The 42,969-nt window shown below is 59.7% G+C and carries 37 protein-coding genes; 10 read left to right on the top strand and 27 right to left on the bottom strand.

What is annotated here, in order from left to right; all coding sequences use genetic code 11:
* Positions 1 to 266: 266 nt before the first annotated feature.
* Both DW151_RS08105 and DW151_RS08100 read right to left on the bottom strand, forming a co-directional pair.
* The gene (locus tag DW151_RS08105) at positions 267 to 1,319 is read right to left on the bottom strand and encodes a branched-chain amino acid aminotransferase (RefSeq protein WP_117582948.1); all 1,053 of its coding nucleotides are present in this window, start codon (positions 1,317 to 1,319) and stop codon (positions 267 to 269) included.
* A gap of 288 nt (positions 1,320 to 1,607) precedes the next feature.
* Positions 1,608 to 2,255, bottom strand: a complete 648-nt coding sequence (locus DW151_RS08100; RefSeq protein WP_117736633.1) for a DedA family protein — start codon at positions 2,253 to 2,255, stop codon at positions 1,608 to 1,610.
* Between the two features lie 224 nt (positions 2,256 to 2,479).
* Here DW151_RS08100 and cysE point away from each other — a divergent pair, with 224 nt between their 5' ends.
* Positions 2,480 to 3,184, top strand: coding sequence for a serine O-acetyltransferase (gene cysE, locus DW151_RS08095; RefSeq protein WP_118335322.1), 705 nt, complete (start codon positions 2,480 to 2,482; stop codon positions 3,182 to 3,184).
* A 108-nt stretch (positions 3,185 to 3,292) separates the two neighbouring features.
* On the opposite strand, the gene DW151_RS08090 is transcribed toward cysE, so the two are convergent.
* The 4 genes from DW151_RS08090 to DW151_RS08075 form a co-directional block, all read right to left on the bottom strand.
* A complete protein-coding gene (locus DW151_RS08090; RefSeq protein ID WP_118335320.1) occupies positions 3,293 to 5,308 on the bottom strand; it encodes an ABC transporter ATP-binding protein in 2,016 nt (671 codons plus the stop codon).
* 1 nt (position 5,309) lies between these two features.
* On the bottom strand, positions 5,310 to 7,034 hold the full coding sequence (locus DW151_RS08085; RefSeq protein WP_118335319.1) for an ABC transporter ATP-binding protein: 1,725 nt from the start codon (positions 7,032 to 7,034) through the stop codon (positions 5,310 to 5,312).
* Complete coding sequence (locus DW151_RS08080; protein WP_118335317.1) at positions 7,034 to 7,534, bottom strand: MarR family winged helix-turn-helix transcriptional regulator; 501 nt, start codon at positions 7,532 to 7,534, stop codon at positions 7,034 to 7,036. The genes DW151_RS08085 and DW151_RS08080 overlap by 1 nt, the downstream gene beginning before the upstream one ends.
* 180 nt (positions 7,535 to 7,714) lie before the next feature.
* Complete coding sequence (locus DW151_RS08075; RefSeq protein WP_006235631.1) at positions 7,715 to 8,005, bottom strand: hypothetical protein; 291 nt, start codon at positions 8,003 to 8,005, stop codon at positions 7,715 to 7,717.
* Positions 8,006 to 8,299: 294 nt separating this feature from the next.
* On the opposite strand from DW151_RS08075, the gene DW151_RS08070 reads away from it, so the two are divergent.
* Entirely contained in the window at positions 8,300 to 8,821 is a 522-nt protein-coding gene (locus tag DW151_RS08070; protein WP_118335316.1) for a nitroreductase, read from the top strand.
* Between the two features lie 41 nt (positions 8,822 to 8,862).
* Here DW151_RS08070 and DW151_RS08065 read toward each other — a convergent pair whose 3' ends face one another.
* From DW151_RS08065 to DW151_RS08055, 3 genes are all read right to left on the bottom strand, one after another.
* Positions 8,863 to 9,438, bottom strand: a complete 576-nt coding sequence (locus DW151_RS08065; RefSeq protein WP_147336389.1) for a hypothetical protein — start codon at positions 9,436 to 9,438, stop codon at positions 8,863 to 8,865.
* Between the two features lie 84 nt (positions 9,439 to 9,522).
* Positions 9,523 to 10,740, bottom strand: a complete 1,218-nt coding sequence (locus DW151_RS08060; RefSeq protein ID WP_118335314.1) for a helix-turn-helix domain-containing protein — start codon at positions 10,738 to 10,740, stop codon at positions 9,523 to 9,525.
* A gap of 266 nt (positions 10,741 to 11,006) precedes the next feature.
* The gene (locus tag DW151_RS08055) at positions 11,007 to 12,041 is read right to left on the bottom strand and encodes a YeiH family protein (protein WP_118335313.1); all 1,035 of its coding nucleotides are present in this window, start codon (positions 12,039 to 12,041) and stop codon (positions 11,007 to 11,009) included.
* Between the two features lie 193 nt (positions 12,042 to 12,234).
* Here DW151_RS08055 and DW151_RS08050 point away from each other — a divergent pair, with 193 nt between their 5' ends.
* Positions 12,235 to 12,936: a GntR family transcriptional regulator gene (locus DW151_RS08050; protein ID WP_233543371.1), complete on the top strand. Its 702-nt coding sequence runs from the start codon at positions 12,235 to 12,237 to the stop codon at positions 12,934 to 12,936.
* 120 nt (positions 12,937 to 13,056) lie between these two features.
* On the opposite strand, the gene glmS is transcribed toward DW151_RS08050, so the two are convergent.
* A complete protein-coding gene (gene glmS, locus DW151_RS08045; RefSeq protein ID WP_035138734.1) occupies positions 13,057 to 14,904 on the bottom strand; it encodes a glutamine--fructose-6-phosphate transaminase (isomerizing) in 1,848 nt (615 codons plus the stop codon).
* Between the two features lie 312 nt (positions 14,905 to 15,216).
* On the opposite strand from glmS, the gene DW151_RS08040 reads away from it, so the two are divergent.
* The gene (locus DW151_RS08040) at positions 15,217 to 16,329 is read left to right on the top strand and encodes a LacI family DNA-binding transcriptional regulator (protein ID WP_233543370.1); all 1,113 of its coding nucleotides are present in this window, start codon (positions 15,217 to 15,219) and stop codon (positions 16,327 to 16,329) included.
* 113 nt (positions 16,330 to 16,442) lie between these two features.
* Here DW151_RS08040 and DW151_RS08035 read toward each other — a convergent pair whose 3' ends face one another.
* On the bottom strand, positions 16,443 to 17,093 hold the full coding sequence (locus tag DW151_RS08035; protein WP_118335307.1) for an HAD family phosphatase: 651 nt from the start codon (positions 17,091 to 17,093) through the stop codon (positions 16,443 to 16,445).
* Positions 17,094 to 17,266: 173 nt separating this feature from the next.
* On the opposite strand from DW151_RS08035, the gene DW151_RS08030 reads away from it, so the two are divergent.
* Positions 17,267 to 18,145 carry an ATP-dependent sacrificial sulfur transferase LarE gene (locus tag DW151_RS08030; protein ID WP_118335305.1) on the top strand — a complete coding sequence of 293 codons (879 nt, stop codon included), beginning with the start codon at positions 17,267 to 17,269 and terminating at the stop codon, positions 18,143 to 18,145.
* A 615-nt stretch (positions 18,146 to 18,760) separates the two neighbouring features.
* Here the strand turns inward: DW151_RS08030 and DW151_RS08025 are convergent.
* The 6 genes from DW151_RS08025 to DW151_RS08000 all read right to left on the bottom strand — a co-directional run bounded on the left by DW151_RS08025 (position 18,761) and on the right by DW151_RS08000 (position 24,751).
* A complete protein-coding gene (locus tag DW151_RS08025; RefSeq protein ID WP_118335303.1) occupies positions 18,761 to 19,213 on the bottom strand; it encodes a PTS sugar transporter subunit IIA in 453 nt (150 codons plus the stop codon).
* Between the two features lie 12 nt (positions 19,214 to 19,225).
* Positions 19,226 to 20,164: a transketolase family protein gene (locus tag DW151_RS08020; protein WP_118335301.1), complete on the bottom strand. Its 939-nt coding sequence runs from the start codon at positions 20,162 to 20,164 to the stop codon at positions 19,226 to 19,228.
* Positions 20,164 to 20,994, bottom strand: coding sequence for a transketolase (locus tag DW151_RS08015; RefSeq protein WP_118335299.1), 831 nt, complete (start codon positions 20,992 to 20,994; stop codon positions 20,164 to 20,166). The genes DW151_RS08020 and DW151_RS08015 overlap by 1 nt, the downstream gene beginning before the upstream one ends.
* A gap of 62 nt (positions 20,995 to 21,056) precedes the next feature.
* Entirely contained in the window at positions 21,057 to 21,740 is a 684-nt protein-coding gene (fsa, locus tag DW151_RS08010) for a fructose-6-phosphate aldolase (protein ID WP_117757862.1), read from the bottom strand.
* A gap of 125 nt (positions 21,741 to 21,865) precedes the next feature.
* The gene (locus DW151_RS08005; RefSeq protein ID WP_055251764.1) at positions 21,866 to 23,134 is read right to left on the bottom strand and encodes a class II D-tagatose-bisphosphate aldolase non-catalytic subunit; all 1,269 of its coding nucleotides are present in this window, start codon (positions 23,132 to 23,134) and stop codon (positions 21,866 to 21,868) included.
* A gap of 144 nt (positions 23,135 to 23,278) precedes the next feature.
* Positions 23,279 to 24,751 carry a PTS fructose transporter subunit IIC gene (locus tag DW151_RS08000; RefSeq protein WP_118335297.1) on the bottom strand — a complete coding sequence of 491 codons (1,473 nt, stop codon included), beginning with the start codon at positions 24,749 to 24,751 and terminating at the stop codon, positions 23,279 to 23,281.
* A gap of 415 nt (positions 24,752 to 25,166) precedes the next feature.
* Here DW151_RS08000 and DW151_RS07995 point away from each other — a divergent pair, with 415 nt between their 5' ends.
* Positions 25,167 to 26,177 (top strand): LacI family DNA-binding transcriptional regulator, encoded by a 1,011-nt coding sequence (locus DW151_RS07995; protein WP_233502874.1) that lies wholly within the window; start codon positions 25,167 to 25,169, stop codon positions 26,175 to 26,177.
* A 129-nt stretch (positions 26,178 to 26,306) separates the two neighbouring features.
* Positions 26,307 to 27,284, top strand: a complete 978-nt coding sequence (locus tag DW151_RS07990) for a DNA/RNA non-specific endonuclease (RefSeq protein ID WP_118335295.1) — start codon at positions 26,307 to 26,309, stop codon at positions 27,282 to 27,284.
* A 111-nt stretch (positions 27,285 to 27,395) separates the two neighbouring features.
* On the opposite strand, the gene DW151_RS07985 is transcribed toward DW151_RS07990, so the two are convergent.
* The 4 genes from DW151_RS07985 to DW151_RS07970 all read right to left on the bottom strand — a co-directional run bounded on the left by DW151_RS07985 (position 27,396) and on the right by DW151_RS07970 (position 32,052).
* Positions 27,396 to 29,471 carry a translation factor GTPase family protein gene (locus tag DW151_RS07985; RefSeq protein WP_118335293.1) on the bottom strand — a complete coding sequence of 692 codons (2,076 nt, stop codon included), beginning with the start codon at positions 29,469 to 29,471 and terminating at the stop codon, positions 27,396 to 27,398.
* A gap of 310 nt (positions 29,472 to 29,781) precedes the next feature.
* Positions 29,782 to 30,546, bottom strand: a complete 765-nt coding sequence (locus tag DW151_RS07980) for an amino acid ABC transporter ATP-binding protein (RefSeq protein ID WP_118335291.1) — start codon at positions 30,544 to 30,546, stop codon at positions 29,782 to 29,784.
* Positions 30,539 to 31,192, bottom strand: coding sequence for an amino acid ABC transporter permease (locus DW151_RS07975; protein ID WP_099432382.1), 654 nt, complete (start codon positions 31,190 to 31,192; stop codon positions 30,539 to 30,541). The genes DW151_RS07980 and DW151_RS07975 overlap by 8 nt, the downstream gene beginning before the upstream one ends.
* Positions 31,192 to 32,052, bottom strand: coding sequence for a transporter substrate-binding domain-containing protein (locus DW151_RS07970; RefSeq protein ID WP_117638079.1), 861 nt, complete (start codon positions 32,050 to 32,052; stop codon positions 31,192 to 31,194). The genes DW151_RS07975 and DW151_RS07970 overlap by 1 nt, the downstream gene beginning before the upstream one ends.
* 572 nt (positions 32,053 to 32,624) lie before the next feature.
* Between DW151_RS07970 and rlmD the strand changes: the two genes are divergently transcribed.
* Complete coding sequence (rlmD, locus tag DW151_RS07965; RefSeq protein ID WP_370448025.1) at positions 32,625 to 33,839, top strand: 23S rRNA (uracil(1939)-C(5))-methyltransferase RlmD; 1,215 nt, start codon at positions 32,625 to 32,627, stop codon at positions 33,837 to 33,839.
* Positions 33,840 to 33,940: 101 nt separating this feature from the next.
* On the opposite strand, the gene DW151_RS07960 is transcribed toward rlmD, so the two are convergent.
* The 5 genes from DW151_RS07960 to tilS form a co-directional block, all read right to left on the bottom strand.
* Positions 33,941 to 34,762: a phosphatase gene (locus DW151_RS07960; protein WP_118335287.1), complete on the bottom strand. Its 822-nt coding sequence runs from the start codon at positions 34,760 to 34,762 to the stop codon at positions 33,941 to 33,943.
* A 159-nt stretch (positions 34,763 to 34,921) separates the two neighbouring features.
* Positions 34,922 to 36,112, bottom strand: coding sequence for a pyridoxal phosphate-dependent aminotransferase (locus DW151_RS07955; protein WP_118335285.1), 1,191 nt, complete (start codon positions 36,110 to 36,112; stop codon positions 34,922 to 34,924).
* 186 nt (positions 36,113 to 36,298) lie between these two features.
* A complete protein-coding gene (ftsH, locus tag DW151_RS07950; RefSeq protein ID WP_118335283.1) occupies positions 36,299 to 38,437 on the bottom strand; it encodes an ATP-dependent zinc metalloprotease FtsH in 2,139 nt (712 codons plus the stop codon).
* Between the two features lies 1 nt (position 38,438).
* The gene (gene hpt, locus DW151_RS07945; RefSeq protein WP_055251779.1) at positions 38,439 to 38,987 is read right to left on the bottom strand and encodes a hypoxanthine phosphoribosyltransferase; all 549 of its coding nucleotides are present in this window, start codon (positions 38,985 to 38,987) and stop codon (positions 38,439 to 38,441) included.
* A 148-nt stretch (positions 38,988 to 39,135) separates the two neighbouring features.
* Complete coding sequence (gene tilS / locus DW151_RS07940; protein ID WP_199579925.1) at positions 39,136 to 40,677, bottom strand: tRNA lysidine(34) synthetase TilS; 1,542 nt, start codon at positions 40,675 to 40,677, stop codon at positions 39,136 to 39,138.
* Between the two features lie 48 nt (positions 40,678 to 40,725).
* On the opposite strand from tilS, the gene DW151_RS07935 reads away from it, so the two are divergent.
* Entirely contained in the window at positions 40,726 to 41,535 is an 810-nt protein-coding gene (locus tag DW151_RS07935; protein WP_118335281.1) for an MBL fold metallo-hydrolase, read from the top strand.
* An 80-nt stretch (positions 41,536 to 41,615) separates the two neighbouring features.
* Here DW151_RS07935 and DW151_RS07930 read toward each other — a convergent pair whose 3' ends face one another.
* Positions 41,616 to 42,047 (bottom strand): Hsp20/alpha crystallin family protein, encoded by a 432-nt coding sequence (locus DW151_RS07930; protein ID WP_117635977.1) that lies wholly within the window; start codon positions 42,045 to 42,047, stop codon positions 41,616 to 41,618.
* Positions 42,048 to 42,324: 277 nt separating this feature from the next.
* On the opposite strand from DW151_RS07930, the gene DW151_RS07925 reads away from it, so the two are divergent.
* On the top strand, positions 42,325 to 42,792 hold the full coding sequence (locus DW151_RS07925; RefSeq protein ID WP_118335279.1) for a hypothetical protein: 468 nt from the start codon (positions 42,325 to 42,327) through the stop codon (positions 42,790 to 42,792).
* Positions 42,793 to 42,969: the final 177 nt, after the last annotated feature.

Genomic DNA, 42,969 nt, shown 5'->3' with positions numbered 1-42,969 from the left:
TCTGATGCGGCGCGCTGCGCGCCCCGCACAGGCTAAAGCCTTTAACAAAAGCGCGGCCTAAAAGGCCGCGCGCCATCTTTCATTCAGATCTATATTGCCCGTAACGGCAGCGCCGAGGTAACGCAGGCCCGAGGGCAACCTTCCTTTCCGGCGCACTCCGCAGGACGAAAGAACCTCCGCCGCACGAAGTGCGCTGCGGAGGTTCTTGCATGTCCGAGGACGCGCCGGAAAAGAAGGTTGCCCTCGGGCCGAACAGCTATGGCAGCTTACGCCACGGTATAGACCCAGTTGTGCTTATCTTCAACAGCACCAGACTGGATACCAGTCAGGGTCTCGCGGAGCTTCTTCATCACAGGGCCGATCTCGGTGTAGCCAGCCGGGAAGGTCACGGTCTCGTCGGCGCCGTAAACCTTGTTGTCGATCTCGCCGACCGGGGAGATAACGGCAGCGGTGCCGCACAGGCCGCACTCGACAAAGGTACCGGCCTTGACCTCGGCCCACTCGACAGGGCGTTGGTCGACGGTAATGCCCAGGTCCTGAGCAACCTGAACGAGCGAACGACGGGTGATAGAGGGCAGGATGGAGTCGGTGTGCGACTGCGGAACGACGAGGGTGCCGTCCTCCTTCACGAACAGCACGTTGGCGCCGCCGGTCTCCTCGACATAGGTGCGGGACTCGGAGTCGAGATACAGGTTCTCGGCATAACCCTCGCGATGGGCCTCCATCGTGGGCTTGAGGGACATGGCGTAGTTGAGGCCAGCCTTGATGTTGCCGGTGCCGTGCGGTGCGGCGCGGTCGTACTCGGAAACGCGCAGCTTGACGGGCTTGAGGCCACCCTTAAAGTACGGACCGACCGGGGTCACGAGAATGCGGAACGTGTACTCAGGAGCGGGAGCCACGCCGATCACGTCACCAGAGCCGATCATAAACGGACGCACGTACAGGGTTGCACCGGAGCCGAAGGGCGGAACCCAGGCGGCGTTGGCAGAAACGACCTGCTTGACGGCCTCGACAAACTTGTCCTTGGGGAACGGGGGCATCTCGAGGCGCTGGGCAGAGTTATACATACGCTCAGCGTTCATGTCGGGACGGAAGCAGACGATGCTGCCGTCCTCGGCGGTGTAGGCCTTCAGGCCCTCAAAGACCTCCTGGCAGTAATGGAAGATGCCGCCGCACTCGGAAACATGCAGGGTGTGGTCGGTGGTCAGGCCGCCCTCGTCCCACTCGCCATCCTTCCAATGAGCCTCGTAGCTGTAATCGGTTTTCATGTAGCCAAAGCCGAGGCTACCCCAATCGATATCCTTCTTCTCGACAGTCATATGTCGCTCCTTACATACACAGTTGCATACTCGCGAACCCGCACGCAAAGACCGAAGCCGACCGCGTCGCAACGTCGCACGCCCGGAGCGTAGAGCCGGACGGGACACGCGAACGGCATCAAAGCCGATGGCACGTCGATTCGCATGCACGAGATTGTACTCCCCGTACGCGTCTGATAAAACGCTTTTCTTTAACTAAGTAAAGTATTTTCATTTGACCGAAGCAGAAAGGCCCGCCACCGTAAAGGGTGACGGGCCTCAACGGCACGGTTTGCGCGCTGGCTCGAGCTACGCGTTCTTTTTGCCCAGCTTAGCCTTAACCAGACCGACCACGGTCGGGATGATCGACACGGCGACGATGCCGATAATCAGCAGCTCAAAGTGCTCCTGCACAAAGGGGATGCCGCCAAAGAAGTAACCCAGCAGCGTAAAGACCGTCGACCAGGTAATGCCGCCCAGCACGTTAAAGATGACAAAGTTGCGCCAGTGCATGCCGCCCATGCCGGCGATAAAGGGCACAAAGGTGCGGATAAACGGGAAGAAGCGGCCCAGGAAGATGGCCAGGTGGCCCCACTTGTCCAAGAAGTCCTCGGACTTTTTGATGCGCTCGGGCGTCATGGCCTTGACCTTGCCCGAAGCGATAATCTTTTTGCCAAAGAAGTGACCGATCATAAAGTTGCACTGGTCACCCAGGATGGCAGCAGCCCATGCGACGGCCAGCAGGGCCACGATGTTAAAGCCGCCGTTGTGGGCAAAGAAGCCCGAGGCAAACAGCAGCGAATCGCCGGGAAGGAACGGGAAGAACACCACGCCCGTCTCGATAAAGATGATCAGGAACACGCAGCCGTAGGCCATAAGCGGGCCGGCGGCGATCCAACTGGCGATCGCGGTGCGCGGATCCTTAAGCAGCTCGGCGATAAAGTTGATGAAACCCATGAAGTAAAACCTCTCAGTTGTGGGCGCGGATACGTCCAAGTTGACCAGTATACGGTTGCAGCGCGGCCATGCACACGAGCGCACAAAAGCATGACTCCATTACCAGCAAGTATGCATAACTGACATCTGTCACGCTAAGCCGTGAAAGATTGCTCTTCCTAATCCCTAGCGAATCGCTATACTTTATTGAATCGCATTGCCTTGGCGCTAAGGGAGGGCGGCCAGTGAGCTTTATCAATACCATTCGCGAGGACATCAAGACCGTCCAGGCACAGGACCCCGCCGCGCAAAACGGTCTGGTCATTTTTCTTTCGTACCCCGGCCTGCACGCCAAGTGGAACCACGTGCCCGAGCACTGGCTGTGGGAGCATGGTCATCGCTCGCTCGCCCGCGTGCTCTCGCAAATCACCCGCCATATCACCGGCGTCGAGATTCATCCCGCCGCACAGATCGGCAAGCATTTCTTTATCGACCATGCCATGGGCGTCGTCATCGGCGAAACCACCATTGTGGGCGACAACTGCATGCTCTACCAGGGCGTCACGCTCGGCGGCACCGGCAACGAGACCGGCAAGCGCCACCCCACCCTGGGCAACAACGTCACCGTGGGCACAGGCGCCAAGGTGCTCGGCAACATTCGCATCGGCAACAACGTCAAAATCGGCGGCAACTCGGTTGTCGTCAAAGACGTGCCCGACAACTGCACCGTCGTGGGCGTGCCCGGCCGCATCATCAAGCGCAACGGCTGCCGTGTGTTCGAGGAAAGCTTCGACGCCAAGCAGCACCGCGAATACATGCCCGACGATGCCGCCGAGCAAAGCGCCCTCAACCGTCAGGGCATCACCGAGAATGCCCGCCGCGTACATGAGCTCGAGCAAGAGGTGGCCGAGCTTAAGGCCCTCGTCGCCAAGCTCGCGGACGAACGCTAGAAACGGGCGATCACCGAAAACATCGGACCCAACGCAAAGGCGCGCCAGGGAACCCATCCCCGGCGCGCCTTATTCCTGATGTGACAAAGGGACTATTCCTTTGTCACATTATGCGAACTGGCTCAGGTAGAGGTCGGCGTAGGCGCCCTCGGCAGCCAGCAGCTCCTTGTGCGTTCCCTGCTCGATAATGTTGCCGTGATCCATGACCAAGATCAGGTCGGCATCCACGATCGTCGACAGGCGATGCGCAATCACAAAGCTCGTGCGTCCGCGCATCAGCGCGTCCATGGCACGGCCGATGGCAAGCTCGGTGCGCGTATCCACACTCGACGTAGCCTCGTCCAGAATGAGGATCGCCGGGTTGTTGAGCAGCACACGCGCAATGGTCAGCAGTTGACGCTGACCCTGACTGATGCTTTCGGCATCGTTGGCCACATGCGTGTCGTAGCCCTGCGGCATGGTACGCACAAAGAAGTCGACCTGCGCGGCGCGGGCGGCCGCAACGATCTCCTCGCGCGTCGCCTCGGGGCAACCGTAGGCGATGTTTTCGGCAATCGTGCCATCGAACAGCCAGGCGTCCTGCAGCACCATGCCAAACTGCTGCCGCAGCTCGCCGCGATCCATTCGACTCGTGTCCACGCCGTCGAGCGTAATGCGACCGCCGTCAATCTCGTAAAAGCGCATGAGCAGGTTGATGAGCGTGGTCTTGCCCGCGCCCGTGGTTCCCACCACTGCGATCTTCTGACCCGGCTCGGCGGTAAACGACACATCGCGCATGAGCGGCTTGTCGGGCGCATAGCCAAAGCGCACATGCTCAAAGGCGACGCGGCCCTCCACGCGACCCGGCAGCTTGGCGGCCTCGCCCGGCAGCGGATCGGCCTCCATTTCGGGCTCATCGAGCAGGTCGAACACGCGCTCCGCGCTCGCCAGCGCACTCTGCAGCGAGTTAAAGGTAAACGACAGCTGCGTCATGGGCTCGGACGCCTCGTAGATAAACTGGAAGAACGCCTGGAACACGCCGACGGTCATCTGTCCGGCCACCAGCATGCTGCAACCCACGAGCGCAATCACGATCTGCGCCAGGCGGCCGATAAAGCGAACCGCGGGACCGACGGCGTTGATCATAAAGTCGGCCTTGGCGCTCACGTGCGCCAGCTCGCCCGAAGCCTCGTGCACCTCGGCAGAACTCTGGCGCTCGCGGTTGAACGCACGAATCACCAAACGGCCCGAGTAGCCCTCCTCGACCGCGCTCGTAATCTTGGACACCCACTCCTGGCGCTCGCCCGTCACGTCGTGCGTGCGGCGCGAAACCACCTTGGTCACCAGCAGCGACAGGGCCGTAAAGCCCAAAAAGACGAGCGTAAGTTCAACGCTGAACACAAACATCACGCCCACAGCACCCACAACCGTACCAATCGACACGAGCAGCTGCAGCAATCCGCGCTGCATGCTCTCGGACATCTTGTCTAGGTCGTTGGTCGCGCGGCTCACCACCTCGCCGGGGCGGTGCGCATCAAAATAGGCGAGCGGCAAACGGCTGAGCTTTTGCGCGATGCGGTTGCGCAGACGCAGGTTGAGTCGTTCGGCCACACTCGACATCAAAAAGCTCTGCAACGCATAGAAGGAGGCAGCCGCCGTCCAAATCATAAAGTAGACGAAAATGGTCTTGCCGCAATGCTCCCAGGTAATGCTGAAGGTGGTGTCGTTGGCAAACGCCACCTGCATATGCCCCCACAGCTCGTCGATGACGTGGGCGCTGTACGCTGGCGCGGCGGTGTTGAAGATGGCGTAGAACACGATGCTCGCGAACACGATATAGAAGCGCCAATGGTCGCCGGCGGCCTCGCTCCACAAGCGGCGCACCGTCGCCCAGGTATCCCGAGGCGTCTCGTCCTCGTCCTCGTCGTCCACGTCGCGCATGCGCTCCGCCTCGGCGCGGGCACGCTCGTCCTCGGCGCGCTCGTTTTCCTCGTAGAGCGCCTGGCGGCGAGCTTCGCGCGCGGCCGCTGCCTTGGCGGCGTCATCCAGCTCGAGCACCGCGGCAGCCTGGCCAGCCGTTTTCTCGGCGGCGTCCGCAGCGTTCCAATCGATAGCGTCGCTGCACTTCTTGAACTCCTCGGTCATGCTACTCACCTCCCTTCATCTGCGACTCCGCGATAGCGCGGTACACCTCGCACGTTTCCATTAGCTCGCCATGGGTGCCCAGACCTACGACCTCGCCGTCTTTGAGCACGACGATCTGGTCGGCGTGCAAGATCGTCGAGATGCGCTGCGCGATGATGAGCACCGCGGCGTCGCGCGTCTCGTCCTGTAGCGCATGGCGTAGCGCCGCATCGGTCTTAAAGTCCAAGGCCGAAAAACTGTCATCGAAGATATACAGGTCGGCATGCTTCATGAGCGCACGGGCAATGGCCAGACGTTGGCGCTGGCCGCCCGAGAAGTTCGTGCCGCCCTGCGCCACCGGGGTATCGAGCCCCTGCGGTTGGTCGAGTACAAAGGTGCTCTGGGCAACCTCAAGCGCATGAAGCATGTCGGCCTCGGTCGCGTCTTCGTTGCCAAAGCGCAGATTACTTGCCACCGTGCCCGAGAACAGCCATGCCTTCTGCGGCACATAGGCGATGCGCCCGCGAATCTCGTCTTGCGAAAGCTCGCGCAGATCGACGCCGCCCAGGCGAATGGCGCCCTTGGTGGCATCGTGGAAGCGCAGCAGAAGCTTTGCCACCGTCGACTTGCCCGATCCCGTCGAGCCCACGATCGCGGTCGTCTGGCCGCGGCGACAGGTAAAGTTCAGATCGCACAGCGTGTCCTCGTCGGCATCGTCAAAACGAAACGACATGTGATCGAACACGGCGACCGCATCCGATTCGTCCTTTGAGTCGGACGTGCTCGCGTCGAGCGTGCGTTCGCCATCCACGATACTCGGCTCAATCTCCAGCACCTGCTGCGCGCGGTTCAGACATGCGGCGGCGCGCGGGAGTGTCAGCACCACCATCTGCGCCATCATCACAAAGAACAGAATCAGGATCGCGTACTCCAGCACGGCCGAGATGCTGCCGATTTGCATCGCATGGGCGCCCACGCGGTTGCCGCCCACCCACAGCACCGCCACCTCGGCAATGTTCATCAAAAAGAAGCTGGAGCTGTCGAGCCCCACAAAAAGGTGGTTGACCTTAATGGCGTTGTCCGCGTACTCGCTAAACACCTCGTCCAAGCGCTGCTCCTCGTGGCGCTCTTTATTAAAGGCGCGGATGACGCGAACGCCCACGATGTTCTCGCGCAGCACCACGTTCATGCGGTCGATAAAGCTCTGCAGGCGCATAAAGATCGGCGCGGCGTTAGCGACCGTAAAGACCGCCGCCACCAGCACGATCGCAACCACGACGCCCAGCAGCGTGCCCATGGCGGGATCGATGAGCCAGGCAAAGATGATGCCCGCCACGGCCAAAAACGGCACCGGCAGCACCAGTTGAATCGTCTGCAGAATCGCCTGCTGGATCACGTTGATGTCGTTGAGCGAACGCGTGATCATCGAGCCCGTGCCAAAGCACTCAAAGTCGCTGGCAGACAGCTCAAGCGACTTGTCGTAGACGGCGTTGCGGATATCGCAGGCCACGTTGGCGGCCAGGCGCGCCGAAAGATAGCAGCCCAGCACCGCGCCGCCGCTGGCCATGCCGGTCGCAATAAGCATGTAGAGGCCGTTGCGCAGGATGTAGTCGACATCGCCCGTGGTGATGCCGGTGTTGACCATGTTCGCCAGCATCGTGGGAACCAACAGCGTACCGACGTTGTCGATTAGCAGCACCAACAACGTCACCGCGACAAGCCCGCGATACGGCTTCATAAACCTCATTAAGAGTCGCACGACTCCCCCTCTCCTTGATTCTCGGCCTGGCTCTCGGCAGCGATATGCTGCTTAAAGGCATCGCACTCATCGCCGAGCGCATGGGAAAATTTTCCGATTAGGCGCATGATTTCGCGTTGTTCCCAGGGCTCGAGCACTTCGAAAGCCTGTTGCTCGGCTTCTTGCGCCGGCAGCGCATATTGCTCGGCAAACCGCATGCCCGCTTCGGTCAAACACACAACCTTGTTCTTACGGCTGCCTTCGGCAAACTCCAACGTTGCGAAGCCCCGCGCCGTCAAGGTTTTAATTGCCGAGTTGATAGTCTGCTTGCTGTAGAACCATTCGCTTGTCAGACGGCTTACGGCAACACTGCCGCCCGCCGTGCTGGTATCGACGAGCATCCAGTAAGCGCAGTCCGAAAGACCGCAGGCGCGCGAGAACTCCGAATAAATATGGTCGAGTCCATTGAGCAACCGGTCGAAGTCGACCAGTGTAACAGCGCTATTCATCTATCCCACCATTCGATTGTCCGATTTTTGACCAATTTATGTCTCTAGATTAGTCCGAGTTTTGACTATCGTCAACAGTCGCTCCGCAAATGTTTGCACTTTTATGGCCTATCGGCAGAAAAAGACCGCCGGCGCGGGGGCAGCGCCAGCGGTCACGTGAAAATCGGGTTTTATTGCCTGTTAAGCGGCGACGGCCTCATAGACCGTAGCGCCCGAGAAGCTATCATGCAGGCTCTTGCCGGCAATCCACGGCAGCTCGACGACCTCGCAGACCGTGTTGACCAGCTCGGAGCAGTCAGTAAAGTGGCCCTTGTCGTTGAGGGCCTCGCAATCCTGAACACGCCAATAGCCATCGGTGTGCGTGATGTAGTACTCGTGATCGTTAATCGACACGAAAGCGCGCGTCTTGGAACGCAGCAGCTTCAGAAATCCTTCGAAATCGGTCTCGACGACATCTCCAGCCTGGAACATGATGTTACCTCCTGGCCCGGCGCCACCACGGCGCATTGATAAACGTTGGTACTCCTTTAGTAAAACCTTTATCAGAGGTTATGCGTTCGTCATTTAGGCAAGTGGTAAAAAACCGCAGGGTAGACGGGATAAAACGTTTAACCATCCCATTGGTTTGTCACATTCTGAAGGTACTTTTATGCAAACCTACTTTCCCAATTGGAATCTATCCTTTTGGCTGGGCAATTGACCGTCTATCGTTTGAGCCCGACGGGTATGAACGTGGCATCTGCAACGCCACCACAAGGAGACACCATGGAAACCATCGAAGCGCTCATTCACCGCCGCAGCTGCCGCAAATACAGCGATCGTCCCGTCGAGGCCGAGAAGCTTGCACGTATTATCGAAGCCGGCCAATATGCACCGAGCGGCATGGGCCGCCAGCCGGTGACGTTTGTCGCCGTCACCGACCCCGCAACCGTTGAGCGTCTCTCACAGCTCAACGCCCAGGTCATGGGCAGCAACGGTGACCCCTTCTATGGCGCCAAGACCGTTGTGGTGGTGCTGGTTGACCGCAGCGTGCCAACGCATCTGGAAGACGGTTCGCTCGCCATGGGCAACCTGCTCAATGCTGCCTATGCGCTGGGCGTTGATTCGTGCTGGATTCATCGCGCACACGAGGTCTTCGACTCGCCCGAAGGCTTGGAACTGCTGGCAAGCTGGGGCCTGCCCGCCGACGGCAGCCTGCGCGGTGTCGGTCACTGCATTCTGGGCTACGCCGAGGACACGCTACCCGAGGCAAAGCCGCGCCGCGACAACGTGGTGTATGTAAAGTAATTAGTCCCGCCGTTCTAACGAACGGCGGACCCGCTCGCAACTTATCTTGCCGGTGGAGTTGTCGTCGTTTCGTTCGTGTGGGTCGTTTCGGCGCCGTCGCCCTGTTCGCCGTCGTCCTTTTGAGCGTCGGCGATGGTGGAGGCTGCCGCAACGATACCGCGCTGGGGCGCGACGCTCGTCTGGGTCTGAGCGCCCTCAACAATTTCTGTGCCTGCATGCGCGAGCTCGGGCGATTTAAACACTGCGTCCAAGTTGGCGCCGCCGCCGGCGTAGCCAAGCGCAGCGAGTGCGATGACGATCACTGCAACGACGACCGCGATCGGAACATAACGATGCCAACCAGCCGGATTGAGTCCGCTGCGACGAGCCGCCCCGCGGCTGATGTAGCCGAGCGTGCCGTCGTGCTTGAGCTTTGAGCCCACCACGCGTTTGCGGTCCCACAGCGAGGACTCTGCCTGCATTGCCAAGCGGGCACCTGTCGAAGGATAGCCGTATTTAGTGCGCTTGAACGAACCATCAAACCCCGAGGCGTGTTTGCCCCACGTCACCGATGTCGTGCGTCGGTTGACCGGTGCGGCGCTCCGCCTTCTGCGGCTCGGTTTTGTAGTCTCAGCCATACGCCCCCGCACGCCGTAACCAAATCGAAACAATAACGCTTTGGACTGTAGCACACGCGTCGCGCGCGGTCACGGGCGCCTCGCTCAACGGTCATCGTCCTTCAGCAAGCGCCACAGCGTTGTACGGCTTATGCCCAGCACCTCCGCCGCACGAGTTCGGTTGCCGTGTAGATGATCTACAACCAGATGCGCGATATCTCGCTCGGTATCGACCAGTGGTCGCAGGATATACAGGTCACTTTCGAGTGTCGGGGCGCCAAAGGTTGCGGTCTTAATCACGTCCTCTTGGGCGAGCACTTCCTCCGCCACAGCGCGGTCCACCGCGCCCGCCCTCACCAATATATACAGTCGTTCCGAGACCTCGCGGAGCTGCAGATAATTGCGCGGCCAGCGGTAAGCATCGAGCGTCTTCGTCGCCGCGGCGGACAGCGTGGGTGCTGCCGTCCCAAATGCATCAGCGAGATATTCCAAATAGCACGCGACCTTCGTCGACGCGGCTCCCTGCTCGGCGATTGCCGGCGCCACGCTCACCGCACAGGCGAAGCGCTCGGTCACAAAAGCAGCCTGATCGCTTTCGCTGCCGCCCGGCATGTCATTCGCCGTCAGCACCACATGGCAGCGCGTCGCCAACGCGGTGTCGGCCATCGTGGAAACGAGCTCGCGGAGACGCTGGGGGCCAACCGCGTTCCAGCCCTCAATGCAAAGGGTCAGCCCCGTTTGGAACAACGGCGATTCGGCGCTTTTGAGCACATGGCGCCAACCGCGCTCGGTGAGCTCATCGAGCGCGACGGAAACAAAGGGCTGATCGGCAAAAGGACCGTCCAGATAGAGGCGCTTGGCGATCTCGACCTGACCCGCTCCCAGCTCGCCCTCGAGCATAAGGGGCACACCGCGCGCGTAGCTCTCGGCGACCGGCGCAGCTACCGAGGCCGCCCCCTCAACGATGCCGTACGCGCTCGATTCGTAGCGGGCCTCAACCTCGTCGGCGTTGAGCCATTCGATACCCGCATGCGCTGCGGCGCCGCGCACCTCGCGGACCACGACGGCCCAAAGCCTCCCGCCCTCTTTGTCGGTGGGGCGAACGGTCAGGCTCAGGCGCGCACCCGCACGTCCCATAACCAGACGCGCGCCGTCTCCTATACGGTCGAGGCGCTCAGCGACAAAAGCCGCCACATCCCGCTCAAGCGCCGCGTCATTCATGGTCGAAATCGCGACGTCCCCACGCGCATCGATTGCCAATGCCGAGGCCCCGGCAGCAGCCAGGGCCTCGGTCAAGATGTTCAGCTTGGCATCGCTATCCATGATTTGCCCCTGTCCGCGGCGACGTGCAGCCGCCGACGGTCGCACGACCGAGTGTTTCAAAATTAAACGATATTGCTCACCAAACACTATAGGGCAGAAAGCGCCGTCCTGCGAGTATAGGTGTTGCCCCGCATCGCCATCCTGGCGGGGCGATAAGAGCTCTTCGGGACTTATAAACCTGCGGACAAGCCATACCCGCAAGAGCTCCTATCGCTCCACCGTGAGAATGCGCTCACCAGCACGCAGCACGCAAATAAGCTACTTCTCTACCAGATTCCCAGCACGTGCTGCATTCCCAAGCTCATGCACGCAATGCCAATCCAACAGCAAAAGCCCAGCGCGATGGGCTTGCCGCCCTTTTTGACCAGCTCGACGATATCGGTATTAAAGCCAATAGCCGCCATGGCCATCACAATAAAGAACTTCGATAGCTCCTTGATGGGCGCCGTAAAGGACGCGGGAAGCTGAAGCACTGTAGTGATCACGCTCGCCAGCACAAAGAACAGCACAAACATGGGAAACGCGCGTTTAAGGGAGAACGTGCTTTTGGCGTCACCGCCGGCCTTGCGCGCCAGATGCATCTGCCAGCATGCAAGGACCAACGTGATGGGGATAATGGCCAGCGTTCTGGTGAGCTTGACCACCGTGGCGCTCTCGAGCACATTGGCGCCGGGATGCATGCTGTCCCAGGCGCTCGCCGCAGCCGTTACGGACGAGGTATCGTTGATGGCGGTGCCGGCAAACAGGCCAAAACCCTCGTTGGTCAGCCCGAGCATGCCGCCGAGCGTTGGAAACACGAGCGCCGCGATAACGTTAAACAGGAAGATGACCGAAATGGCCTGGGCAATCTCGCGATCGTCGGCATCGATGACGGGTGCGGTCGCGGCGATAGCAGAACCGCCGCAAATCGACGAACCCACACCCACAAGCGTCGCGATCTTACCCGGCACGTTCATAACGCGGCAGAGTACAAAGGCGATGACAAGCGAGGTCGAGATTGTCGCCACGATAATCGGCAGCGACTGGGCGCCCTTGGACAGAATCTGGGAGAGGTTCATGCCAAAGCCAAGCAGGATAACCGCGTACTGCAAGACTTTTTTGGACGTATAGGTGACGCCGGCGGCGAGCTGTTCGCGACGATTCTTGGGAAAGACGAGCGCCAGGACCATGCCAAAGAGGATGGCAAACACCGGACCGCCGACCACTTCAATTTGTTTGCCGAGCAACGTCGCGGGAATGGCGATGATCAGGCAGAAAAAGACGCCTTTCCAGCGCTCGCGTACGAAATTTGCCGGTTGCATATGGGATTCCTTCTTTCTATTTCACGTTTGCGACGGCTTATGATACGGCAACATTGAGCGCAGCCTTGCGCAAACACAGACTAAGATGCCGCAATAGTTCTCAGGCAACAGCCGAATTACCCACCGCGGAGAGCTGATTCGCGGCATAATTAACAACTGACATATGAGTTTGATAGAACAGTTGCGAGGCGCTATGGAAGAATCGATGCACGTCGGCGAGCAGGAAACGAGCCTACAGGACCAGTCCTACCACACCATTCGACGCAAAATCGTCTACCTGGACTACAAGCCGGGCGAAAAGCTGGGCGTCAAGCAACTTTGCGACGACCTGGATATGGGGCGCACGCCCGTGCGCGAGGCTTTGGTTCGCTTGGCGCAGGAAGGCCTGGTGCGCACCGTGCCCCAGAGCGGCACCTACGTCTCACCCATCAACCTCACCCTTGCCGAGAGTGCCTGCTACATCCGCGAACATCTGGAAAAGCAGGTGATTGTGGAGTGCTGTGCGCGAGCCACGTCGGCCGGCATCGAGCAGCTCGACCGCACCATCGTGCTGCAGGAAAAGGCCATGGCCGAAGAGGATCGCATCGGCTTCTTTTTGAGCGACAACCTCATGCATCACATGATTTTTAGCATCGCATGTCGCAGCACCGTTTGGTCGTGGCTCGAAGAGACCAATGCCGACCTGGAGCGCTTCCGCTGGCTGCGCGCCGCCACGCAGGTTCTCGACAATCAGGACATCGTGAACGAGCACAAGCAGATTCGCCGCGCTATCGCCGGTCGCGACCCCATCGAAGCGAGCTTTTTGGTCAGCAAGCACCTGCATATGATGTTCCGCAACCAGACCGAAGTTCTGGATCAATATCCCGAGTACTTCGAGACCAGCAAGCTCCGCTAACCTACCAAAACCACCACAAAGGGGACAGGCACCTTTGTGGTGGTTTCTCCGCACATAAAGGCCCGGCTTCGTCTGATGACGCGGAGCCGGGCCTTGGTCGTTAGGACGGCGGAATATTAGTTATTCCACGGTCACGCTCTTGGCGAGGTTTCGAGGCTGATCGACGTCGCAGCCGCGCAGGATGGCGACCTCGCGGGCGAGCAGCTGCAGCGGGACGCTCGCCGTGATGGGGCTGAACACGTCGCGGACTGCTGGCACGCGGATGATGCAGTCGGCGATCTTGTTGATCTCCTCGTCGCCCTCGGTGGCAACGACGATGACCTTGGCGCCGCGTGCCTTGCACTCCATAAGGTTCGACACGGTCTTGTCGTAGGTGGCGCTCTTGGTGGCCACGGCGATGACGGGGAAGCCCGGGTCGATCAGGGCGATGGGGCCGTGCTTCATCTCGCCGGCGGCGTAGGCCTCGGCGTGCAGGTAGCTGACCTCTTTGAGCTTGAGCGCGCCCTCGTAGGAAATAGCGGCACCCATGCCGCGACCCACGAACAGTGCGGACTGCGCGTCCTTGCACAGCAGGGCGGCCTCATGAACGGCCTCGGTCTGGGTATCCAAAATCCACTGGATCTGCTCGGCCGTATCGGAAAGCTCGCGGAACAGCATGCGCGCCTGCTTGGTGGTCAAGCGGTACTTGACCTGCGCCAGCAGCAGGGCCAAAAGCGTAAGGCTCACAACCTGGCCGATGAAGCTCTTGGTCGAGGCGACCGCGATCTCCTTGTTGGCCTTGGTGTAGATGACGCCGTCGCTCTCACGCGCCACGGGGCTGCCCACCACGTTGGTGATGCCGAAGACCTTGGCACCCTTGATGCGCGCGTCGCGAATGGCGGCAAGGGTATCGGCCGTCTCGCCCGACTGGGACACGGCAACGACAAGCGTCGTCGGCGTAATGATGGGGTTGCGATAACGGAACTCGCTCGCCGCCTCGACCTCGGTAGGAATACGAGCCCAGCCCTCAATGAGATTCTTAGCAATGAGGCCGGCGTGATAGCTGGTGCCGCAAGCGATCACGTAGACGCGGTCGATGTCGTTGAGCTCCTCGAGCGAAAGGCCCAGCTCGTCGATGTCGAGCTCGCCGGCCGGCGTCATACGACCGACCAGCGTGTCGCGCACGACGCGCGGCTGCTCGTGGATTTCCTTGAGCATAAAGTCGGGATAACCGCCCTTTTCGGCCATGTCCAGGTCCCAGTCGATGTGGGTGACCTTGGGCTCGATAACGTTACCGGCCTCGTCGGTGTACTCGACGCCTGCGGGCGTGAGCTTGGCAAACTGACCGTCCTCGAGCACCACGACATCGCGGGTGGCGTCGATGAGCGCGATGACATCGGAGGCGACATAGGCGCCGGTCTCGCCCGCGCCGACCACGATCGGGGAATCCTTGCGGGCCACGGCGATCACGCCGGGCTCGTCAGCGCACACGGCGGCCAGACCATAGGCACCGACCACGTGGGTGCAAGCCTCGCGCACGGAGGCCATCAGGTCGTGCGTCTCGGCATAAGCCTCTTCGATCAGATGCGCGAAGACCTCGGTGTCGGTCTCGCTCTTAAAGTGGTGGCCGCGGCCCTCCAGCTCTTCGCGCAGCTCGGCGAAGTTCTCGATGATGCCGTTGTGGACGATGGCGATACGACCGTCGCAGCTGGTGTGGGGGTGAGCGTTAACGACGGAGGGCTTGCCGTGGGTGGCCCAACGGGTGTGGCCGATACCGCAGGTAGCGTCGCTGTCGATGTTGGAAAGCTCGCTCTCCAGGCCCGCGACCTTGCCCACGCGGCGGATGACGTCGAGGTGCGCCGCGGCGCCCTCGCCCACCTCGAGCGCGACGCCCGAGGAGTCATAGCCGCGATACTCCATACGCTTGAGGCCCGTGACCAGGATGTTCTTTGCAATATCAGAGCCGGTGTAGCCGACGATTCCGCACATAGGATAAATCCCTTCGTTCGCATGACTGCAAGACGTCCACGCACAGGGGGCGCTGAGACGTATAACGTTCGAGTATTGTACTCACGCAAGCGCAAGCTGATATACCAGAAGTGGTATCTCAACTTAGATACCACCCGATGCACACACGTCCAGCCGGTCCAAACCACCACAAAGGTGCCTGTCCCCTTTGTGGTGATCGCGCCGGCAACGGCGTTTCCCCAGATAAAACCTGCCAAAATAAACCTATCCCTTTTTGGTAGGCTCGGGATGCTACAATCTGGCTTGTACTTGAAACGCATCAAAGGGGCCGCTATGGCAAAGGTAAAAATCAGCGACGTCGCGCGCGAGGCCGGGGTTTCGCTGGGCACGGTTTCCAACGCGCTCAACCACCCCGAAAAGCTGCGCCCCGAGACCCTCAAGCTCATCAACGAGACCATCAATCGCTTGGGCTACCTGCCCAACCAAAGCGCCCGTCAGCTCGCGGGCGGCGCCACCAAGTCCTTTGGCCTGGTGCTCCCCCGTCTCGATCACGGCTTTTCGCTCCAAATCGCCAGCGGCGCCCACAACGAGGCACGCAAGCACGGCTACGATCTGCTCATCGCCAACGCCGATAACGACGATATTCTCGAGGACCATTACCTGCGCTATTTTATGGGCACGCAGATGTCCGGCGTCATGGTTCAGCCCATGGCGTCCCTCGATTGGCACCCCGCCATGACCAAGATTCCCGTCCCCATCGTCCATCTGGACGTCCATTGTTCAGAACCCGGTTACTACGTGGCCGCCGACAACGAGGCACAGGGGCGCATTATCGCCGAGCTCGCCATCGCCCGCGGCGCACACCGCATCGTCGTTGTAGGCCGAGCGGCATTTATGCAGCTCACCCTGCGCGTCCTTGGCATCCACAAGGCACTTGCCCTGCATCCCGATATCAAGATCGAAGTCATCGACGCCGGCGAATGGAATACCGCTGCCGACGGCTACGGCATCGGTGCCCAAATCGCCGAGCGCCCCGCGAACGAACGCCCCGATTTTGTCGTCGGCCTGACCGACGTGTTGGCCTCGGGCGTTATCTCGGCGCTGGTCGACAAGGGCATCTCTGTACCCGGGCAAGTACGCGTAGCAGGTTGCGATGGCAACCCGCTCGCTTGGAGCGGATCGGTCCCGCTCACTACGGTAGCGCCCCCGGGCTACGAGATTGGCCGCAAGGGTGTCCAACTGCTGATGGAGCAAATCGAGAACAAGGCCCCGGCAAAGACCAAGCATATCCGCGTCGGCTCTGCAGCGCGCACCGTCACCGCAGTCACCGCCGCCGAGGGTATCAACCGCCAAGAACTGGTACGTCCGTTCCTGCTGGAACGCGCCAGCACCCAGGCAAGCAGCCAGACCGACGCCACGGCCATCAACCTCGGTGCGTATCTATAGCACGACCGCAAGTATGCTAAGTCGCCGCTCAAGCAAAAGAGGCCCGACCATTGCCGGGCCTCTTTTGCTTAAGTGCAAACGTGAGCAATTGCTCGTTTCAACGCCGCAATTGTCTAGCGCACGGCCTTGACCGCCGCCGTCAGATCGAATAGCGTATCGAGCACCGCCTCGCAGCCGTCCACCACGTCCTGCGGAAGCGGCACGATATCGGGGACGGCAAAGACGTGACAGCCAGCCGTGATGCCCGAGACGCAGCCGTTGCGTGAGTCCTCGACCACGGCACATTCCTCGGGAGCAAAGCCCGCGCGCTCGCAGGCGAGCAGATACATCTCGGGGTCGGGCTTGCCGTGCACGACGTCCTCGCCGCAGGTCACCGTCTCAAACTTATCAAAGAGGCCGACCATCTTGAGGTTGCGCTCGGCCGTAACGTGGCGCGACGACGTCGCAAGACCCACGTGATAGCCCGCAGCCAGCAGCTCGTCGAGGCACTCGGCGGCACCGGCCTTAAGCTCCAGATCGGTCTTGACCATCTCGTCGCGAATCTCCCTATGGCGACGATAGATTGCCTCAGCGGTTTCGCGGCTGCCGTAATGCCCATCAAGGATCTCCATGACATCGGGCAACGTGCGGCCGATAAACTGATGGATCAGCGCATCGTCAATCGCGAATCCCAGCTCGGCCGCGCCCGCCTTCCACGCCTTGATACCCAAACGCTCGGTGTCGACCAGCGTTCCGTCCATGTCAAAAATAACGGCCTTGATCATATCGGTCCCCCATCTCTTCGCGCTGCTGTACTCCCGCAACTTTACCGCACCTGTAAACTTGTATATAACGTATATAGCATATTGCACTTTCGTTACATAGATAGAAGTCTTATGACAAGCGACTCGGTAGGATTATAGTTTTCGACCGAGTACTCAACGGCAAGGATCGACTTATGCTTTCAGACACCACCGCACCCGCAGAGGGGCTTCAGGACAAACTCGCAGCGCTCGAGCAGCTGCTTTTAGCATACGGACGCGTCGCCATCGGCTTTTCCGGTGGCGTCGACAGCAGCTTTTTGGCCGCGGTCTGCGCCCGCATCATGCCCGCCAGCACGCTTCTCGTTCACCTCACCACGCCGCTCATCGGCACGCCCGAGCAGGCTTCGTTTGAGCGGGCGGTTGACGGGCAGGCCGATGAGGGGCCGCACTTCAAGCTTCCCGTACTCAACCTCTCGGTCGATCAGCTGCAGCTCCCCCAGATAGCCTGCAACGACGCCGACCGCTGCTACCACTGCAAGCGCGCCGGCTTTACCGCCATCGTCAACCACGCCAAGTCGCTGGGCTTTCCCACCGTCATCGACGGCAGCAACGCAAGCGACCGCGGCGACTACCGCCCCGGCATGCGCGCCGCCCAGGAGCTCGGCGTGCGCTCGCCGCTTATGGAGGTCGGCTTTACCAAGGACGAGGAGCGCGAGCTGCTACGCGCCTGGGGCTATCCTGTCTGGAACCTGCCGGCAGGAGCCTGCCTGGCCACGCGCGTCCCCACGGGCGAGGAGCTCACGCGCGAGAAGGTCGATGTAATCCGCACCTGTGAGGACTACCTACACGACCTTGGCCTGGACCAGGTCCGCGCACGCCTCGTCGGCGGCTGCATGCATATCGAGGCCGCGCCGGCAGACGTCGCCAAGATCGCCGCCCTCGGCAGCACCGCGGTCAACGACGAGGGCAAGGCCCCGCTTCCCGCCGCCACCGAATCTGCCCTGCGCAACCTAGGCTGCGGCCACATCTCCCCCGAGGTCACCCCCTACATCCACGGCAACATGAACCTTTAAGTTACGCCGTTTAACCTACCAAAAAGGGACAGGTTTATTTTGGCAGGTTTTATCTGGGGAAATATCACGGAGCCATCGCCTCTCTAGTATCCACCTAACTTCGAGAGACACTAGAGAGGCGACTCGGCTGCATCTACCTCTTCCGATAGCGGCGGTTGCGGCTCGTCGATGAACCCATTACTTCAATGAGTCCTTTCCCCGCCATTTTTGGCAGATGGTAACGGACGGACGACAGTTGGCATTCCGTCTCTCTAAACAAGGTGCTTATCTCTCTAACTTTCGAGAGATAAGCACCTTGTTTAGAGAGACATTTAGAGAGATATAGCAAATTCGCTGCTAGATAGCCTAAGGCCATCTCTCTAACCGAGCTTCCCGTTAGAGAGACATTTAGAGAGACGAGCGTAATCTCTCTAACCATGGGCGCCGCTCTTTAAAGCGCACACATCCCAACCGTGCCCTAAGTTGCGGCGGGCATTACCCCGCCAACCCGCCAAAAAGGGACAGGTTTATTTTGGCAGGTTTTATCTGGGGAAACGCAGGCAGGGCCGCAACGCCGTATGCGTTGCGGCCCTGCTCCTTGGAGAAGGAACGATAGATTGAGCGGGCTGGTTGCACCTAACCCTCGAGCCCGGCGTTAATAAGCTCCGCGATCTCGGCGGGATCGGTGCTCGCGCGCACTTTGTCGCGGAAGCCGGCATCCATCAACATTACGGCAGCCTTGGAGAGCAGGCGCAAGTGCGTGGTTCCAGCTTCGCCGGCGGGCACGTACAGCGCAAGCGCAACATCAACGGGCACGCCATCAAAGCTCGGCCACTCGACGGGCTTGGCCAATTTGAGCACGGCAACGCCCGGCGCATGGATCGCGTCGCTTTTGGCATGAGGAACGGCAAAGCCGGCGACAAGGCCAGTCTCGGCCTCGTTCTCGCGAGCGATAAAGGCGGCCTCGACGGCAGAAGCATCGTCGGCAAAGCCAAGCTCAACGGCCTGCTCAGACAAATAATGCAAAGCATCCTCGCGCGATGCGGCGGCATACCCAATCGTTACCTGATTGGCAGATACAAATCCCATGGAAAACACTCCTTACAACACGGACCTGACCGCGGCCTCGATACCCTCGGCGTCCAGACCGTACTTATGCAGCAAATCGACCGCAGGGCCAGACTCGCCGTACACATCGCGCACGCCAACGCGGCGCATAGGCACCGGGTGCTGCTCCGCGAGCACCGCCGCAACGGCCTCGCCCAATCCGCCGACAATCGAATGCTCCTCGGCGGTCACCACACGACCGGTCTTCTTCGCGCTGGCAACCACTAGGCGCTCATCAAGCGGTTTGATCGTATGCATGTTGATGACCTCGGCATCGATGCCTTCGGCAGCGAGCACCTCGGCAGCCTTGAGCGCCTCGGCGACCATGAGGCCGCATGCGATGATGGTCACATCGGACCCCTCGCGCACGACCACGCCGCGGCCAATCTTGAACTCATAGTCCTCGTGGTCGTTGATGACCGGCGTAGCCAGGCGGCCAAAACGCATGTAGACCGGACCCTCAAACTCATAGGCGGCGCGCACGCAGGCGCAAGCCTCGATGTCATCGGCGGGAACGATCACCGTCATGCCCGGAATCGTGCGCATGAGTGCAATGTCTTCGCAGCACTGATGCGTAGCGCCGTCTTCGCCGACCGAAATACCCGCATGCGTGGCCCCGATTTTGACGTTGAGGTGCGGATAGCCGATGGAGTTACGCACTTGCTCATACGCACGACCGGCGGCGAACATGGCAAAGGTGCTCGCAAAGGCGACGCGACCCGTGGTCGCAATGCCGGCGGCAAGCCCCATCAAGTTGCTCTCGGCAATGCCGGCATCGTAGAAGCGCTCAGGGTGCGCAGCCTTAAACTTACCGGTCTGCGTGGCGGCGGCCAGGTCGGCATCGAGAACCACAAAGTCATCGTGCTCATTGCCCAGCTCGACAAGTGCCTCGCCATAGCTAACGCGCGTGGCGACTTTCTTGACGTCTGCCATTAGAGCTCCTCCCCTGCTGCTGCGAGCTCGGCCATGGCCTGCTCAAACTGTTCATCGTTGGGCGCCTTGCCGTGCCAGCCCACTTGGTTTTCCATAAAGGAGACGCCCTTGCCCTTCACCGTCTCGGCGATAATGGCCACGGGCGAGTCGCTCACTTTGCGGGCCTCGGCAAAGGCGGCTGCAATCTGCGCCATGTCGTTACCGTCGGCAAGCTCGATCACATGCCACTTAAAGGCGCGGAACTTGTCGGCAAGCGGCATAGCCGAGTTAACTTCGTCGATACTGCCGTCAATTTGCAGGCCATTGTGATCGACGATAGCGACAAGGTTATCCAGGTCGTGGTTGCCGGCGAACATTGCCGCCTCCCACACCTGGCCTTCCTCGCACTCACCGTCGCCCAACAGCGTGTAGACGCGGTAGCTGTCACCCCAGTGCTTTGCGGCGAGCGCCATTCCAACCGCGGCGGAGATACCCTGACCGAGCGATCCGGTAGACATGTCGACGCCCGGCGTGTCATTCATATTGGGATGGCCCTGCAGGCGGCTGCCGATATGACGGAGCGTCTCGAGCTCCTCCCTGGGAAAGAACCCGCGCTCGGCGAGCACGGCATAGAGTGCCGGAGCGCAATGTCCCTTGGAGAGCACAAAGCGATCGCGCTCGGCGCAGCTCGGATTCGCCGGGTCGACATCCATTTCCTCAAAGTAGAGGTAGGTCATAATGTCGGCGGCGCCAAGCGATCCGCCCGGATGCCCCGACTTGGCGGCGTGGACGCCCGTGACAATACCGCGGCGAACCTCATTGGCAATCTTGGCCAGTTCCTGATCGGTCATGGAGTTTCCTCTCTTGAGCACGCCGGCCCGGCATAACAAATGCTGGGCCGGCAGAACCATCGTTACTGTGCCTCGACGACCTTTTTCCAGTCAGCCTCAAAAGAGGCGAGGCCCTGGTCGGTCAGCGGGTGATGCAGGCACTTCTTGAGAGCGGCCATGGGGACGGTCGCGATATCGGCACCAAGAAGAGCCGCCTGGGTCACGTGGTTGGGCGTGCGGACCGAAGCGGTGATGATCTCGACGGTGTCGTCGACGTTCTTGCCGGTCCAGTCATAGTTCTTGATGCATGTCACGACATTGTCGAGCTGCGAGATGCCGTCCTCGGCGATGTCGTCAAAGCGGCCGACAAACGGGCTGATGTAGCGGGCACCGGCGTTGGCGGCCATGAGGGCCTGCGTCGGCGAGAAAACAAGCGTCATGTTGACGCGCACGCCCGCATCGGCCAGGGCGCGGCAGGCGGCGAGGCCGGCCTCGCACACGGGAAGCTTGACCACGATGTTGGGAGCCAGGGCGGCAAGACGCTTGCCCTCCTCGATCATGCCCTCGGCAGTGGTCGCGGTGGACTCAGCAGACACGGGCAGGCCCTCGCAGAGCTCGGCAATCTTGAGCATATGGGGCTCAAAGTCGGCGAGCTTGCCGCCGGTCTTGGCGTACAGGGACGGATTGGTGGTGACGCCGGCAAGGCAGCCCCAGCTCTTGGCCTCGGCGATCTCGTCAAGGTTGGCGGTATCGATAAAGAACTTCATGGTGCAAACTCCTTCTAAGGAATCCAAAACTCAAAAAATAGGACAAAGGGGATGTCCTTTTGTCCTATGTGCCGGGCCTGCAGCTGGGACATGCCCCAGGCCCGGCGTCGTGTAGGAAAAGCTACTTAGAGAGCCTTCTCGATGCGGCTCGTGACGCCCTTGAGGTTAAGACCGACGACGTACTGCTTGATCGGGCGCTTGATGTGCTCGATCACAAAGCGCTTGCCGTCAATGTCCTGGGCAGCGAGGTTGCGATAGAGCTTCTCGACCTGCTCCTTGACCTCGGGATCGTTGAACGCGTAGTGGCCGGAGACATCCAGAATCTTCAGGCTGAGCTCGTCGTCGGCCAGAATGTCGTCAACCTGCAGGTTGACATCGTCGCCGGTCATCCACTTGCGCCAGCGCTCGGTCTTGATGGCCTTGACCAGCAGCGTGTGATACAGATCGGAGGGATCGTCGCACAGGCCGTTGTCGACCAGAATCTGCTCGGTAGCGCAGAGCTTGAGGTAAGCGCGGGTCTCCTCGGTGCCGTACTGAGGGGCGACATTGGAAGCGGTCACGTGTGCCGGGATGTGCTCGAGCAGCGTCGCGTCGTCCAGGTAGTCGGCGTTGTGCTCCTTCAGGCCCACGCCGTAGCGCTTGGCCATGTCGGCGAGCTCGCGGGCATTCTTAAAGTTGTAATGACCGACCTGCTCGGTCCAACGGGTGAGCGTACCGGTCTGGCCGACGATAAAGGTGGGCATGGGGCAGCCGCGCTTCTCGAGCTCGGGCTGCAGCTGAGAAATGAACTCCTCGTACTTGTCGGTGGAGGTCAGGCCGCCATTGGTCTCCTCGGTACCGACCTCATAGGCAACCTCGGGCAGGTTATGCTCGCGACGGTACTGCTCAAGATAGTCGATAAGATCGATCGTGCGGCGAAGCACCACGTCGAGCGGAATAACCTTGCCGATCTGATAGGGGTCCTTGGTGGGGTCGACCATCAGCAGGTCAAAGCCTGCCTCCATGTCGGCGACAAAGGACTTGCGGGCGAGCTCCATGGCCTCGTCCTCGGGCAGGTGGGCGTTACGCTCCTCGTCGCGCTGCCACGGACCGCCGTGATCGCGGCACAGGTAGTACGGACCGGTATAACCCACCTCGTCGGCAACCTTCTTAATGTCGGCGGCAAAGCGCGTCTGGTCCCAACCGTTGACGTAGCCGGCGCCCATCTCGTCCATATCGACCTGGTTGCGGCTAGCGATAAACATGGGCGGGAAATCCTCGTCCTTGGCAAGCTCGAACACGGCCTGAATCAGGTTGGGGCTCATGGGACCAATGCCGACCATGGTTGCGTGATCGCCGCTGTCCTGCAGCTTGAGCATGCCCTGAACGGCCTGGCGGATGGTGAGGTTGGACATTTTGTTCTCCTTCTCCAGAGGATTTTTGACAAAAGTTCCCTGGGACCCAGATGTGGGCCCTATCAGTGCGGATGGATTTTGTTGTGTAGGGGCGGTTGTGCGGAGTCAAATCCATCCCTCCGCACAACCGGAATCCTTAAAGGTTTACTTGGCCTGCTTATCGAGCGTGGGCTTCATGGCAATCAGGATTGCAGCGGCGACCAAGGAGCCAATCACGATGTCCAGGCAGAACAGCGCGACGTTGTTGGTGGCCAGGGCGACAATAAAGCCACCATGCGGAACATAGCAGTCGATGCCCTGGAAGGCGGCAAGCGCCGCGCCCACGGCAGAGCCGATGCAAATGCCGGGCAGGGTGTGGCCAAGATCCTTGACCGCGAAGGGAATAGCGCCCTCGGTAATACCGATGCAGCCCATGAACAGCGCAGAGATGCCCATCTGACGGTCAGCGTCATCGAACTTGTTCTTGGCGATGAGCGCAGCGAGGCCGCAAGCAATCGGGGGAATGGCGACGGCGACGCGGAACATACCGTTGGGGCCGTAGGTGCCGGAGGCCATGATGGCCATGGTAAAGGTTGAAGCGGTCTTGTTGATGGGGCCACCCATATCGAAAGCGGTCATAACGCCAATGACCAAGCCCAGGACGACGGCGGAGCCGCCCTGCAGGCTGCCGAGCACGCTGGTGAGCCAATCCATCACAAAGCCAAGCGGCGTGGCCAAGATGTAGATGTAAGCCATGCCCAGGACGAGCGAGGTCAGAATCGGGATGATCAGAATGGGCATGATGGTCTGGATGGTGTTGTTGACCTTCCAGGTCTTCATCCAGCGGACAAAGTAACCGCAGATGACAGCCATGATCATGGCGCCCAAGAAGCCGGTCGAAACGCTGTTGCCGCTCGGGGTGACGACGGCGTTGTTAACCAAGTAGCCCAGGACGAAGCCGGGGGCAAGTGCGGGCTTACCGGCCATCGAGTAGGCGATGTATGCCGCAAGCACCGGAATCATCATAGAGATGCCGGCCATGCCGATAGTGTTAAGACTCACCATCAACGGGTTGGTGACCTCCATACCGCTAGCACCGGCAGTACCGGATGCCAACGAGAAGGCGAGGAACACGCCACCGATAACGACGATGGGGATAAAATAGGAAACACCGGTATTGAATGCATTGAGCAGCGTCTTGCCAGGATCGGCAAAGATGGACTGCTTGGACGCCGGTGTCGGGGCCTGCGGGGCAGCGGAGACGGCCTTCTTCTCTGCCTTGGCCTCGGCCTTGGACGCGTCAACGGCACCGCCCGTCGCCTTGATGATCTCGACAGCCTGGTCGATAATCTTTACCGGATCGGCGATTACATCCGAGGTGCCGACCTTGAGGAACTTGCCCTCGGCCATCTTTTGCTCAAAACGGTCCTCGTTCTCGACGCCCACGTCGACGGACTCGAGCACCAGGTCGGCGCAATCAACGTCTTCCTGCGTGAGCTCATTTTCGATACCCAGACCACCCTGAGCCTCGACTTTGCACTCGATGCCACGAGCGGCGCATTCATCCTGAATCGCCTTCTGGGCCATATACGTGTGGGCGATACCCACGGTACAGGCGGCAACGCCTACGATCTTCATTGCTTCCCTCTTTTCATAGAGTTGCGTGCGCAAGACACCGTTTGCGGAGGCCTCCGGAGCATCCCCTGCCGTTTGGACTTGCTGTCTTTTCGACAAGACCAATATAGGTGCTCGTTTTTCTTAATGCCAGTTTATTTCGGTAAACGCGCAGGTCAGAGCGTTGGTTACGCTATTTAGTTATGCGTTTAACCAAAAATGAATCCTGCGATTTTACCCTCGATTTCAAAAGTCAAGAAGTATTTGATTTTCTCGGTAGACGGCAGATGCGCATGCCGGTCACAAATTTCGACCCCACCCATATACCGCATTTGTTGCATACTCATATGAAAGGAAAAAGTCGCTCACCAAAGCGCATCCCTCACCAAGACTCAAAGTCATCATGTTGGAAAATGCTCATCTGTCGGAAGGAGTCGCTGTGGCAAAACAGCGCGTTACGATCGCAGACGTCGCTCGAGAGGCGGGAACCTCGACGGCAAGCGTCTCGTATTACCTCAACGACAAACGAGAAAAGCTTAGCGAGAAGACGCAGGCAAAGATTGCGCGCGTCATCAAGGAACTCGGATACGTTCCCAACGCCCAAGCGCAAACGCTCACCGGCAAGCAGACCCACGTCATCGCCATCATCATCTTGGATAACACCAACAAATGGGCGGGCCTCGTCCTCAACGGCATGGAGCAGGTCATGCTCCCCGCGGGCTACCAGACGGTCGTTTGCACGAGCAACTTTAACCCCGAGACCGAGCTCATGTATGTCGACAAAATGCTCTCACTGGGCGTCGATGGTTTTATCATCCAGCCCACGGCAAATTTCAAGGCCGTTCATGACCGCATCAAGCGCGCCGACAAGCCCGTCGTCTTTTTTGACGCGGCCATCTACAGCCCAGGCACCAGCTGGATCAAAACCAACCTCTACGACGGCGTGTACAATGCCACGCAGGCGCTTCTCGACGCCGGCTACGAAGACTTCTTTTCCATCGCCGCCAACATGACCGAAATGCGCACTCGCATGGAACGTTTTCAGGGATATGCCGAGGCATTGGCCGCGAATGGGCAGCTCTACAAAGCCATCCCCATCGATCACAACAAACCGTCGATCAACGAGCTCACCGAATACTTTAAATACAAGTTCAACCCCGCCAAGCGCACGCTCATCTTCGTACAAAACCAATGGGCGCTTCCCCGTGTCTACAAGGCCCTCCAACCCATGGCCCATCTACTTCCGCAGCAAATAGGTCTTTTGGGACTCAACTGCGAAGACTGGACCAACCTCACCACGCCGACCGTCTCCACGATCATCGAGCCCGTCGACCAGGAAGGCAGGGAGGCGGCCGAGATGCTGCTCGCCTTGCTTGATGGCAGCAGCCAACCCGGCGAGCAGCGCATTCTCGAGTGCAAGCTCAACTGGCTCGACTCCACCTCGATCTAGCCATACGTCAAATATGAAGCAAATGAACCAGTAGCGTTTGTCCCAAATCTTAAGTATTTGTTCGACAGAACGGCCTCTGCCGGCTCCTGCTAGACTGGTAGATTCCCAACCGTCCATCCAGGAGCCTCAATGTCGCGCAAGTCCGCCTACAAGCAAGCACTTTCCATCGGCACCGCCGTGGTGCTGGGCTTTGCGCTGTTTACGGGATCGCTCGACGGGGCGCCCAAGCTGCTCTCGCCGCAAAGCGATGAACAGGCGGCGGCCCTGGCCGAGAAGCAAAACGAGAGCCCCAGCCGCACCGACGACGAGGCGGACCTGGTCGCCCGGCTCGAATCGGGAACGGTAAGCTCCTCGGATTCCAAAGGCGGCCAAAGCACCGGCGATGGCTCCGAATTCACCACAACCGGCACCGGCGACGATGTCTCTTCGAACGCCACCCCCGTCGACGAAGTGGAAAACCCCGACCTCAACCGCGCGCGCGGCGTATACCTCACCAGCATTCCCGACTACGCCGGCAACCCCTACGTTGCCCTCCGCGCCGACGGCACGCATCCGCTCGGCACGCCGTCGTTCACGCTCGATGAATACGAACGGGCCACCGAAGAGGGCTGCTTTAAGAAGTTCTCTAAACTCGACAGCCTGGGCCGTACCCGCAAAGCACTCGCCTGCATAGGACCCGAATCGCTCGGTCAGGGCAAGCGCGGCGATATCTCGCGTATCCACCCCGCCGGGTGGCACCAGCAGCGCTACGACTTTATTCCGAGCCAGAGCCTCTATAACCGCTGCCACCTTATCGCTTGGTCGCTCTGCGGCGAAAACGCCAACCGCAAAAATCTCCTGACCGGCACGCGCTATCTCAACGAGACGGGCATGTTGCCCTTCGAAGAGCAGATCCTCGGCTATATCCGCGACACGGGCAACCACGTGCTCTACCGCGTCACGCCCATGTACAACGAAGAGGAACTCGTCTGCCGCGGTGTCCGCCTCGAGGCGCAATCGGTCGAGGACCACGGCAAGACACTGTGCTTCCACGTGTACTGCTACAACCTGCAACCGCATGTGCAGATCGACTACGCCACCGGCCGCAATCAGGCCTCAGGGGACTAGCCCTAACCCGACAAGAACCGATTTGCATCCCCCCAGGGATCAAAAAGGGCCGTTCCGGATCACCCAGAGCGGCCCTTGCATCGGCATGTATAGCACCGGCAAAGCCACACGCTACTTAGCGCGACCCTCCTCATAGCGCTCGACCAGCTTGGCCTGAACGTCATAGGGCACCTGCTCGTAGCCGGCGGGCTTCATGGTAAAGTCACCCGTGCCGCGCGTGATAGAGCGCAGGCGCGTCGAGTAATCCGTCAGCTCGGCGAGAGGTGCCTGCGCGATAACCACGGTGTCTCCGCGCTCATCGGTCTCCATGCCTGTCACGCGACCGCGCGAGGCCGAGATGTCGCCCATCACGGCGCCGGCGTAGCTCTCGGGGATAGTCACCGTGATTTCCTCGATGGGCTCCAGCACCACCGGGTCGGCATCGGCGCATGCCTTGCGCAGGCCGATGCGAGCCGCCGCGCGGAACGCCATCTCGTTGGAGTCGACGCTGTGATACGAGCCGTCGTACACAGCCACACGAATGCCCGTAAGCGGGTAGCCGGCAATAATGCCGTCCTTCATGGTCTCCTGGACGCCCTTGTCCACGGCGGGAATCAGCGAGCGCGGAATACGGCCGCCTACGACCTCGTCCACAAACTCATAGCCATCGCTCGTGCCGTCGGGCCCAATGAGTGGCTCAACGCGCAGCCAGCAGTCGCCATACTGACCGGCACCGCCAGTCTGCTTCTTGTGTCGGCCCTGTGCGCTCGCCGTGCGGCGGATGGTCTCGCGATACGGAATGCGGATCGGCACGCTCTTTGCCACAACCTTGGTGCGGTCCTCCAAACGGTTGAGCAGCACCGAAACCTGCGCCTCGCCCACCGCCGAGATGATGGTCTGCCCGGTCTCCTCGTCGCGGTCGATGCTCATGGTCGGGTCTGCCTTGCAGGCCTTCTCGATAAACGTGTAGAGCTTCTCCTCGTCGCCACGCTTCTCGGCCTCGATGGCGATGCGGTACTGCGAGTTGGGGAACTTAAACGCCGCAGCCTCAACCTTGCCGGTAATCGAGAGCGTATCGCCCGTCTCGGCCGCCAGCTTGGGTGCCACGATGATATCGCCGGCATAGGCGTGCCCGACCTCGGTCATGTCGCGGCCGCACATCACATAAAGGTGAGCCAGACGGTCGCTCTTGCGCGTGCGGGCGTTGATCAGCTCAAGACCCGGCTCAAGCGTACCCGTCAGCACCTTGATAAAGCTGATGCGACCCTGCTGCGGATCGGCCAGGGTCTTAAACACAAAGGCCACCGGACGGTCATCGTCACTCGAGATCTTAAGCGAATCGCCGTCGATGAGCGGCATCTCGCCGTAGTCGGTCGGCGCCGGGAAGTACGTGGCGATGTCGTCCATCAGCGAGTTGACGCCCTGCTCCTTAATGCAATCGCCCGCAAAGACCGGCACAAAGATGCGTTCGGCGATCGCCTTGGACAACAAGCCCTCAAGCTCCTCCTGCGTCAGCGTCTCCTCGCCTTCCAAGTATTTCATCATCAGCTCGTCGTCAGCCTCGGCCACCAGCTCGCACAGATGGTCATGGGCCTCCTCGGCCTGGGCACGATACTCCTCGGGAATCTCCGACTCAACGGCCTCGGCGCCGTTGCAGTGGCGCGCCTTCATGCGCACCAGGTCGATGATGCCGTCAAAGTCCTCGCCCTCGCCCCAGGGAAGAGTCACGGCGCCCAGGCGCGTACCAAAGCGCTCCTGCAGCAGGTCCATTGTGGTCGCAAAGCTGGCCTCGGAGCGCGACAGGCGGTTTACGAATACCGCACGCGCCAGACGCAGGTCCTCGGCGGCATACCAGAGCTTAACCGTCGTAGGCTGCGGGCCGGCCTCGGCGTCGACCACAAACAGGGCCGTCTCGCAGACGCTCATCGCGGCAAAGGCGTCGCCGATAAAATCGGGGTAGCACGGGGCATCGAGCACATTGATGCGCGCGCCCTTCCAGTCGATCGGCGCGATGGTCGTCGAGATGGAAAATGCACGCTTGACCTCTTCGGGGTCATAGTCGAGCGTGGGCTTGGTGCCGTCGTGGCCGCCCAGGCGGGCGGTCTTGCCGGAAAGGTGGAGCATGGCCTCGGCGAGTGAAGTCTTGCCCACCCCGCCTTGGCCTACGAGCACCACGTTCCTTACGTTACCGGTCTTGGGAGCACCCATGATGACCTCCTTGCAGGGCCGCGCGCAATGCGCGACGCCAACGGGGAGAGTTCGCGGTCGGTGCCGTCCCGGGAGCAGCATGGTCGGCAGCCGAGCCGACTCACCCTCCAAATGTCCTATGCCACCACCCTACCCTCACGGACGGCTGTCCATGCATACCTTTCGGCACACGTATGAATACAGGCGGCGAGAGGAAGAGACAAGCTTGTGGGGCAATTATTGAACCCCGTCGATGTAAACAAAAAGCCACCACAGACCGTAAGACCTGTGGCGGCTTCGCCTCAATTAATAGTTGAGTAAATACCTGAGTCTATCCCTCGATACGGCTCAAGAACTCACGCGTGCGCTGCTCGCGCGGATGGTCGATAACCTGCTCGGCAGATCCCTCCTCGACAATGCGACCGCCATCCATAAAGACCACGCGGTCGGCAACGTCGCGGGCAAACTGCATCGCGTGCGTCACGATCACCATCGTCATATTCTGCGCGGCCAAATCCTTGATGACGCGCAGCACCTCAGCCGTCAGCTCTGGATCGAGCGCCGAGGTCGGCTCATCAAAGAACAAGATTTCCGGGTCGAGCGCCAGGGCGCGGGCAATACTCACGCGCTGCTGCTGACCGCCCGAAAGCTCGCAGGGTACCTTGTTCTCGTTACCCGTAAGCCCCATCTGTGCAATAAGCTCGTGTGCGCGGGCCTCCGCCTGCTCGCGCGGACGCTTAAGCACGCGGATCGGCGCGTCGATGATGTTTTTCATCACCGTATAGTGCGGGAACAGATTGTAGTTCTGGAACACCAGACCAAACCGCGAGCGCGCCTGTTTGGGCACGTCGCCTTTCGCATAGACCGCACCCGGTCCCGCGTCCGTCGCGACGGCAAGGTCGCCAAACGAGAGCGAGCCGCCGTCGAGCGTCTCGAGCAGCGTGGCACAGCGCAGCAGCGTGGACTTACCGCCGCCCGAAGGCCCGATAATCGCCACGACCTCGCCGCGCTTCACCTCGAGCGAGATGTCCTTGAGCACCTCATTGCCACCAAACGCCTTGCGCGCGCTTTCGATTTTCATCACCGAGTTAGTCATGATAATAGTCCAGCTTCTTTTCGGCGGCGCCCAGCAGCATCTCGACCACAAAGTTAAAGACCCAGTAGATCAGAGCCGCAATCGCAAACGGCACCATGCTCACCTGCGAGGCAACCAGCGCCTTGGCGGTCGAAAACATCTCACCCACGCCAATGGCAAACGCCAGCGACGTGTCCTTGACCAGCGTAATGATCTCGTTGCCCATCGCCGGCAAGATGCGCTTGGCGACCTGCGGCATCACAATGTACAAAAACGTCTGCAGGCGCGAGTAGCCCAGCACCTCGGCGGCCTCGTATTGACCGCGCGGAATGGACTGCAAGCCCGAGCGATAGATCTCGGCAAAGTAACCGGCGTAGTTGATGATGAACGCCACGACGCACGCCGTCCACTTGGAATCGGGCGTGAGCGAAATGCCAAACACGTAGTACGGGGCAAAGTAGATGGCAAACATCTGCAGCATGAGCGGCGTACCGCGCATGACCGAAATGTAGATGCGCGCAATCCAGCGGAGCGGCGCAATTTTGCTCATGCGCATAAACGCCACGGGGATTCCCAGCGGAATCGACCCGAGCAGCGTTAGCACAAACAGCTGCAAGCTGACCAAGAATCCCTGGCCAAGCATTTGCATCATGACCTGAATAGACATTACTTGAGCACCCAATTATCGAAAGACAGACCGTAATCTGCATATTTATCACAGAGGTCCTTGACCGTGCCATCCTCGTAGAGTGCCTTGAGCGACTCGGTCACGGCATCGGCGGACTTGGTGTCGCCCTTCTTGAAGCCAACGGCGTAATGCTCGCTGGACAGCGGCTTGTCGAGCTGCGTATAGGCATCGGGCTTGGCGGCAAGCTGATACTGAGCGATCGAGAGGTCACAGGCAACGGCATCGACTGCGCCACTCTCGAGCTGCATAAACGCCGTGTTGTACTCACCGATGGTATCGAGCGTGGCAAACGTCGCGGCCAGATCCTTCTGGTCGCCCTCGAGCACATCCTGTGCGGCGGAATCAGTCTGGGTAATCACGGTCTTGCCGGCAAGATCGTCCCAGCTCTTGATACCCGCGTCCTTCTTGACCACGAGCACCTGCTCGTTGAGCATGTAAGGCTCGGAAAACGTGTAGTCGTCCTCGCGACCCTCCATGGTAAAGCCATTCCAGATGCAGTTGATGGCGCCGGAGTTGAGCAGCGTGTCCTTGGCATCCCAATCGATGGCCTCGTAATCGACATCCCAGCCCTGCTTATCGGCAACGGCCTTAGCCAGATCGAGGTCAAACCCGGTGTACTCGCCATCGTCGCCCACAAAGCCGTACGGAGGGTAGGACTTGTCAAAGCCCACCACGAGCTTCTTGGACTCCGCAGCGCCCTTCACATCCTTGGCCGCGGCAGAGCCAGCAGCGGAGCCCTTGCCGGCACCACCGCCGCAGCCTACCAGGCCGAGGCCAAGCACCGTGGCAAGCGAACCGGCTAGACCGACAAATTGACGACGAGACATATCGGTATTCATGGTATTCCCCCTTGATGGCACTTTAGTTAGGTAAAGTGAGTCATGTAACGTTCAGAATCATACACTTTAGCGTGATAGAGCACAAGGCGAGTTTGCCCGCCGCGTGAGGGGTGTGGGGGTTAAGTTTCCTGCTCTACAGTCCTGCTCACGACGGAGGCCACATTAAGTGGCCTCCTGTTCGTGCGGAACTCGCGATAAACTTAACCCCCACACCCCTCACGCGGCGGGCAACCGTCGTTGGGCTTATCACTGGCACGAATAAACCGCTTGCATATCGTCTGCTGGCTTGGCACGGTACAATACTTGCAGCTTAAATTTATGAATTAGTGGAGTTATTGATGGCAGAATCTCGTGCGGAGCGTAGGGCTCGTCGTGCTTTGGTGGAAGCGGCTGAGGGGTCAAAGGAGGAGAAATCTTCTACGAAATCCAAGTCTTCTAAAGCTGCAAAAAGCAAATCGACCAAGAGCAGGGCTAAGACCAAGCGTTCTGGCTCTCGTCGGGGCGGGGATAAGGCGCCTCAGGCTCGCCCCAAGCGCCCGCTTAACGATTCGGTTCCGTCCTCGCGTAAGGCCGTGGATCCCAAGTCGCCTTGTTCCATCATGCGGGCTTGTGGTGGGTGTACGGCGCTCAATCGTCCTTATAAGAAGCAGTTGGCGGCCAAGCAGGCTGCTATGGAGGAGCTGTTTGCTGAGCTCTGTGAGCGCGAGGGTGTTGCCGTTGATCCCATTCGCGGTATGGGTGTTACCCTGGGCGACCCGGGCAAGTATCCTGCGCCGCGTGGTTTTCGTCATAAGGCTGCCACTCCGTTTGCTCCCGGCAAAGAGGGCGCTGTCCGCTGCGGCTTTTTTGAACGTGGGACGCACAGGATCGTTGCTGTTCCTGAATGCCCTGTCGAGGCGCCGGGCACTCGTCAGATTCTCAACGGCATCGCGCGCGAAGCTGAGCGGCTGCATATTCCCGCCTTTAATGAGGACAAGCATCTTGGTTTGCTTCGCTATGCCGTCGTCCGCTGCGGTTGGCGCACCGACCAAGTCATGGTTACGCTCGTGACCGCCCAGCGTGACTTACCGCATGCGCAGGAGTTCTTTGAGGCCGTCGCGGCGCTCGATCCGCATATCGTCACCGTCGCCCAAAATATCAACGGCCGTCCCGGTAACGCCATCTTGGGTGAGGAGACTCGTATCGTCTATGGCGCCGAGTGCATGCGCGACCAGCTGCTCGGTTGCGAATTCGATATCTCCCCTACCGCGTTCTATCAGACCAATCCGCAGCAGACCGAGCTGCTCTATCAGCTCGCGATTGACGGCATGGACCTGCAGCAGGGCGACATTCTCATGGACGCTTACTGCGGCAGCGGCACCATCGGCCTGTGCGCCGCGAAGGATGCCCAGAACAGGGGTGTTGGCATTATGCTGCTCGGCGTGGAGCGCAACCCGGCGGGCATTGCCGACGCACGTCGCAATGCCGAGCTCAACGGCCTCACCCGCAGCGCTTGGTTTATGGCCGACGACGCCACCGATTACATCCTGGACGCCGCCGATAACAACGAGCGCGTTGACGTTCTCTCCATCGATCCGCCGCGCGCCGGCTCCACGCCCGAGTTTCTTGAGGCCGCCTGCACACTTAAGCCGCGCCGTATCACCTATATCAGCTGCAATCCCGTGACCCAAGAGCGCGACCTGCACCAACTCCTCGACGGAGACTATCGCCTGCTCAAGATCACGCCGGTCGACATGTTCCCTCATACCGACCACACCGAGACTGTCGCGGTCCTCGAACGCCGCTAATCCACCCCGGTAGATTTTAAGGCATGTCCCAAAAATCTACCGGCATAAGAAGGGGGACGGCCCGCCTGGACCGTCCCCCTTCATTAGGTATATACACCCGGCTACATCCCCTTGCGCAGGTCACACACGCCGGCTGCCGCCATCTCGCGCAGCAGCGTCTCGCGGTCGCGCGTCACGATCAGGTCCAGTGGGAAGTGAATCTCGTCGAGCATCTTGCGCGCGTGATCGAGCTTGCCAATGGCCATACCAATGTGGGCATCGGTCGACACGCCAATGCCCACGCCCAGTTCGGCACAGCGCTCGGCGATCTTGCGGCACACGTCCCAATGCTCGGCATCCGCGCCATGCTCAAGACTGTGGTTGTTGATCTCGATAATCTTGTGCTTGGCCTTGGCCGCCAGCAGCACCTCATCGATATCGAACGGCACGCCCGAACGACCCGTATGCCCAAGCATGAACACCTTGGGATGCTCCAGGGCATTGATGTACATCTCGGTCGTCTGGGCGAGCGTCGCGCCTTCAGCGAGCTGCGGATTATGCACGCTCGCAACCAAATAATCCAAATTGCGCGTCACCAAATCGAACAGCGAATGCTCACGACTATACGAATCGCCGGCAATATCGAGCGAAACGGGAATGCCCTCGCCAAACAGGCTTCCGTCCAGCGAAGCGATATCGGCCTCGGCACCACGCAGCACCAGCACGCCGCTCCAAATGCGCGGCCAGATATCCTGGTTAATAAAGAATTGGAAACTGCGCAGGTCATTGGGGCAAGGCGTAACCATCGAGCTTAAATGATCGGCGGAACCGAGCACCTGAAGGCCGCGCTCTGCCGCCCAATATATGTTCTCCTCGATGGTTGAATACGCATGCGCAGAGAACATCGTATGAGTATGAATATCACAAGAAAGCAGGTAGGGCATCAGGTCTCCTTGTCCAGTATGGCCGTCGCGTATATTCATTGTACGCATAGCTTTCAGCAGTCGTAAAACTGCTTCATCCCAATCACACAACGGCATAGACAACGGGGTCTGGCTTAGCGCCAAACCCCGTTTCACGTAAAACATTGTAAGCAGAGCGCTTTACTTTCGACGATATTCGTCAGCCAGTTGCTTCCAAGCGGGTAGCGAGTTGACGATGGTCTCGTAGCTCACACAGTAGCCAAGGCGGAACCAGCCCGGCATGCCAAAGCTATCCGAAGGCACCGCGAGCAGCTCATACTTCTTTGCGCGCTCGCAGAAGGCGTTCGCATCGGGCTCCAGCGCCTTCACCCACAGGTAGAATGCACCATCCGGCTCAACATAGGTGTAGCCGTACTCCGCCAGTGCATCGGTAAGCGCGGTGCGGTTGCGCGCATAGGCCTCAACGTCACTCGGCTCATCGATGCAATCGATAATCACGCGCTGGAAGAGCGCCGGCGCGCACACGAAGCCCAGCGTACGGGCGGCACCGGCAACGGCGGGCATTAGACGAGCTGCCTGAGGATTCGTATTGGGAACCAGGATCCACCCCACGCGCTCGCCCGGTAGCGAAAGCGACTTGGAATACGAGTAACACACGATGGTGTGCTCGTAGATCGAAGGCACCCAAGGCACCTCGGCGCCATAGACAATCTCGCGATACGGCTCATCCGAGATAAGCATGATCGGATTCTCGGGATCGCGCTTGGCGTTGACCTCGAGTAAAACATTGGCCAGTCGCGTCAGGGTATCGCGCGTATACACGGCGCCCGTCGGGTTATTCGGTGAGTCGATGATGACAGCTGCCGTCTTGTCGGTAATCGCCTTGAGCACATTATCCACGCTCAGCTGGAACGTATCTTCATCGGCGAGCGCCTCGACACACGTACAGCCGGCCTTCTCAATCCACACGCGATACTCCGGGAAGTACGGGGCGATAACAATGACCTCATCACCCGAGTTCGTAACGGCATTGAGCGTGCAGGTGAGCGAAGCCGCCGCGCCCACGGTCATGAAGACATCCTTGCCCTCATAGCTCGTACCGAAGCGACGGTTAAGAGACTCAGCCACGGCGGTACGGCACTGCGGCAGGCCCGGAGCGGGCGTATAACCGTGCAGCTGGTCACTCGGCAGTTCAAGCGCCTTTTTGATGGACTCCGCGACGGCGGCGGGAGCAGGAACGCTCGGGTTGCCCAGCGAGAAATCGAACACGTTTTCCGCGCCGATTTGCGCCTTGCGCTCAAGGCCGTAGCTAAAAATCTCGCGGATAATGGAGCTTTCCGCACCGCGGGCATACATAGTTTCGTTGATCATCTGTTCCCCTTTCGCATAGGCGGTATTGTACGCTTTAGCCAACTAGAGCGCCACAATGTTGATTGGGGACAGACTTAAATGCGTGAAAACGCTCATTTAAGTCTGTCCCCAATCAACAGATGGCCCCATATCGCTCAAAAGAAAAAGCCTCCACAGGTTTCCCCGCAGAGGCTTTCGCTACAAGAACTATTTGTCGGCGTCGGTGTTGCCGTCAGCGTTGACAGCATTGCCATCACCGGCATCATCGGATGCGGCTTCGGCATCCTCCTGCATGGCCGCCTGCGCAAAGGCCGCGGCATCAGCCGCCAGCTCCTCCTCGCTCATACGAGGCGCGCGCTTCTTGGTCGGCATGCCGGCCGCCTTGGCATTGCGCTCCTCCTTGGCCGCCAGGATATCGCCCTCGCGCTCAAGGTAGGCATCCCACTCGTTGTCGAGCAGGGCGTTCACGGCGTCGCCTTCGACGGTCTCGCGCTCAAGCAGCACCTTCGCCATCAGATCGAGCTGATCGCGACGGGCGTCCAGGATCTCGACCGCACGACGATGGGCCTCGCGCATGATGCGCTGAACCTCGATATCAATGCGGCGCGCCGTCTCCTCGGAGTAATCCTGATGATCGGCATAGTCACGGCCCAGGAATACCTGATGCTGCGCCTCGCCAAAGACCTGAGTGCCCAGCTCCTCGCTCATGCCCAGACGTGTGACCATCTCGCGCGCCATCTTGGTCGCGCGCTCCAGGTCGTTGCTCGCGCCCGACGTGATGTCATCGCACATGAGTTCCTCGGCAACGCGGCCGCCCAAGAACACGGCAAGCTCGTCGAGCATCTCGTTCTTGGTCTTGAGGAAGTGGTCCTCCTGCGGAAGCTGCAGCGTGTAGCCCAGGGCCTGACCGCGGCTGACGATCGAGATCTTATGAACCGGATCGGAATGCTCCAAGATGTGGCCCACCAGGGCGTGGCCGCTCTCATGGTAGGCAATCGTGGTGCGCTCGGCTTCGGTCATCACGCGACCCTTGCGTTGCGGTCCGGCAATCACGCGCTCCATCGACTCCTCGACCTCGTCCATCGAGATCACGGAACGATGGCGGCGGGCAGCCAGCAGCGCAGACTCGTTGAGCAGATTTGCCAGATCGGCGCCGGTGAAGCCAACGGTCATCTGGGCGAGCTTCTCAAACTTCACGTCCTCGTCCATCGGCTTGTTCTCGGCATGCACGCGCAAGATCTGCTCGCGGCCCTTCACATCCGGACGGTCGACCGTAACCTGACGGTCAAAACGGCCGGGACGCAGCAATGCCGGATCCAGAATATCGGGACGGTTGGTCGCAGCGATCAGGATGACCGGCTCGCTTTCCTCAAAGCCGTCCATCTCGACCAGCAGCTGGTTGAGCGTCTGCTCGCGCTCGTCGTGACCGCCGCCCAAGCCAGCTCCGCGCTGACGTCCCACGGCATCGATCTCGTCAATAAAGATGATTGACGGAGCCTGAGACTTGGCCTCCTTAAAGAGGTCACGCACACGGCTGGCGCCGACACCCACGAACATCTCGACAAAGTCGGAACCCGAGATGCTAAAGAACGGCACGCCCGCCTCGCCGGCAACGGCCTTGGCCAGCAACGTTTTACCGGTGCCCGGAGGGCCCACCAGCAACACGCCACGCGGGATCTTGGCGCCCAGCTTGCGATAGCGATCCGGATCGCTCAAAAAGTCACGGATCTCCTCGAGCTCCTCGACTGCCTCGTCCACGCCGGCAACGTCCTCGAACTTGACCTTGGGACGCGTAGCCTCGTTGGTCTTGGCATTGGTCTTGCCAAACTGCATGTTCCTATTATTGGCGCCCATCATCTGGCGCATAAAGTAGAACATGATGGCGATCAGGGCAATCGTCGGCAGCACACTCATCGCCAAGTCGCCCCAAAAATCGGGGTCGTTGGTGTTGACGATGTACTTGGTGTCGGGGTGCTCCGCCATAAGCTCGGCAAGCGAATCGGAGCCGACATAGGTCGAGGAGAAGCTCTTGAGCTCGCTCGTATCACCCTTGTCCTTTTTCGTCTTCCAGTAATGACCCGCCACGCTTCCGTCTTGAACCGTATAGGTCAAATCTTCGACGCGATCCTGCTTAATGGCGCTCACCATCTCGCTCGTCGCGAGCTTAACGGTATTGCTGGAGCTGGCAAAGCCAGAGCCCATGTTAAAGAAGGCGTAGCCCAGAAGCGCGCAAGCCAAAATAAAATACAGCCAGCCCGTACGCGTGGGCTTCTTGCCTCCGGGCATCCCCGGGATCTTAGGCTCCCGGGGAGTCTGGGAATTGTTATCGTTACGGTCGTCGGGCATCTTACGAATAAACCTCCGGTTTCAAAATGCCCAGATACGGAAGGTTGCGATAGCGCTCGGCATAGTCGAGGCCGTAGCCCACCACAAAGGCATCGGGGCAATGGGTTCCAACATACTTGGGCGTGACGGCCGAGGTACGGTCCTCAACGTCCTTCCATAGGAAGGCGGCGACCTCCAGAGAAGCGGGCTTGCGGCTCTCGAGGTTCTTCATCAGGTACTTGAGGGTCAGGCCCGAGTCCAGAATGTCCTCGACGATCAGCACGTCGCGACCACGGATGTCGATATCCAGGTCCTTAATGATACGCACGATACCCGAAGACTTCACACCGTCGCCATAGCTCGAAACAGCCATGAAATCGATGTTGGTCGGCAGCTCGATCTTGCGCATCAGGTCGCCCATAAAGACCACGGCGCCGCGCAGGACCGCAATCAGTACCAGATCCTTACCCGCGTAGTCGCGAGTAATCTGCTCGCCTAGGCGAGAGACGATACCGTCGATATCCTCCTGCGTAAACAGAACCTTCTCGATATCCGGATGTTGAGAAGCCATGACAACCCTTTCTTGTGCTTAATCGCCCACACACCGCCGTATGGACGCGAACTACACATTCTAGCAGCGCACGGGGTATATTTTCCAGCCCGCGCACCATCAGCGCGGGAATACCGTCAACGCCGCACAGAAAAGCTGGTGCGAGGAGCTAATCCGCGTCAACCACGCGAAGCAGATAGGCCACGCGCGTCGCCGCCGTGCACTTAAAACGTTCGTCCGCGCGAACGCCCGCGACCCATACTACGGCACCCCCCGGAGCCGTTCTTACCACGGGTACGCCAGAGCGGTCTGAAACAGGAATGCGCGCCTCGTTCAACAGGTCTGACACTTTCTTGCTTCGGCCGTTCATCCCCAACGGGCACATCACGTCTCCCGGCACAGGGCTATCCACCCACAGGCGCGCCGATCGTGCCTCGGTGGGAATCTCCCCGCGCGAGCCGGCTAACATCCGCTCGCCATCGCAGTCGGCAAACCCCAGGGCCGCCGCGTCTACCAAAGCTGTCACTTCCCCGGCAGCCGCAAGCTCACGGGCGCGGCGCACGATATCGCATCCCGGTTCAACGGCCATCGGCTCTGCGACCAGCACACGTCCCCCGCCCAACGGCAAACGACCGGGTACGGTAACCCAGTCCGCGACCAAGCCCTCGCGAGCCACCGGCGCCTTAAACGCCAGCATGCCAAACTCAATGCGTGCGTCAATCCCCGCCGGAAGCGTGACCGAGCCGGCGCCCTCAGCAACGCAGGAAAGGACTCGCTCCACATGTCGCATCTCTGGACGAGCGTCCGGATCGATGCGCTTAATCGCCAGTCGCACAATGCGCCGCGCGATTACCACCTCGGCCGCAGCAAGGCGCCTGGCATCGAGCACCAGCGCGCCCGCTGCCTCTTTGCGCAAACAGCTTCGAAACGCCTGTGCCGAAAGCTGAGACAAAAACGCGTCCTCATCGCCTAAGATCTCGCAGGCGGCGCCAATCGTCTTGCAGACGCTCGCGTTGCGCTGCGCCACCACCGGCATCACTCGATGGCGCACGTAGTTTCGCAGATACGAGATATCCTCATTGCTCTCGTCTTCACGCCACGGCTGACCATGTACCTGTAGATAGCCCACGAGCTCGCCATGAGTTAGGTCGAGCAAGGGACGCACCACGATATTCCTCCGGCGAGGAATGCTCGATAGGCCAGCGGGCCCCGATCCCTTAATCGCGTTCATCAAAAATGTTTCCACGCGGTCCGACGAAGTATGCGCGGTACAGATACGAGCCGCCGTCCGCGGTGCGCCCGATTCGGCACAAAGTTCGCGAACATATCTCCGTGCCGCGGCATAGCGCACCTCGCGAGCCGCAGCCTCGATATTGCCCGATTCGTCATCAAAATAGGCATGCTCAACACACAGCGGCAAGCCGTATTGCGCGCACAGGTCACGTACAAAGGCCTCGTCGCCATCGGATGCCTCCCTGCGCAGATGATGGTTTACATGCAGCACGTGCAATCGCTCGCGCGCAATGGGAGCGACGCCGCGCCCGTCCTGGATATCCAGCTTTGATGTGCAAGCCATAAGGAGCAGTGCCGTCGAGTCCGCACCGCCTGATACCATGAGCACTACGGGGGCAGCGGCCTGCCGCGTTGCCAGGGCGCTCTTATCCGTCCTCGGCGCGGCATGATGTCCATAGTGCTGAGATACCGTTGGCATTCGCTTCCTCCTCTATTCGTCCGCACTCATTGTATCCTTTGGAATCTTATGTCTCGCCTGCACCTTCATATCCTCGGCAGCGGCTCAAAAGGCAACTGCGCACTCGTCGAGGGGCCTCAGGGGCTCATCATGATCGACAACGGCCTGTCCCGCCGCGAGACACTTAAACGCATGGCGGAGCTTGGCCTCTCGGCAGACGACGTCGCCGCTCTAGTAATCACCCATGAGCATGGTGACCATATCAAGGGGCTCGATGTATGGTGCAAGCACTGGCATGGTCCCCTCTTTGCCAGCAGGGACACCCTTTCATGCAAAGAAAACCTCGCGCACCTGCCCGTAGAGGAATTTGACCCCGGCGACACGCTCCCCATTGCCGGCATCCACGTGCAAACCTACTCAACATCGCACGATGTCATCAATCCTGTCGGCTATCGATTTAATGCTCTCGATGATTCCATTGGGTTTACCACCGACACCGGAGAGCTATCGAGCAAGGCCATAGGCATCCTCAAAGACTGTCGAGTTCTCGCGCTCGAAAGCAACCACGATGTAGCTATGCTGCGCGAAGGAGCGTACCCCCGCTTTCTTCAGGAGCGCATCCTGTCCACAAAGGGGCACCTCTCCAACAACCAGGCCGCCGAAGCCGCGCGCGAACTTGTTACCGATCGCACCGAACAGCTCATCGCCATGCATATCAGCCAGGACAATAATCGTCCAAGCCTTACCGTCAAAAGCTATGCCAACGCGCTTGATGCAAGTCTCGATGATGAACTCGGCAGTTCTGCCACCCGTCTTCAAGGGCCACGGAAGCTCTCGATACGCCCTGCAAGTCAGTATCAACCGACAACTATTCAATAGCCCCACAAGACAACAAAAGGGGGCTGGGAATCACTTCCCAGCCCCCTTAACTCATACTCTCGATTGAAGCAGAGCCATCGTTAGTCGATGGAGATCTTCGTGACGTTCTTCTTCTCGACGATCTTAGGAACCGTAACGGTGAGGATGCCGTCAGCATACTTTGCAGAGAGGCCCTCGCTCGAAGCGTCCTTCAGATATACGCCACGCGTCGCGCTGTACGAGCTAAACTCCTTCTGCAGGAAGTTCTTGCCCTCGTTCTCGGCACTCTCCTCGACGTTCACGCTGATGGACAGGCGACCCTCATTGAGCTCAACGTCGATGTCATCCTTGGCGACACCGGTCAGATACGCCTTGACCTCGTAGCCATCGCCCTTGTCCTCAACGTCAACGGGGAACGCCTTGGAGGCAATCGAGTTGTTTGCAAGGTCGGTCATATCATCAAACAGATCGAACAGCGAGCTAGCAGAAGGACGAACGCCAAAAACCGAACGATAAGGAACCATGCTTGCCATGTTTACCACTCCTTTTAAGGACTGCCGAGCCATCTTCTAGGTGACTGGGACTTCTTTTGACGCTCTTATATATGCCCACCCAGTGCCCATATATACATCGACTATAAAGTTTTTTGAGTCCAGTACTATAAGCATATCTAAGTGTGTATGACTCAGGTTTTAGTAAGGTTAAGGTTCTTTGAACCAGAGCTTAAATAACAAGTATGTTCGCAGCTACAAATAACAAGGGGCTTACAATGAGCGCGTACACGTTGTTGGTAACGAGCTAAAGGGCATCATGGACGACCAAAACCAGAACAATATGTTTATGCCGACGCAGGGCGAAGATACTTCTACGCAGCCGCCACGGTTCCATCGCCCCCACATCTCGCAAGAGCCCATCAATGACCAAGAGCTCGATTATGTGACGAGAAACCGATATCAAACGCTCGAGGATGCCCAAACGGGACGTAAACATATGGGCGTCGCCTCGGGAGACCCTGTATATCTGAAAGACGCACCATTATCTAAAAACAGCGCAGCTAGTGATGAGCCGATGAAAGCATCCGCCGTCCATCAACAAAGAGGGCCTCGACCCAAGCAAACCTTGACGCATTCGGCTCGCTATCTCGAAACGCCAAAACAGGGAAAGTCAATCTTCGTTTCGTCAAGTAAACGACGCAAGCAGCATCAGCTGACAATTCTGCTTTTGACCATTGCGGCCATAGCAGTTGCCCTTGTTATACGATTTATTTTCTTTAAATAAAGGCTCAATACCGAAAACAACAAGATCGTCTGGTGTAATTGAGTCATTTACGCCCCGTAAACGCAAAAAAGGGGGAGGCCGCGAGGCCTCCCCCTTCTGCAGTTTCGATGACGGCTCGGTGCCGTCCACCGGTCAGCGGCGCCCTGGCCTCCCACGGGCTGGCCCCGCAGTACTCTC

The organism is Collinsella sp. AM13-34, from assembly GCF_003473055.1.
Classification (GTDB): domain Bacteria; phylum Actinomycetota; class Coriobacteriia; order Coriobacteriales; family Coriobacteriaceae; genus Collinsella.
The sequence above is the reverse complement of the archived record's forward strand: the minus strand, read 5'-3'. Positions and strand labels throughout refer to the sequence as shown.

Coding starts and splice junctions, on each gene's coding strand:
- DW151_RS08105 (WP_117582948.1), bottom strand. CDS start 1,319: ATGACTGTCGAGAAGAAGGATATCGATTGGGGTAGCCTCGGCTTTGGC.
- DW151_RS08100 (WP_117736633.1), bottom strand. CDS start 2,255: ATGGGTTTCATCAACTTTATCGCCGAGCTGCTTAAGGATCCGCGCACC.
- DW151_RS08090 (WP_118335320.1), bottom strand. CDS start 5,308: ATGACCGAGGAGTTCAAGAAGTGCAGCGACGCTATCGATTGGAACGCT.
- DW151_RS08085 (WP_118335319.1), bottom strand. CDS start 7,034: ATGAGGTTTATGAAGCCGTATCGCGGGCTTGTCGCGGTGACGTTGTTG.
- DW151_RS08080 (WP_118335317.1), bottom strand. CDS start 7,534: ATGAATAGCGCTGTTACACTGGTCGACTTCGACCGGTTGCTCAATGGA.
- DW151_RS08075 (WP_006235631.1), bottom strand. CDS start 8,005: ATGTTCCAGGCTGGAGATGTCGTCGAGACCGATTTCGAAGGATTTCTG.
- DW151_RS08070 (WP_118335316.1), top strand. CDS start 8,300: ATGGAAACCATCGAAGCGCTCATTCACCGCCGCAGCTGCCGCAAATAC.
- DW151_RS08065 (WP_147336389.1), bottom strand. CDS start 9,438: ATGGCTGAGACTACAAAACCGAGCCGCAGAAGGCGGAGCGCCGCACCG.
- DW151_RS08060 (WP_118335314.1), bottom strand. CDS start 10,740: ATGGATAGCGATGCCAAGCTGAACATCTTGACCGAGGCCCTGGCTGCT.
- DW151_RS08055 (WP_118335313.1), bottom strand. CDS start 12,041: ATGCAACCGGCAAATTTCGTACGCGAGCGCTGGAAAGGCGTCTTTTTC.
- DW151_RS08050 (WP_233543371.1), top strand. CDS start 12,235: ATGGAAGAATCGATGCACGTCGGCGAGCAGGAAACGAGCCTACAGGAC.
- glmS (WP_035138734.1), bottom strand. CDS start 14,904: ATGTGCGGAATCGTCGGCTACACCGGCTCTGATATTGCAAAGAACATC.
- DW151_RS08040 (WP_233543370.1), top strand. CDS start 15,217: ATGGCAAAGGTAAAAATCAGCGACGTCGCGCGCGAGGCCGGGGTTTCG.
- DW151_RS08035 (WP_118335307.1), bottom strand. CDS start 17,093: ATGATCAAGGCCGTTATTTTTGACATGGACGGAACGCTGGTCGACACC.
- DW151_RS08030 (WP_118335305.1), top strand. CDS start 17,267: ATGCTTTCAGACACCACCGCACCCGCAGAGGGGCTTCAGGACAAACTC.
- DW151_RS08025 (WP_118335303.1), bottom strand. CDS start 19,213: ATGGGATTTGTATCTGCCAATCAGGTAACGATTGGGTATGCCGCCGCA.
- DW151_RS08020 (WP_118335301.1), bottom strand. CDS start 20,164: ATGGCAGACGTCAAGAAAGTCGCCACGCGCGTTAGCTATGGCGAGGCA.
- DW151_RS08015 (WP_118335299.1), bottom strand. CDS start 20,994: ATGACCGATCAGGAACTGGCCAAGATTGCCAATGAGGTTCGCCGCGGT.
- fsa (WP_117757862.1), bottom strand. CDS start 21,740: ATGAAGTTCTTTATCGATACCGCCAACCTTGACGAGATCGCCGAGGCC.
- DW151_RS08005 (WP_055251764.1), bottom strand. CDS start 23,134: ATGTCCAACCTCACCATCCGCCAGGCCGTTCAGGGCATGCTCAAGCTG.
- DW151_RS08000 (WP_118335297.1), bottom strand. CDS start 24,751: ATGAAGATCGTAGGCGTTGCCGCCTGTACCGTGGGTATCGCCCACACG.
- DW151_RS07990 (WP_118335295.1), top strand. CDS start 26,307: ATGTCGCGCAAGTCCGCCTACAAGCAAGCACTTTCCATCGGCACCGCC.
- DW151_RS07985 (WP_118335293.1), bottom strand. CDS start 29,471: ATGGGTGCTCCCAAGACCGGTAACGTAAGGAACGTGGTGCTCGTAGGC.
- DW151_RS07980 (WP_118335291.1), bottom strand. CDS start 30,546: ATGACTAACTCGGTGATGAAAATCGAAAGCGCGCGCAAGGCGTTTGGT.
- DW151_RS07975 (WP_099432382.1), bottom strand. CDS start 31,192: ATGTCTATTCAGGTCATGATGCAAATGCTTGGCCAGGGATTCTTGGTC.
- DW151_RS07970 (WP_117638079.1), bottom strand. CDS start 32,052: ATGAATACCGATATGTCTCGTCGTCAATTTGTCGGTCTAGCCGGTTCG.
- DW151_RS07960 (WP_118335287.1), bottom strand. CDS start 34,762: ATGCCCTACCTGCTTTCTTGTGATATTCATACTCATACGATGTTCTCT.
- DW151_RS07955 (WP_118335285.1), bottom strand. CDS start 36,112: ATGATCAACGAAACTATGTATGCCCGCGGTGCGGAAAGCTCCATTATC.
- ftsH (WP_118335283.1), bottom strand. CDS start 38,437: ATGCCCGACGACCGTAACGATAACAATTCCCAGACTCCCCGGGAGCCT.
- hpt (WP_055251779.1), bottom strand. CDS start 38,987: ATGGCTTCTCAACATCCGGATATCGAGAAGGTTCTGTTTACGCAGGAG.
- tilS (WP_199579925.1), bottom strand. CDS start 40,677: ATGCCAACGGTATCTCAGCACTATGGACATCATGCCGCGCCGAGGACG.
- DW151_RS07935 (WP_118335281.1), top strand. CDS start 40,726: ATGTCTCGCCTGCACCTTCATATCCTCGGCAGCGGCTCAAAAGGCAAC.
- DW151_RS07930 (WP_117635977.1), bottom strand. CDS start 42,047: ATGGCAAGCATGGTTCCTTATCGTTCGGTTTTTGGCGTTCGTCCTTCT.
- DW151_RS07925 (WP_118335279.1), top strand. CDS start 42,325: ATGGACGACCAAAACCAGAACAATATGTTTATGCCGACGCAGGGCGAA.